This window comes from Terriglobia bacterium (assembly GCA_020073205.1).
In the GTDB taxonomy this organism is placed as follows: Bacteria; Acidobacteriota; Polarisedimenticolia; order Polarisedimenticolales; family JAIQFR01; genus JAIQFR01.
On the sequence record JAIQFR010000028.1, the window covers coordinates 1 to 41880 of the forward strand.

General features: G+C 69.7%; 41 protein-coding genes, 1 tRNA gene and 1 pseudogene. 22 read left to right on the forward strand and 21 right to left on the reverse strand.

The features are described 5' to 3' along the window. Positions 1–191: 191 nt before the first annotated feature. The gene (locus tag LAO51_07900) at positions 192–1661 is read right to left on the reverse strand and encodes a type IV pilus twitching motility protein PilT (GenBank protein MBZ5638666.1); all 1470 of its coding nucleotides are present in this window, start codon (positions 1659–1661) and stop codon (positions 192–194) included. A 302-nt stretch (positions 1662–1963) separates the two neighbouring features. On the opposite strand from LAO51_07900, the gene LAO51_07905 reads away from it, so the two are divergent. Further along, positions 1964–2593, forward strand: a complete 630-nt coding sequence (locus LAO51_07905) for a peptidylprolyl isomerase (protein ID MBZ5638667.1) — start codon at positions 1964–1966, stop codon at positions 2591–2593. Positions 2594–2618: 25 nt separating this feature from the next. Then, positions 2619–3377 (forward strand): peptidylprolyl isomerase, encoded by a 759-nt coding sequence (locus tag LAO51_07910; protein MBZ5638668.1) that lies wholly within the window; start codon positions 2619–2621, stop codon positions 3375–3377. Positions 3378–3389: 12 nt separating this feature from the next. On the opposite strand, the gene LAO51_07915 is transcribed toward LAO51_07910, so the two are convergent. The 6 genes from LAO51_07915 to LAO51_07940 form a co-directional block, all read right to left on the reverse strand. Then, a complete protein-coding gene (locus LAO51_07915; protein ID MBZ5638669.1) occupies positions 3390–5144 on the reverse strand; it encodes a HAMP domain-containing protein in 1755 nt (584 codons plus the stop codon). Further along, entirely contained in the window at positions 5141–5830 is a 690-nt protein-coding gene (locus tag LAO51_07920) for a response regulator transcription factor (GenBank protein ID MBZ5638670.1), read from the reverse strand. Before LAO51_07920 ends, LAO51_07915 begins: the two co-directional genes overlap by 4 nt. Beyond that, positions 5830–6522 (reverse strand): phosphate signaling complex protein PhoU, encoded by a 693-nt coding sequence (gene phoU / locus LAO51_07925; protein MBZ5638671.1) that lies wholly within the window; start codon positions 6520–6522, stop codon positions 5830–5832. Before phoU ends, LAO51_07920 begins: the two co-directional genes overlap by 1 nt. Positions 6523–6610: 88 nt before the next feature. Continuing rightward, entirely contained in the window at positions 6611–7459 is an 849-nt protein-coding gene (gene pstB, locus LAO51_07930) for a phosphate ABC transporter ATP-binding protein PstB (protein ID MBZ5638672.1), read from the reverse strand. Positions 7460–7845: 386 nt separating this feature from the next. After that, positions 7846–8796: an alcohol dehydrogenase catalytic domain-containing protein gene (locus LAO51_07935; GenBank protein ID MBZ5638673.1), complete on the reverse strand. Its 951-nt coding sequence runs from the start codon at positions 8794–8796 to the stop codon at positions 7846–7848. After that, positions 8793–10214 carry a sigma-54 dependent transcriptional regulator gene (locus tag LAO51_07940; GenBank protein MBZ5638674.1) on the reverse strand — a complete coding sequence of 474 codons (1422 nt, stop codon included), beginning with the start codon at positions 10212–10214 and terminating at the stop codon, positions 8793–8795. Before LAO51_07940 ends, LAO51_07935 begins: the two co-directional genes overlap by 4 nt. 260 nt (positions 10215–10474) lie before the next feature. On the opposite strand from LAO51_07940, the gene LAO51_07945 reads away from it, so the two are divergent. From LAO51_07945 to glnA, 4 genes are all read left to right on the forward strand, one after another. Continuing rightward, positions 10475–10660: a hypothetical protein gene (locus tag LAO51_07945; GenBank protein MBZ5638675.1), complete on the forward strand. Its 186-nt coding sequence runs from the start codon at positions 10475–10477 to the stop codon at positions 10658–10660. Positions 10661–10721: 61 nt separating this feature from the next. Then, positions 10722–12278: a TlpA family protein disulfide reductase gene (locus LAO51_07950; GenBank protein MBZ5638676.1), complete on the forward strand. Its 1557-nt coding sequence runs from the start codon at positions 10722–10724 to the stop codon at positions 12276–12278. Then, positions 12275–13000 carry a uracil-DNA glycosylase gene (locus tag LAO51_07955; protein MBZ5638677.1) on the forward strand — a complete coding sequence of 242 codons (726 nt, stop codon included), beginning with the start codon at positions 12275–12277 and terminating at the stop codon, positions 12998–13000. Before LAO51_07950 ends, LAO51_07955 begins: the two co-directional genes overlap by 4 nt. A 63-nt stretch (positions 13001–13063) precedes the next feature. After that, the gene (gene glnA / locus LAO51_07960) at positions 13064–14476 is read left to right on the forward strand and encodes a type I glutamate--ammonia ligase (protein ID MBZ5638678.1); all 1413 of its coding nucleotides are present in this window, start codon (positions 13064–13066) and stop codon (positions 14474–14476) included. A gap of 39 nt (positions 14477–14515) precedes the next feature. Here glnA and LAO51_07965 read toward each other — a convergent pair whose 3' ends face one another. Then, the gene (locus LAO51_07965) at positions 14516–14953 is read right to left on the reverse strand and encodes a hypothetical protein (GenBank protein MBZ5638679.1); all 438 of its coding nucleotides are present in this window, start codon (positions 14951–14953) and stop codon (positions 14516–14518) included. Positions 14954–15050: 97 nt separating this feature from the next. On the opposite strand from LAO51_07965, the gene LAO51_07970 reads away from it, so the two are divergent. After that, positions 15051–15896: a glycosyltransferase gene (locus tag LAO51_07970; protein ID MBZ5638680.1), complete on the forward strand. Its 846-nt coding sequence runs from the start codon at positions 15051–15053 to the stop codon at positions 15894–15896. Here LAO51_07970 and LAO51_07975 read toward each other — a convergent pair. Continuing rightward, positions 15857–16633, reverse strand: a complete 777-nt coding sequence (locus LAO51_07975; GenBank protein ID MBZ5638681.1) for a glycosyltransferase family 2 protein — start codon at positions 16631–16633, stop codon at positions 15857–15859. The genes LAO51_07970 and LAO51_07975 overlap by 40 nt on opposite strands. Positions 16634–16653: 20 nt before the next feature. Continuing rightward, entirely contained in the window at positions 16654–17370 is a 717-nt protein-coding gene (locus LAO51_07980) for an HAD family hydrolase (protein ID MBZ5638682.1), read from the reverse strand. 100 nt (positions 17371–17470) lie between these two features. On the opposite strand from LAO51_07980, the gene LAO51_07985 reads away from it, so the two are divergent. Further along, positions 17471–18565, forward strand: a complete 1095-nt coding sequence (locus LAO51_07985; protein MBZ5638683.1) for a glycosyltransferase family 9 protein — start codon at positions 17471–17473, stop codon at positions 18563–18565. A 5-nt stretch (positions 18566–18570) separates the two neighbouring features. On the opposite strand, the gene LAO51_07990 is transcribed toward LAO51_07985, so the two are convergent. Both LAO51_07990 and LAO51_07995 read right to left on the reverse strand, forming a co-directional pair. Beyond that, a complete protein-coding gene (locus tag LAO51_07990; protein MBZ5638684.1) occupies positions 18571–19416 on the reverse strand; it encodes a TIGR00730 family Rossman fold protein in 846 nt (281 codons plus the stop codon). Between the two features lie 30 nt (positions 19417–19446). Further along, entirely contained in the window at positions 19447–20691 is a 1245-nt protein-coding gene (locus tag LAO51_07995; protein MBZ5638685.1) for an amidohydrolase family protein, read from the reverse strand. 157 nt (positions 20692–20848) lie between these two features. Here LAO51_07995 and LAO51_08000 point away from each other — a divergent pair, with 157 nt between their 5' ends. Continuing rightward, the gene (locus LAO51_08000) at positions 20849–21529 is read left to right on the forward strand and encodes a hypothetical protein (GenBank protein MBZ5638686.1); all 681 of its coding nucleotides are present in this window, start codon (positions 20849–20851) and stop codon (positions 21527–21529) included. Positions 21530–21554: 25 nt separating this feature from the next. On the opposite strand, the gene LAO51_08005 is transcribed toward LAO51_08000, so the two are convergent. Genes LAO51_08005 through LAO51_08015 form a run of 3 tightly spaced genes read right to left on the reverse strand, consistent with a single transcriptional unit; the run spans position 21555 to position 24852 of the window. Next, positions 21555–22796: an ABC transporter permease gene (locus LAO51_08005; GenBank protein MBZ5638687.1), complete on the reverse strand. Its 1242-nt coding sequence runs from the start codon at positions 22794–22796 to the stop codon at positions 21555–21557. Further along, a complete protein-coding gene (locus LAO51_08010; GenBank protein ID MBZ5638688.1) occupies positions 22793–23491 on the reverse strand; it encodes an ABC transporter ATP-binding protein in 699 nt (232 codons plus the stop codon). The genes LAO51_08005 and LAO51_08010 overlap by 4 nt, the downstream gene beginning before the upstream one ends. A gap of 44 nt (positions 23492–23535) precedes the next feature. Next, entirely contained in the window at positions 23536–24852 is a 1317-nt protein-coding gene (locus LAO51_08015) for an efflux RND transporter periplasmic adaptor subunit (GenBank protein MBZ5638689.1), read from the reverse strand. 103 nt (positions 24853–24955) lie between these two features. On the opposite strand from LAO51_08015, the gene LAO51_08020 reads away from it, so the two are divergent. Further along, a complete protein-coding gene (locus LAO51_08020) occupies positions 24956–26272 on the forward strand; it encodes a DNA recombination protein RmuC (GenBank protein ID MBZ5638690.1) in 1317 nt (438 codons plus the stop codon). On the opposite strand, the gene LAO51_08025 is transcribed toward LAO51_08020, so the two are convergent. Then, a complete protein-coding gene (locus LAO51_08025; GenBank protein ID MBZ5638691.1) occupies positions 26269–27057 on the reverse strand; it encodes an alpha/beta hydrolase in 789 nt (262 codons plus the stop codon). The two genes, LAO51_08020 and LAO51_08025, sit on opposite strands and share 4 nt — an antisense overlap. A gap of 41 nt (positions 27058–27098) precedes the next feature. Between LAO51_08025 and LAO51_08030 the strand changes: the two genes are divergently transcribed. From LAO51_08030 to LAO51_08050, 5 genes are all read left to right on the forward strand, one after another. After that, positions 27099–27905 carry a hypothetical protein gene (locus LAO51_08030; GenBank protein MBZ5638692.1) on the forward strand — a complete coding sequence of 269 codons (807 nt, stop codon included), beginning with the start codon at positions 27099–27101 and terminating at the stop codon, positions 27903–27905. A gap of 3 nt (positions 27906–27908) precedes the next feature. Continuing rightward, positions 27909–28985, forward strand: a complete 1077-nt coding sequence (queG, locus tag LAO51_08035) for a tRNA epoxyqueuosine(34) reductase QueG (protein MBZ5638693.1) — start codon at positions 27909–27911, stop codon at positions 28983–28985. Then, positions 28958–29020 (forward strand) — tRNA-Ser (locus LAO51_08040). Before queG ends, LAO51_08040 begins: the two co-directional genes overlap by 28 nt. Positions 29021–29171: 151 nt before the next feature. Next, the gene (locus LAO51_08045; protein ID MBZ5638694.1) at positions 29172–30209 is read left to right on the forward strand and encodes a hypothetical protein; all 1038 of its coding nucleotides are present in this window, start codon (positions 29172–29174) and stop codon (positions 30207–30209) included. Further along, positions 30206–30991 (forward strand): hypothetical protein, encoded by a 786-nt coding sequence (locus tag LAO51_08050; protein ID MBZ5638695.1) that lies wholly within the window; start codon positions 30206–30208, stop codon positions 30989–30991. Before LAO51_08045 ends, LAO51_08050 begins: the two co-directional genes overlap by 4 nt. 352 nt (positions 30992–31343) lie before the next feature. Here the strand turns inward: LAO51_08050 and LAO51_08055 are convergent, their stop codons facing one another. Continuing rightward, on the reverse strand, positions 31344–31814 hold the full coding sequence (locus LAO51_08055; GenBank protein ID MBZ5638696.1) for a hypothetical protein: 471 nt from the start codon (positions 31812–31814) through the stop codon (positions 31344–31346). A 177-nt stretch (positions 31815–31991) separates the two neighbouring features. Between LAO51_08055 and LAO51_08060 the strand changes: the two genes are divergently transcribed. The 4 genes from LAO51_08060 (at position 31992) to LAO51_08075 (ending at position 36138) form a co-directional block, all read left to right on the forward strand. Next, entirely contained in the window at positions 31992–32282 is a 291-nt protein-coding gene (locus LAO51_08060; protein ID MBZ5638697.1) for a type II toxin-antitoxin system prevent-host-death family antitoxin, read from the forward strand. Then, entirely contained in the window at positions 32263–32553 is a 291-nt protein-coding gene (locus LAO51_08065; GenBank protein ID MBZ5638698.1) for a Txe/YoeB family addiction module toxin, read from the forward strand. Before LAO51_08060 ends, LAO51_08065 begins: the two co-directional genes overlap by 20 nt. A 106-nt stretch (positions 32554–32659) precedes the next feature. Further along, positions 32660–33046, forward strand: a complete 387-nt coding sequence (locus tag LAO51_08070; GenBank protein ID MBZ5638699.1) for a PilZ domain-containing protein — start codon at positions 32660–32662, stop codon at positions 33044–33046. Between the two features lie 329 nt (positions 33047–33375). Continuing rightward, positions 33376–36138: a vitamin B12-dependent ribonucleotide reductase gene (locus LAO51_08075; protein ID MBZ5638700.1), complete on the forward strand. Its 2763-nt coding sequence runs from the start codon at positions 33376–33378 to the stop codon at positions 36136–36138. On the opposite strand, the gene LAO51_08080 is transcribed toward LAO51_08075, so the two are convergent. Beyond that, a complete protein-coding gene (locus LAO51_08080; protein ID MBZ5638701.1) occupies positions 36096–37562 on the reverse strand; it encodes a serine/threonine protein kinase in 1467 nt (488 codons plus the stop codon). The genes LAO51_08075 and LAO51_08080 overlap by 43 nt on opposite strands. 127 nt (positions 37563–37689) lie before the next feature. Between LAO51_08080 and LAO51_08085 the strand changes: the two genes are divergently transcribed. Together LAO51_08085 and LAO51_08090 are read left to right on the forward strand one after the other, a co-directional pair. Then, positions 37690–38745: a hypothetical protein gene (locus LAO51_08085; GenBank protein ID MBZ5638702.1), complete on the forward strand. Its 1056-nt coding sequence runs from the start codon at positions 37690–37692 to the stop codon at positions 38743–38745. 71 nt (positions 38746–38816) lie between these two features. Continuing rightward, positions 38817–39077, forward strand: a complete 261-nt coding sequence (locus LAO51_08090) for a hypothetical protein (GenBank protein MBZ5638703.1) — start codon at positions 38817–38819, stop codon at positions 39075–39077. Positions 39078–39116: 39 nt separating this feature from the next. Here LAO51_08090 and LAO51_08095 read toward each other — a convergent pair whose 3' ends face one another. Continuing rightward, positions 39117–39977 carry a peptidase gene (locus LAO51_08095; GenBank protein ID MBZ5638704.1) on the reverse strand — a complete coding sequence of 287 codons (861 nt, stop codon included), beginning with the start codon at positions 39975–39977 and terminating at the stop codon, positions 39117–39119. A gap of 75 nt (positions 39978–40052) precedes the next feature. Between LAO51_08095 and LAO51_08100 the strand changes: the two genes are divergently transcribed. Beyond that, complete coding sequence (locus LAO51_08100; protein ID MBZ5638705.1) at positions 40053–40682, forward strand: sigma-70 family RNA polymerase sigma factor; 630 nt, start codon at positions 40053–40055, stop codon at positions 40680–40682. 185 nt (positions 40683–40867) lie between these two features. Here LAO51_08100 and LAO51_08105 read toward each other — a convergent pair. Together LAO51_08105 and LAO51_08110 are read right to left on the reverse strand one after the other, a co-directional pair. Then, positions 40868–41245 (reverse strand): annotated as a pseudogene (locus LAO51_08105) (DEAD/DEAH box helicase). Between the two features lie 113 nt (positions 41246–41358). Beyond that, the gene (locus LAO51_08110) at positions 41359–41661 is read right to left on the reverse strand and encodes a hypothetical protein (protein MBZ5638706.1); all 303 of its coding nucleotides are present in this window, start codon (positions 41659–41661) and stop codon (positions 41359–41361) included. Positions 41662–41880: the final 219 nt, after the last annotated feature.

Here is a 41880-nt window from a genome sequence, read left to right on the forward strand (position 1 = left end):
GGACGAGTGGGTGTGGCGTTATCTGAAGCAGGTCGAGCTCGCCAATTTCGCTCCTCTCAACCTCCACGAGCTCAAAGTGGCGTTGCGCGGTGCCGTCCAACGGATCCGGATGCGACCCCGACTGATGCGTTCCTTCTTGGAGGCCAGCGATCTTTCTTTTTGGCCGAGTAGTTAAACTATTTATGCGTCACTCAGTAAACGAGCGGGAGCTCGATGCCCGCGCTCTTGAACAGCGTTGCGAGCGACATCTTGTCCACCGCCTTCAGGAACGCCTCGTCGGCCGAGATGACTCCTCGCTTCACGAGGTCCAGGAGGGCGTCGACCATCAGCACCATCCCGTGCTTTCGGCCGGCCTGCATGATGCTCGGGATCTGGAACGTCTTCGCCTCCCGAATCAGGTTGGCGACGGCCGGCGTGCCGATGAGGACCTCCATCGCGGCGACCCGGCCCCCGCTCTTCCTGCGGAGGAGGATCTGCGAGATCACGCCCTTCAGCGATTCCGACAGCATCACCCGGATCTGGGACTGCCGGTCCGCGGGGAACTGGTCGATGATCCGGTCGACGGTGGACGGCGCGGTGGACGTGTGCAGCGTTCCGAACACGAGGTGGCCGGTCTCCGCGGTCTCGATGGCGATGGCGACGGTCTCGAGATCGCGCATCTCTCCGACGAGGACGATGTCCGGATCCTCGCGCAGCGCGGCGCGCAGCGCCGACTTGAAGCTCGACGTGTGGCTCCCCACCTCCCGCTGGTTGACGAGACACTTCCGGCTCGGGTGGACGAACTCGATCGGGTCCTCGATGGTGAGGATGTGGTCGGTCCGGTTCCGGTTGATGTGGTCGATCAGGGTCGCCAGGGTCGTGGACTTGCCGGAGCCGGTCGGCCCCGTCACGAGCACGAGGCCCTTGGAGAGGAAGCAGAGGTCGAGAATCGCCTTGGGAAGCCCGAGGTCCTCGGCCGAGGGGATCCGGCTCGGGATCACCCGGAACACGCCGCCGACTCCCTTGCGGTCCGCGAACACGTTGCAGCGGAAACGCGCGACCCCCGGAATCTCGTGGGCGAAGTCGGTGTCCGACGCGGATTCGAACTCCTTCTTGAAGCGCGGCGGCAGGAGCTGGAACAGGAGGCGCGCGGTCTCTTCCGGAGAGCACGCGGCCGTTCCGGGGATCCGCATCATCTCTCCGTGCAGCCGGACGGTCGGGTGCTCGTCGGCGGAGAGGTGGAGGTCGCTTCCTCCCACCTCGACCAGGTAGGTCAGGTGGGCCTCGATCGCCGGAGCTCCCGGCCGCAGCGCGGTCGGATCGAAGGGCTTGAGCCCGACGGATTCCGAGGCGGCGGGCGCCGCGGCGCTCGCCGTCGGCGCGGAGTCGGGCGCGGTCGCGGCCGGCGTCGCGCGTACGGCGAGCGTCCCGTCCGACACGGAGGACGAGAACGCGAACGACTTCCCGTCGGGCAGGCGGTACGCGAAGCGGGCGGGCTCGCCTGCGGAGATCCGCCGGGCGTCGTCGGGAGAGGACACCTCGGAGAGCAGGGCGATGATCTGACCGCGCGTCAGCGAAGCCGCCGACACCGCGCGCTCGCCGTCCGGGTACGCGAACACCGGCTGCGCACCCTCCGCGAGACGCAGCTCCCGCGCCCCCCGGTCCGCGAGCGCACGGAGCATCGTATCGAGCTGAGGCAAGAGTCCTCCCCGACCGTGCAGGCGTTCTCCCGCCCGGCCGCGAGGGCGAATATAGGTCTCGCTCCCGGGGCCAGCAAGCGAAGCGCGGTCGGTTGCGGCGACCCGGCGTGGAGGATACGATGCCACGCCACGGGTGAGTTCGCGGGAGATCGCGAAACCCGTGAATTCCGTCGAGGAGGAGCACCATGAGAGCGACCCGTTTTGCCGTGTACAGCCTCGCGCTGGCTCTCGCCGCCACGGCGAACCACGCCGCGCCGACCGCCGCCGCCCCCAAGGAGAAACTGATGAACCCGGCCGCATTGACCGAGAAGGCGCCGGACGCCTTCCGCGTGAAGTTCGAGACGAGCAAGGGAGATTTCGTGGTGGAGGTCACCCGAGCCTGGGCCCCGAACGGCGCAGACCGGTTCTACAACCTCGCCAAGAACGGCTACTACGACGGCGTGAGGTTCTTCCGCGTGCTGCGCGCGCCAAAACCCTTCATGGCGCAATTCGGAATCCACGGGGATCCCGCGGTCTCCGCCGTCTGGCGCGGCGCCACCATTCCCGACGACGCGGTGAAGGGAAGCAACACCCGGGGGGCGGTCACCTTCGCGACCGCCGGACCCAACACCCGCACCACCCAGATCTTCATCAACTACGGCGACAACTCCTTCCTCGATGGCAAGGGGTTCTCCCCCTTCGCCAAGGTCGTCGAGGGGATGGACATCGTCGAAAAGTTCTACTCCGATTACGGCGAGGGCGCCCCCAGGGGGGGCGGGCCCGACCAGGGGAGGCTCCAGAACGAAGGGAACGCCTACCTCGAAGCGAGCTTCCCGAAACTCGACTACATCAAGAAGGTGTCGGTGCAGAAGGGCGAGGCGAAGAAGGCGGCGGAGCAGAAACCCGCCGAGAAGAAGGTCGAGGCCAAGCCGTAGTGGTCCGCAGCAGGGGAGAGGCGCGGTGATGTCAGGCTTCCCGAAATGCGCCGCCTCGACCCTGTCGGCCCTTCTCCTGTCCGGCATCGCCGCCGTCGGCGCTGCCGGAGCGCGCCCGCCGAACGGGCCTCCTCCCTCCGCTCCCCCGGTGGTCACGGAAGAGACCCTCGCGCTCCCTCCCGGCCTCCCGGAGGGCTGGTACGCCTGGATCGAGACGAGCATGGGGGTGATCGTCGCCAGGCTCCTGCCCGAGCAGGCCCCGCAGTCCGTGGCCCACTTCGCGGCGCTCGCCGAGGGTCGACTCGCGTGGCCCGATCCCGTCACGGGGACACCGCGCAAGGACCCTTACTACGACGGGCTGAAGGTCACGCGGGCGGTCGCCGCGGAGCGCATCGAGATCGGAGGGAGCACCGTGGCGGGACGCAGCATGCCGCCGATCTTCGTTCCGCCGGAAGGGGAGGGGCCGGTGAACTTCACCGGGCCGGGACGGCTCGGAATGGTCCGCACCGTCTTGAACCGGATCAGCGGCGTCAAGTTCTTCGTCACGGCCGGAACGATCCCTTACCTCAACGGATCGCATCCGTGCTTCGGAATCGTCGTCTCGGGCCTCGACGTGGTGGAGCGGGCCAGCGCCGTCAAGACCTTCGGGAACGAGATGCCCATCGATCCCGTGATGGTGAAGCGGATCCGCGTCTGCAAGGTCGGCAACCCCGCCCCTCTCCCGGAGCCGATGCCGTACACACCGAAGGCGCAGAAGTACGGCCTGCGTCCGGAACCGCGCTAGGCGCGGGAGCCATCAGGCCGGCGGGAACTCCAGGACGAACCGCGATCCGCGCCCGAGCTCGGACTCGGCGCGAACCGCGCCTCCGTGAAGACGCATCAGGTGCCGGACGATGGCGAGGCCGAGACCGGTCCCGCCCATCTCTCTCGAGCGCGCCTTGTCCACCCGGTAGAACCGGTTGAAGATCTTCTCGAGGCTGTCCGCGGGGATGCCGACCCCGGTGTCCTCCACCGAGATCGTCGGTCTCCCGCCCTCGAGCCCTCCCGTCACGCGCACGACACCGCCGGGGCGGTTGAACTTGATCCCGTTGTCCACGAGATTCACCAGGATCTGCTCGAAGCGACGCCGGTCCGCGCGGAGGACGAACGGTGAACGAAAATCCACCTCGACCCGGATGCCGGCGGAGGCGTGGCGGTGGGAGACCTCGTCGGCCACGTCGCCAGCGACCTCGGCGACTTCCACGTCCTCCAGGAGGAGCTCGATCGCGCCGGTCTCGATCAGCGAGAGGTCCGTGAGGTCGTCGATCAGGGTCTCCATCCGGGCGGCGTGGCGGCGGGCGATCTCGAGGAACCGCGCCGCGTTCTCGCGGTCGGCGAGACCGCCGTCGAGGAGCGTCTCCACGAAGGCTCGGATCGAGGTCAGCGGCGTCCTCAGCTCGTGGGAGACGTCGGCGACGAAGTCCCTGCGCACCGCCTCGAGGGCGACCAGCCTCGAGATGTCGAAGAACAGCACCAGCGCTCCCCCGGGGCGCCCCGACGGCCGCGACGGCAGCGGGGTGACGTGGACCTCGAACGAGCGTCCGGAGTCGGCGGCGCGGACCACCATCTCCCGCACCTCGGCTCCGTCCCCCAGCGCGTGGTCGAGGTCGCGGATCACCGCCGGGTTCCGGATCGCCTCGGCGAGAAGGTGCCCCGCGGGATCGAACGGGACGCCGAAGATCTGGCGGAAGGCGTCGTTGGCCAGTTCGATCCGCCGGTCCGTTCCGACCAGGAGGAGGCCCTCCTTCATCCCCGCGATGACGGAGCGCAGGACCGCCCGTTCCGAGTCGAGCTCGGCGATCTTGTCCACCAGCGCCCGCTTCATCCGGTTGATCGAAGCGGCGAGATGCGCCAACTCGTCGGCGCCGTCGTAGGGGACCGCGGACCCGAGGTCGCCGGAGTCGGTCCGGTCGGCGGCCTCGCTCATACGCTCGATCGGCCTCGAGAGCCGGCGGACCACGACGTAGGCGATCGCGGTCAGCGCCAGGAGCGCCGCCAGCGTGACGCCGCGCATGAGCCAGGAGTAGTACGACTCGACCTCGCGGACCCTGGCGACCGGAAGCGCGATCCGGACGTACGCCACCGGGCCGTTCCCCTCCACCCGGCGCGCGGTGTACAGGTACTCGATGCCGGTGCTGTTCGACACGCGCGAGGCCTCACCGACCCTCCCACCCGCGGCGGCGACGATCTCCGGCCGGCGGAGGTGGTTCTCCATTGAGGTGAGATCCGCTTCGCTCTCGGCCGAGTCACCGAGCACGGTTCCGTCGTGGCCGATGAGGGTCACGCGGGCGCCCAGGCGTCTCCCGGCATCCGCGGCCAGGGTCTGGGGAGCCTCAGGGGGAACCAGGGCGGCGACCGAGGCGGCCAGAAGGTCGGTCTCCGCGCGGAGCCGCTCGGCGAAACGGTCACCCACCGCCGAGTGCAGGAGCTGGACCGATCCGAAGCCGACGACGGCCGACGTGACGAGGACGGTGGCGAGCAGCGCCACCAGGAGCTTGTGGCGGATCTTCACGAGGTCCCCCGCCAGCGGTAGCCGACCCCGACCACGGTCTCGATGCGCGCCTCGATCTCCGGGCCGAGCTTCTGCCGGAGCCGCCGCACGTGGACGTCCACGGTGCGGGTCTCCCCCGGATAGTCGTAGCCCCACACGCGCTCGAGGAGGCGCTCGCGCGTACGGACCCGCCCGCGGTGGCGGAGGAGGTCGGCCAGGAGATCGAATTCCCTCCGCGTCAGGACGACCTCCCGTCCCCCGACGACGGCGCGCCGCGCGTCGAGATCCACGGCGAGCGGCGGATCGGCGAGCGCCTCCGTCGCCCCTCCCGAGCCCTCCGCGCGCCTCAGGACCGCGCGCACCCTCGCCTGGACCTCGCGGAGTGAGAACGGCTTGGTGATGTAGTCGTCGGCGCCCTCGTCGAGCCCCCTCACCCGCTGGGACTCCTCCACCCGGGCGGTGATCATGACGATCGGGATCCGAGCGGTCGCGGGGGACGACCGGAGACGGCGGCAGACCTCGATGCCGTCGAGCCCCGGCAGGCTGAGGTCGAGCAGGACGAGATCCGGAAGTCGCGCGGCCGCGGCCTCGAGGCCCGCCTCGCCGTCACGAACCGACGTGATCTCGAAAGCGCCGTCCCTCTCGAGGTTGTAGCGCAGCGAGAGCGCGATGTCCTCGTCGTCCTCGATCAGGAGGATCCGCTTCATCACCCGTCACTCGTCCCGTCGGCTGAGCTGAGCCAGGGGTGCTTGATCACGCGCCCCTCGCACATGTAGACCACCTGCTCGCACACGTTGGTGGCCTGGTCCCCGATCCTCTCGAAGTACTTGGCGACGAAGGTCAGGCGGAGCGCCCGCGTGATCGCCCGAGGGTCCTCCACCATGAACGACAGCAGCTCCCGGAAGATCTGTTCCATTCTCCGGTCGAGGTCGTCGTCCAGCGCGATGACCGCCCGCGCCGTCGCGGCGTCGCGCCGCACGAACGCGTCCAGCGCCCCGTGGACCATCTCCTCCGCTCGGCGGGCCATGAGCGGGATGTCGACGAACGGCTTGAGCTGGGGCTCCTCGTTGAGCTCCAGCGCCCGCTCGCTGACGTTCACGGCCAGATCCCCGATCCGCTCGAGGTCCGTCGTGATCTTCATCGCGGTGGTGATGAACCGGAGGTCCCGCGCGAGCGGTTGCTTAAGCGCCAGGATCTCCATGGAGAGGCGGTCGATCTCGAGCTCCACGCGGTCCACCTCGGCGTCCTCGGCGACCACCTCCCTGGCGAGATTCGAATCGCGCTCGACGAGGGCGTCGACCGAGCGGCCGATGGCCTGCTCCACGAGGCCGCCGAGGAGCAGGATCTTCCCCGAGAGAAGATCGAGCTGCTCCGCCAGGCTGCGGGTCGGTCTCTCCATGGACCCCTTCTCCGCCACCTCCGCGGCGGGGCCGCCGCAGGAGAGTCTAGCGTCAAGCGCCGGCGGGCCAAAGCGCCGTTCCTCGGCGCTATCCGAACCGGCCGGTGATGTAATCCTCCGTCTGTTTCTTCGACGGGTTCAGGAACAGCCTGTCGGTCTCCCCGAACTCCACCAGGCGGCCCAGGTAGAGGAAGGCCGTGTAGTCGGAGACCCGCGACGCCTGCTGCATGTTGTGGGTCACGATCACCAGCGTGTAGTGGTCCCGGAGCTCCCGCATCAGCTCCTCGATCTTCGCGGTGGCGATCGGGTCGAGGGCGGAGCAGGGCTCGTCGAGCAGAACGACCTCCGGCTCCACGGCGATCGCTCGGGCGATGCAGAGTCGCTGCTGCTGGCCGCCCGACAGGCTCAGGGCGCTCTCCTCCAACCGGTCCTTCACCTCGTCCCAGAGGGCGGCGCTCTTGAGGCTCCGCTCCACGACCTCGTCCAGCTCGTGCCGCCGCCGGCCCCCGTGGATCCGGCAGCCGTACGCGACGTTCTCGTAGACGGACTTGGGGAAGGGGTTCGACTTCTGGAACACCATCCCGATCCGCTTCCTCAGGGTGGTCACGTCCACCTCGGGATCGTAGACGCTCTTCCCCTCGAAACGCACCTCTCCCTCGACCCGAACGTCGTCGACGAGGTCGTTCATCCGGTCGAAGCAGCGGAGGAGCGTGGACTTGCCGCATCCCGAGGGTCCGATGAACGCGGTGATCCTGCGCGCCGGGATCTCGAGGGAGACGTCGTGCAGCGCCCGGGAGTCGCCGTACCAGAGCGAAAGCGAGCGGACGTCGAGGATGGGATGGTCGAAGCGCAGGGCGGGGGCGTCCGCCGCCCCGACCTCCGATCCCCCGGCGTCCGCCGCGTCGGCACCGGCAGCGGCGTTCCGCACGAGCTCCATCGAACCTCCTTCGGACATTGGACTACGTCGAGGCGTCATGGAGGTTAACGTTGGGTTAACGGGAGGTAAACAGGCGCGCGGAGGGCGGCGGGAGCGGGCAAAAAAACGGGGACGCCGGAGGCGGCGTCCCCTGAGATCTCTTGAGTGTCCGGATCAGGGGTTTCAGCCCCTCAGCACTTCTTCATGGCTTTCTTCTTCGCGACCTTCTTCTTCGCCGTCTTCTTCGCGGCCTTCTTCTTCGTCGCCATGTTCGATCTCACCTCCTCTCCGCGGCCGCCGCCTGCGGCCGTTCGTCGATGCATCAACGTCGAATATAGGGACGTCGCGCCGGGTGTCAAGACGAAAGACGGAGTCGCGAAGCGCACGATGTCGCGCGGAGCGTCGCGTCACGGCTCGAGGAGGACCTTGAGAGCGTCGGGCTCGGCGGCGCGCGCGAACGCGGCGGCGGCTTCGCGCAGCGGGAAGCGCGCGGTGACGAGTCCCTCGGTCACCGAGGGGTCGAGCGCGAGATGCTCGAGCGCGGGCGCGAACGGGCCGCATCGCGAGCCGACGATCGAGATCTCGTCGACGACGACGGGCGCGAGGTCGAGCGTCGAATGGCCGTGGTAGGTGCTCTTGAGCACCACGGTGCCGCGGGGACGGACGATCGCGAGCGCCCGCTCGAGCCCCTCGCGCGTTCCGGTCGCCTCCACCGCCAGGTCGAACTCGCGCGGGATCTCGTCGCCTTCGTGGACGGCGACGAGGCCCATCCGCTCGACGCGCCGCAGCTTCGAGGCATGTCGCCCCACGACGAGCGGGGGCGATCCGGCGCGCGCGAGCACCGACGCGCAGAGCTGGCCGAGGCGACCGTCTCCCAGAACGACCGCCGCGGTCCCCGGCGCCGGTCGGACCTGCTCGAGAACCTCATACGCCGCGGCGAGGGGCTCCGCGAAGACGGCGGCATCGTCGGCCACGCCGGCGGGAACGGGATGGAGGTTCGCAAGGGGGAGCGCGAGCCGTTCGGCGAGCGCGCCGTCGCGCCCCGAGATCCCCAGGACCGTGCGGCGGGAGCAGTGACGGGGGAGCCCGCGAAGGCATCCGTCGCAGGCGTCGCACGCCGCGTTGATCTCTCCGACCACCCGGCGGCCGACCCAGCCCGGGGCGGGTGCGTGCTCGACGACCCCGACGAACTCGTGGCCCAGCACGCCGTCGAACGACAGGTACCCCCGTGCGATTTCCTGGTCGGTCCGGCAGATCCCGGCGAGCATCACGCGGACGACCGCTTCCGCGGGGCCCGGCGAGGGCTCGGGCCGCTCCACGACCCTGGGAGCGCCGTCCCGGAAAATGACCGCCCTCACCGTCCGGTCCCGAGGGCGGCGCGGCGGCGCGGCCGGCGCCGCTTCGAGGGGATCTCCAGACGGAACCCACGGATCTTCCGCTGAAGGGTCCTCACGCCGATGTCCAGAAGGGAGGCGCAGTGCGTGCGATTGCCGCCGGTGTGCTCCAGCGTCCTCCGGATCAGCTCGCGCTCCATGTCTTCGAGGGTCATCCCAACGGCGATCTCGGGGCGCTCGAACGCCGCGGTCTCCCGGCGGACCGAGGGGGGCAGGTCCTCGAGGCGGATCAGCTCTCCCGCGCTCGAGACCAGGACGCTCTCCAGGATGTTCTTCAGCTCGCGAACGTTCCCCGGCCAGTGATAGTCCTGAAGCGCGGCGAGCGCTTCCGGCACGATCGCCTTCCGGCGAACGGCGTTCGCCCGGGAGAGCTCATCGAGGAAGGTATCGACGAGGGCCGGGATGTCCTGGCGCCGCTCCCTGAGCGGCGGCACCTGGACCGTCAGCACCTTGAGTCGGTAGTAGAGGTCCCGGCGGAAATGCGAACGCTCCACCATATCCTCGAGGTCCGCGTTGGTCGCCGCGATCACCCGTACGTCGACGCGGATGCTCTGATCGCCGCCGACGCGCATGAACTCCTTCTCTTCGAGGACGCGGAGGAGCTTGGCCTGCGTCGCGTGGTCCATCTCGCCGATCTCGTCCAGGAACAGCGTTCCGCGATGGGCGATCTCGAACTTTCCCCGGGCGCGAGCGTGGGCGCCGGTGAACGAGCCCTTCTCGTGTCCGAACAGCTCGGACTCGATCAGGCTCTGCGGCATCGCGGCGCAGTTCAGGGCGATGAACGGGAAGTCGCGCCGCCTCGAGTTGAAGTGGACCGATCGAGCCACCAGCTCCTTGCCCACGCCGCTCTCGCCGTGGATCAGCACCGTCGCCCTGAGCGGCGCGATTCGGAGCACGCGATCCAGCACCGCCTGCATGGCGGGGGACCGGCTGACGAGGGTCTTGAGCCCCTGGTTCTTCGACAGCTCCCCCTGGAGCAGCGCGATCCGCGAATCGAGGTCGTGTCGCTCGAGGATGCGTCCGAGGCGCGTCCTGAGCTCGAAGGGATCCGGCGGCCGAACGAGGTAGTCCTCGGCGCCCTGCCGAAGCGCCTGGACCGCGGCCTGGAGCCTCGCGGGGTCGGCGAGCACCAGCACCGGAGTCCCCGGGCTCACCCGGCGGAAATTCCGCAGCAGCTCCGACGCGTCCACGCCTGCGATCTCGAGGTCGAGGAGCACGGCGTCGTGATGGCGCGCGTTGAACACGGGCAGCGCTTCCTCCCCTCGCTCCACGGGGGTGGGTTGATACCCCGATCGAGCGAGGATCGACGTCGCCCGCTCCCGGAGGTCGAGGTCCTCGACCACCACGAGAATCGCCTTGCTGCCAGGCGGGGTATCCAGCATGGGTTGATTATAATGAGGAAGGAGCCCATCCGGCCACAATGGCGGAGTTGCGACGATCTGGCCCGCCAGGGTGGCCGGTTTGGCGAAACCGGATGGAGGGCGACTTCGAGGCGTGAGAGGGCCCACGTCTTCGTCAGGCCCCGCTGGCGTTGACGCTCCCGACGATTCCGCGGCCTGGAGCCTCCGCGTGGGGGCCTGGTACGAGTTTTGATATACGTCATGTCATCCACGCTGGAATTGCGCGAAGGAGGGCGGCACCGGTGACGCGGAAAAGCGCTCGTCGCAAGAGTGAGGGCCAGGGGGGCGTCGTCAACTTCGTGTTCGGCGACCGGACGTACCAGATCGACCCCCAGCGGCGGAAGGTCTACCGGAGCTTCGTCGAGATCGAGACCTCCAAGGCCTTCGAGATCTACACGCTCTGGCGCTCGAGCGAAGCCCGGGCCTAGACCGGTCGCCCGCGCACGGACCTGACCCGCATCGCAACCGCTTCCCGTTTCGCGGTTCCTCGTGCTCCGACGAAGGGTGCGCGTTTCCTCTCCCCCCGTTAGACTCGTCGTCGAGATGATCCTCGCGAGCGGATGGATTCCGTTCCTGCTCTCGCTCGCCGCGGCGGCGCCGGCCGCTTCGGGGCCGCCGGCCCTCTCGTGGACGCCGGGCCCCGGCGGGATCGCCTGGAGGGTCGAGCTGGACGCGGAGGGCACCGGGACCGGAGGAAGCGCGCGCTCCCCGCTGGAGGCGCCGGTCTGGTTCGAGTCGCTGGCGGAGATTTCGGTACCTCTCCTCGAAGGCGGCACACTCCCGCTGGCCTCGGCGCGCGGCAAGGTCCTGCTGCTGGATTTCTGGGCGTCCTGGTGCGCGCCGTGCATTCAGGAGCTGCCGCGCCTTCAGGAGCTCTACGCCGTCGAAGGGCCTCGCGGCCTGGAGGCCATCGCGATCAACGCGGGAGAGCCGCGCCCCACGGCACGCCGGACGGTGGAAGCGCTCAAGCTCACGATGCCGATCGGGACCTTGAATCGCGGCGTCGACAAGGCGTTCCACGCGCGCGAGCTGCCGACGGTGGTGATCGCCGACCGGCGCGGCAGGGTCCGCGAGCGCTGGGAGGGCTGGCAACAGGGGATCGAGAAGACCATCGCCGATCGGGTGCGGGCGCTGCTCGCCGAGGATGCCGGCGGGGGGCCACGCCGCGCGATCGGAGAGGTGTTGTCGGGCGCCGGCGCGCTTGACGTGGCGTGGATGCGCGACCTCGGGGCCACGGTGACGGGAGCCGTGGTGGTGAAGGCTCCGGGCGAACGGCCGAAGATCGTGGTCGCCGCCGGCAACGAGCTGGCGACGATCGAGGCCGACGGGCGGATCTCCTCGCGTCTCCCGGCCCCCCCGGCCGCCGGTCGCCTGCTTGCCGCGGATCTGAACGGCAGCGGAAGAGCGGAGGTCCTCGGGTACCGACCGGGAGGGAAGGACATCGTGGCACTCGACCTCTCGGGCCACCCGGTTCGGACCGTCGCGGCGCCGGCGTACCTTCTGGACCTCGCGGCGATCGGCTCCGAGCCCCCGGATCGGCCTGAGGGAACCCTGGCCCTGGCGACGGTGGACGGTCTCTATCTCTCCGATCGCGAGGGAAAACGGATTCGCCGCGTCGAGGGGACCGGCGAGACCGTCGAGGTGCGCCGCACGGGAGACGGTGCGTCGGCCCTGTTCGTCGCATTGGCCTCGGACGGGACCGTGCGCTTCGTCGATCTCGCCGGCCGTGTCGTGCGGGCGGCCGCAGCGCCGCCGGGAGGCGCGAAGCTCGTGGTCGGAGCGGACGTGAGCACCGGCTTCGGCACCGCGCCGGCGGCGGTTGTCGCCGCGGTGATCGGGCGGTTCCGCTCGCCGCGCGAGCCGCTGTTCGCCGTCGCGACGGCGAGTTCCGCGCTGCTCCTCGATCCGTCGAGCGGGGAAGCGGTCTGGCGAGCCCGGTGGCCGGGAATCGTGGGTCTGTCCCCCGGGGATCTCGAGGGGGACGGCGGAGACGACCTCCTGGTGTCGGTGGGCCGGTCGGTCGCCCTCCTGCGCGCGCGGCGATGAGGAACGGCGCCTCCTGGGACGCCTTGAACCGCGAGATCGTCGCCTGCGCGCGATGTCCGCGCCTGAGGACCCATTGCCTCGAGGTGGCCCGCGTCCGTCGGCGCGCCTTTCGCGACCAGCTCTACTGGGGGCGCCCCGTTCCCGGTTTCGGCGACCCCGCCGCGCGAGCACTGATCGTGGGACTGGCGCCGGCGGCGCACGGCGCGAATCGCACCGGGCGGATGTTCACCGGCGACGCCTCGGGCGCCTGGCTTTACGGCGCGCTGCACCGCGCCGGCATCGCCAGCCGGGGCGATTCGACGTCGCGGGAGGACGGCCTCTTCCTCCGTGGCGCGTTCATCACCGCCGCGTGCCGCTGCGCCCCGCCTCGGAACCGGCCCTCTCCCGCGGAGCTCGCGGCGTGCGCGCCCTTTCTCGACCGCGAAGTCGTTCTCCTCGCCGAGGTCCGGGTCGTCCTCGCCCTCGGCCGGATCGCGTGGGACGCGGTGATCCGGCGGGCGCGACGCGCCGACCCCGCAGCCGTGCCGCGGCCCGCGCCGGCGTTCGGCCACGGGGCCGCGGCCCGCGTGACGCTCCGCGAAGGCGGGTCGCAGGTGCTCCTCCTGGGTTGCTACCACCCCAGCCGCCAGAACACGCAGACCGGCCGGTTGACGGTCGCGATGTTTGAGTCCATGATCCTGCGCACCGCGGAGGTCGCGGGGCTCGCGCGCGCCGCTCCTTAGCGGTCCCGCGGAGGGGCATCGGGCCGGAAATCGGGCTGAGGACCGGGGGGCAAGGGAGGGCGCATGACACCGGAGGCCTTCTTCGCATTCGCCAAGAAGCACAACGCGGAGATGGTGGACCTGAAGTTCACCGATCTGCTGGGTAGCTGGCAGCACTGCTCGTTCCCCCTCGACACGTGGGACGAGAAGACGTTCAAGGAAGGTCTGGGATTCGACGGCTCGTCCATCCGCGGCTGGCAAGGCATCCACATGTCGGACATGCTCGCGATCCCGGACCCGTCCACGTTCTGCCTGGACCCGTTCTTCAAGGAGCCCACCGTCAGCGTGATCGGGAACATCGTCGATCCGATCACGCTCGAGGACTACACCCGCGACCCGCGCCACGTGGCGAGGAAGGCCGAAGCGTACCTGAAGCAGACCGGGATCGCCGATGTCTGCTACATCGGTCCCGAGCCCGAGTTCTTCGTGTTCGACGAGGTCCGCTACGAGCAGAACCAGCACAAGGGATACTACGAGATCGACTCGGTGGAAGGGGCCTGGAACACCGCCCGGATCGAGGAGCCGAATCTCGGGTACAAGCCGAGCTTCAAGGGCGGTTACTTCCCCGTGAGCCCCACCGACACGTACCACGACCTCCGGGGGGAGATGGTCAACGCGATGCGCAAGATCGGCATCGTCGTGGAGGCCCACCACCACGAGGTGGCGACCGCCGGCCAGAGCGAGATCGACATGAGGTTCGAGCCGCTCCTCAAGATGGGCGACCAGTTCATGTGGTTCAAGTACATCATCAAGAACGTCGCGAAGCGGCACGGGAAGACCGTCACGTTCATGCCGAAGCCGATCTTCGAGGACAACGGCAGCGGCATGCACACCCACGCGTCGTTCTGGAAGGACGGGAAGCCCCTGTTCGCCGGCGACCGGTACGCTGGACTCAGCGAAATGGCGCTTCACGCCATTGGCGGGATCCTGAAGCACGCGCCGGCGATCCTCGCGTTCGCGGCGCCCACGACCAACTCCTACCGCCGGCTGGTGCCGGGCTTCGAGGCACCGGTGAACCTGGCGTACTCCGCGCGGAATCGCTCGGCCGCCGTCCGGATCCCGATGTACTCGAAGAGCCCCAAGGCGAAGCGGCTGGAGTTTCGCTGCCCGGACCCGAGCTGTAACGGCTACGTCGCCTGGTCCGCCGTCCTGATGGCGATGATCGACGGCATCGAGGCGCGGGTGGATCCGGGCAAGCCGCTCGACCGGGACATCTACGAGATGACCGTCGACGAGCTGAAGGAGACCCCCAAGACGCCGGGATCGCTCGAGGAGGCGCTGCGCGCGCTCGAGAGCGACCACGATTTCCTCCTGCGAGGCGACGTGTTCACCGGCGACCTCGTGCACACCTGGGTCGAGTACAAGCGCAGGAACGAGGTGGATCCGATCAAGCTCCGGCCCCACCCGTTCGAGTTCCACCTGTACTACGACAACTAGCTGGGGCGCGGCGGCGTCCGGAGGGTACGAGGCAGGACGTCAGACCGCGATGCAGGGGTCGATCAGTCCCGACTCGCCCTCGACCAGGTCGAAGGTTCCGACGACCTCGTTCGTGTCGGTCCTGACGATGCTCAGGACCATCGCCTTCCCGTCCACCTTCCCCTCGAAGCGCGCGGGAAACGTGCGGACGCTGGGCCCGGGACCGGCCTCCGAATACGTTCCCGAGACGACGAAGTGCCGATCGGCGTCCAGCACGATGGGATGATCGGCCGAACCGTGCGTGCAGGACCCGGACACCGTCGCGCCGCCGGGGGTCGCCGTCAACTGGAGACCGATGCCTCCCCAGGTGCCCAGGATCTCGACGGGAGGGTGGAACACGCTACCATCCCCGGAGCCGCATCGAGCGGACATCGCGAGCAGCACGATGACCGCGGCCAGGGTCAGCGTTTGCCGGCTCGAGCGCGTCTCCCGGCCCATGAGTTCCTCCCGCCCCCTTGGACGACAGTATACGCCCGCCGCTCCTTTCGGGAGGGGCGGCCGCGGCGTCCCACGACCCCGATGGTAAGATCGGCCGATGTCGTCGTCCGTCGTGATCACCACCTACAACGCTCCGCGCGAGCTGGATCTGGTGCTCGAAGGGGTCTCCCGCCAGTCCGCTCCGCCGACGGAGGTGCTGGTCGCCGACGACGGGTCGGCGGACGAGACGCGCGGGGTCGTCGCCGGCTGGGCGGGCCGGCTGGCGGTCCCGCTGCACCACGTCTGGCAGGACGACCTGGGCCGGCGGAAATGCCGGATCGTCAACGAGGCCGTGCGGCGCTCGACCGGCGACATCCTGGTCTTTCTCGACGGCGATTCGATACCGCACCGCCACTGGCTGGCCGACCACGGGCGGTCCGCCCGCCCGGGCCGCGTGCTCTGCGGCCGAAGGGTCCGCTTAGGGCCGGGGATCTCCGCGCGCATCAAGTCCGGCGCCCTACCGGTCGGGCGTCTCGAGCTCCCGTTCGGCGCGGTCGCGCGGAGCGCCCTCGTGGGGGAGACCCATCGCGCGTTGCTCGGGATCAGGCTCCCGGTCCCCCTGGCGCGCCTGTTCCATCCGCGCTCCCGCAAGCTCATGGGGGTGAACTTCAGCGTTTCGCGGGAGGCCTATGAGCGCGTCAACGGCTACGACGAGGCGTACGACAGCTACGGTTTCGAGGACTACGACCTCGAGATCCGTCTCCGGCGCGCGGGGTACGATCTCTACCCGCTCCTCAACCGCGCGGTGGTCTACCACCTCCACCACCCGATGAGCGCGTTCACGGACGACAGCAGGAAGCGCCTCCTTGCCCTGGCGGCATCGAGCCGGATCCGCTGCGAGCAAGGCCTCGCCCCGCATGAGGGTCAGGACGGACGGGACAGGGACGCGTCGCGCTCTCGTTGAGCCTCGGCGAGCTTCGCGTAGCGATAGAAGGTCCCCTCGAAGTTGCCCAGGGCGATCACGAACCCGGGCCAGCCGTCGAGGACCCCCAGCCGGATCACGTAGTGGCGGACGAACGCGCCGAGGCCGTGGACCAGGGCCTTTCCCATCCCGGGCCGCGTGCCCTTGAGGGAAAGCCTCTCCGCGCCCAGCGAGGAGTAGCGGTCCATCTTGCGGATGACCTCGGAGAGGTCCTTGAACGGCTCCTGCCAGATCGCGTTCTCGAGCCGTCCGAGCTCCCCCTGGACGACGTACCGCTCGTGGACCTTGTCCTCGACGAACCGCACCGCTCCCCTCCGGAACAGCTGCGGCTGCCGGTAATCGGGATACCAGCCCGAATGACGGATCCACCGCCCCATGAAGAGATTGCGGCGGGGGACCAGGTAGGCGTCGGCGGCGCCGGGGCGGGCGACGACCTCCCGGATCTCGTCGCGCACCTCGGCGGTGCACCGCTCGTCGGCGTCCAGGCTGAAGATCCACTCGAAGCGGGTCCCGGCGACGGCGTCGTTCCTCAGCTTGCCGAACCCCTCGAAAGGGATCTGCACCACCCGGGCGCCGAGGCGCTCCGCGATCTCGACCGTACGGTCCGTGCTGAACGAGTCCGCGACCAGGACCTCGTCGGCCCAGGCGACGCTGCGGATCGCCTCCTCGATCTTTCGCTCCTCGTTGAACGTCAGGATGAACGCCGATATCCGCGGCATCGAGGCCTCCCGGGACGCCGTCACGCGGCGTCCCCGATACCGAGCGCCCGGAGCACCGCGGGCAGGTCGGTCAGGTCGTCGAACAGCGCGTCCGGCCCCGCGGCCGCGAGCCGATCCTTCGTGACCCACCCGGAGTGGACCGCGATCGCGCGAAAACCGTTGGCGCGCGCGCACCGGACGTCGAGCTCGGTGTCGCCGACGACCGCAACGCGTGCCGGGGGGATCTCGCACCCGGCGAGGCGCGCCAGCCTGTTCCGTGCGACGCGGGCGATCTCCGCGCGGTCCTTGTGGTCCGAAGAGAACCCGCCCGATGCGAAGTAGCGGTTGAGGCCGAACGGCTCGAGCTTGGCCCGCGCCCCCGCCTCGATGTTGCCGGTGAGGAGCCCCGTCACGACGTGCGGACGAAGCCTGAGCGCCTCGAGCAGCTCGCGCGCGCCCGGCATGACCCGCCGCCGCGGATCGGGTCGCGAGAGCTCCTCGCGCAGCGCCCTCAGGTAGGTCGCGCGGAACGCCGGCTCGGCCGCAGCGAGTCGCGCGTCGGGCACCCCCGCCGCCCTGGCGATCTCCTCGACGATGACCGGGTCGGTCTTTCCCTCGAACCGGACCCGGCGCGACGGGACCTCGATGTCCGGAAGGTCGAGAACCTCCCGGAACGCGGTCTCGATCGCGCGCCGGCCCGCACCAGCGCAGTCCACCAGGGTCCCGTCGAGGTCGAAGAGCACCAGGGAGAAGTCCATGGGCCCGGATTCTATTACGCCTCGTCGGCAGCGTCCCCCGGACGGCCCTCTCGACGCCGCGGCCGGAGCGGTCTATGTTCTGGCTTCGAAGAGGAGGTCCGTGCAGGCCCGTCCGCGGCTCCACCAGGTCGCCAGGCGAGCGGAGGAGGTTCGCAGGCCGGGGGAAGTGTGGACCGGGATCCGCCGGATCCTGATCGCGCGCAACGGCCCCCTCGGCCCGCTGGTGCTGGCGCTGCCCGCGATCGCGGCGCTACGGAGCACGTATCCCTCCGCGTGGCTCGCCGTCCTGGTGCGCTCGGCCAACGCGCCGTTCGCGCGCCTCGTGAGCGGCGTCGACCAGGTAATCGAGGACAGCGGCGACCCGAACCTGCTTCCGCCGATGCTGAAGGCCTTCAGGGCCGATCTCTTCATCTCGATGTCGTCGGGCGGGCGGGTCTCCTGGGCGGCCGCGACGGCGAGGGTCCGGCATCGCGTGGGCCCCGGACGCCGCGTCTACTCCGCGCTGTTCGAGAGGCGGGTGGACGAGCGGACCGTCTTGAGCGACCGTCACGAGGTCGAGTCCGCGCTGTCCTACGCGCACCGCGCCGGCGCGGCGGGCGGACCGGCGCGCTTCCCGCTGGCGATCCCGGTCGCCGCCGGGGAGAGCGCCTCGGTCTGGCTCGAGGAGCACGGGATCGGACGGCGATTCGTCGTGCTGAGGCCGGAAAGCGTGACCGCGTCGTGTCCCCCCTGGCCGCCGGGGCACTTCGTCCGTCTCGCCACCCTGCTGGCGGCCGAGGGGATCGAGGTCGTCTTCTCGACCAGTCCGGGGGACGACCCGACGGCCAGGCTCCTCGACGCCGCGGAGCTTCCCGCCCGCCGGATGCCCCGCTTCACCGGCGACCTGGCGACGCTCTCCGCGCTCGTGCGGACGGCATCGCTCGTCGTCGGGAACGGCACGGGACCGCTGCACCTCGCGGCGGTCTCGGGGACTCCTACGATCTTCCTCCAGGCTCCCTGGCCTTCCTGCGGCCCCGCCCGATTCGGGCCCTACGCGGCCAACGGGTGGAGCCTCGTGCCGGAGCTGCCGGAGGCTGCGGAGTGGAACGCCCGGGAGCGCGCTGCGCGCGGGCGCGACTTGATGGCGTCGATCTCCCCCGCGGTCGCGCTCTCGTGCGCGCTCGCGATCCTGGACGGCCGCACGCCGTCGCTCTAGCCCGGTCAGATCTCGGGCATCCGGTGGTCGGCCCCGGCGTGGAACGAGGAGATCGCCTCCCACGCCTCGCCGGCGGTCTCCGCGTACGTGAAGAGGGCGGCCTCGCTCTCCGAGATCATCCCCTCTCGCACCAGCTCGTCGAAACGGATCACGCGGTCCCAGAATTCCCGGCCGAACAGCACCACCGGCACCGGCGGCACCTTCCCGGTCTGGATGAGCGTGAGCGTCTCGAACAACTCGTCGAAGGTGCCGTACCCTCCGGGGAAGGCCACGAGGGCCTTCGCGCGCATGAGGAAGTGCATCTTGCGGATCGCGAAATAGCGGAACTGGAAGCACAGGTCGGGGCTGACGTAAGGATTCGGGCGCTGCTCCTGCGGGAGGACGATGTTGAGGCCGACGCTCTCGGCCGCTGCGTCGTGCGCCCCCCGGTTCGCGGCCTCCATGATGCCGGGCCCGCCGCCGGTGACCACGACGAATTCACGGTGCGTGCCCACCTGGCCCGAGGAGGAAGCGATCCGGCCGAACTCGCGCGCCTCGTCGTAGAAACGGGAGCTCTCCACGATGCGCCGCGCGCGCTCGGCCCCCGCGCGCGCGGCGGCGTCGCCCGGCCTCGACCGCGCCAGGGCCTCGGCCGCCTCGAGGCGCCTCCGCGCCTCGGCGGGCTCGGGGATCCGGGCGCTCCCGAACACGACGATGGTGGACACGATCCCGTGCTCGCGCTGCACGAGGTCCGCCTTCAGCAGCTCCAGCTCGAGGCGCACCGAGCGGAGCTCGTCGCGATTCAGGAACTCCACGTCCTCGTACGCCTTCCGGTACGAGGGGGAGTCGAAGACGGGGTCACCGCTCCGCATGCCGGCGCTCCCGCCCTCGCTCGAGCCCGGTCAACCGCCGACCACGGGCGCCGGCAGGACCGTCACCGTCTCCGGGCCCGAGGTCACGGCCTCGAGGGGGTCGTCGTGGGGATTCGACAGCGAGACCGCGGCGAGCGCCGCCAGCTTCCCCTTCTCCAGCGTGCCGAGGTTGCTCTCGAGCCTGAGGGCCCGCGCTCCGTTGAGCGTCGCCATCCTCAGGACCGCGGCGGGGGAGAGGGTCGGATGCTCGCGACGCAGCCCCGCCATCTCGAAGAAGAGATCGAGGTCCGAGACGCTGGCGAGCGAATCGGTGCCGAGGGCGACCGGGATTCCCGCGGACAGCAGCTTGGGGACCGGCGTCTTCCCCACCCCGAGGCGCAGGTTGCTCCGCGGGCACGTGACGACCGTGACCCCGCGAGCCTGGAGCTTCGACATGTCCTGCTGCCCGAGGTGGATGCAGTGGATCGCCAGGGTGCGCCGACACAGCACACCGAGTCGGTCGAGGTACTCCACCGGGGAGTGGCCGGGAGCGTGCCAGCCCTCGTCCCATCCGCCGCGCGCCCGCAAGAGGCCGGGGAACGGCCCCGAGCCGTCCATGAGCATCGCGGCCTCGTCCGGGGTCTCGGCGAGGTGGATCGAGAGGATCTCCCCCGAGGCGGTCGCGCGGCCCGCCAGCGCCTTCAGGAGCGACGCGGAGACCGTGTGGGCTGAATGCGGTGAGAGGACCACGCCGACGCGCCCGCGCGCCGCCTTCACGTCGGGCTCGTTCTCGATGGAATCGAGTGACGAGGCCGCGCGGTCGAGCAGCCGCTCCGCGTCTTCCGTGCGGAACCCGGTCAGCTCCACGAACACCACGGCATGGAGCGGCGATCGCGCGAGGATCCCCGCCGTCCAGGGGACCCCGGCCGCGTCGCCGACCGCGACCGTTCCTCGCGCGGCCATCTCGGCGACCGCTTTCTCCGTGGCCTCCCGTCGAATCGGGTCGGGGGCCTGCTCCACCCGCTCCATCCGGTCGCGGAACCATGCCACGTACGATCCGCCCGGGGGTGGATCGTCCCGCATCCACGAGAGGTCCAGGTGGACGTGCGCGTTGACGAGTCCGGGGAGGAGCACCGCGTCGCCCAGATCGTGGACTTCGGCACCGTCCCCAACCGCTTTCAGGACTTCCGTCTTCCGTCCCACGGCGGCGATGCGGCCCTCGTGGACCGCAACGGCCCCGTCGGTCACCTGGGGAGACGCCACGGACAGCACATGCCTGGCGGTGTAGACGATCATGGTACGGCTCCGAATGCGTGCGTAGGCCCTGGGGAGACTCCCGGGGCCCGATTATAGGGGATAGCGGCCGGATCGTTACCGGGCCGCATGGTAATATTCCGGAGACGCCGCAGGAAGCCTCGACCCGGGTCCCGAGACCGGGGCAGAAGGCGGTCACATGGTCCGGTACCTCGGTTTCGCCGCACTGCCGGCGGTCCTCCTGGCCGCCCTCATCCCGGTCCGCGCCGACACGGCAGCCGACGCCTACGGCGCGATGGGGATCAAGGCGGCGGACGTGCTGTCGGGGAGCGTCGTCGCGGCCCGGGTCCTCCCCGGGGAGGCGAAGCAGGTGGTCGCCATGGTCACCTACTTCACCGGGAAGAAGGACGACGCCAGCGCCGTCGACGTCCGCCTCGAGGTGTTCCGAAAGGACGGCAACGCGCTGGTTGAGGTCTACTCCCGCGACTTCGGGAACGAGAACGGCGGATTCGTCGGACGAGGCGACCTCGAGCTCCTGGACCTCGACGGGGACGGCGTGAGCGAGATCGTCGTGTCGTACGACCAGCTGTCGAATCCCCTCGTTCAGCGCCGGTCGGGCGAGGTGATCGTCCACGAGCCCTCGGGGTTCCGCGTCGCCTGGACCGGGGATCTGGAGTACGACGCCACCCGGGCCGCCCGCGACGTGCCGCAGGACCGCCGTGACCGCTTCGTCCGGAAGCTCGATCCCGGCGCCACGATCCGCACCCACGGCATCACGCTGTTCATGACGAAGAAGGTGATCGCGGTGGCCGGCGAGCGGCTCCCCGAGCCGAAGGAGGTCAAGGAGACCTTTCCCCTCCGGCCGGCCCCGGCGCCCTGAGCCCTCCCGCCTCCACGAGCTCCCGCTACTCGTACCTCAGCGCGTCGATCGGATCGAGGCTCGACGCCTTCCTGGCGGGGTAGAACCCGAAGAAGATCCCGACCAGGGCGGAGAAGCCGAACGCGATCCCCACCGAGCTGAGGCCGACCTGCACGGGCCAACCCGCGAAGCGCGAGATCGCCTGCGAGCAGACGGCCCCCAGGAGCACGCCGATCGCGCCGCCCAGGACCGACAAGACGACCGCCTCGAGGAGGAACTGGGCGAGGACGTGGTGCCCCTTGGCGCCGATGGCCATGCGAAGGCCGATCTCCCGGGTCCTCTCGGTCACCGACACCAGCATGATGTTCATGATCCCGATCCCGCCCACGAGGAGCGAGACCGCCGCGACCGTGCCCAGGAGGATCGACAGCGTGCGGGTGTTCTCCGCCGCCATCGACGCGATCTCCTCCTGGGAGCGCATCATGAAGTTGTTGTCCTGGCCCGGCTGGAGCTTCTGCCGCTGGCGGAGCAGGGCCTCGATCTCTTTCTGCGCCTGCGCGACCTTGTCCACGGACACGGCCGACACGTAGATAACGTCGATCCGGTCCCGGTGTCCCGCGTGCCCCTGAAGGCGGTTCATCACGGTCGTGTAGGGCGTGGCGATCAGGTCATCCTGGTCCTGGCCCATGGTGTTCGAGCCCTTCTTCTCCAGTACGCCCAGGACCTTGAAGGGGACGTTCTTGATCCGGACGACCTGTCCGACGGCGTCGCCATCCGGGAACAGGTTGTCGGCCACGGTGTGCCCGAGGACGCAGACCTTCGCCGCGCCCTTGACGTCCGCTTCGCTGAACCAGGTCCCCTGCTCGAGGTTCCAGGCCCGGATGAACGGCCAGTCCAGGCCGACCCCCTGGATCTGCGTCGCCCAGTTCAGCTCACCGGCGACGATCTGGCCGGAGGTCCTCTCGCCGGGAGTCGCGTAGGCCACCGACGGGCACTCCGCCTTGATCGCCTCCGCGTCCGCGGGCGTCAGGCTCGACTGCCCGGTGAAGATGCGCGCCCCGGACTGGGTCACCGCGCCCGGCATGATCATGATGAAGTTGGTGCCCAGCGAGGTGATCGACGACTGGATCGAGGTGGAGGCCCCCGAAGCCACGGCGACCACGACGATCACGCACGCCACACCGATGATGATCCCGAGCATCGTGAGCGACGATCGCATCTTGTTCCGGAAGATCGCCTTGAGGCCGACCTTGAGGATGTTCCCGGTGCGCACGAGCGTGACCCTCATGGCCGCGCCTCCGCGTGCGCCGCACGTTGCGCACGCTGCGCCTTGACCTGCTCGATCGGTTCGTCCTTCACGATCTTGCCGTCCCTCATCTGGACGACCCGCTTCGCGTGCACGGCCACGTCCAGCTCGTGGGTGATCAGGAGGATCGTCTTCCCCTGTTCGTTCAGATCCTGGAAGATCGCCATGACCTCCTCGGAGGTCTTCGTGTCGAGGTTTCCCGTGGGCTCGTCGGCCAGGAGGATCGCGGGATCGGTGATCAGGGCCCGGGCCACCGCGACGCGCTGCTGCTGCCCGCCCGAGAGCTGCGAGGGATGGTGGTGCTCGCGCCCCACGAGCCCCACCTGGGTCAGCACCTTTTGAGCGCGCTCGAGCCGCTCCTCCGAGCCGAACGCGGCGCGGCCGTACAGAAGCGGGAGCTCCACGTTCTCGAGCGCGGTGGTCCGCGGCAGGAGATTGAAGCTCTGAAAGACGAATCCGATCTTCGCGTTCCGGATCTCCGCGCGCTCGTTCGCGTCGAGCCCCGAGACGTCCACGCCGTCGAGCCGGTAGGTGCCCGAGGTGGGCCGGTCGAGACAGCCGAGCAGGTTCATGAGGGTGGATTTCCCCGACCCCGACGGGCCCATGACGGCCACGAACTCTCCCGGCTCCACCGCCAGATCCACGCCGTCGAGGGCTCGCACTTCGACCTCGCCCATGTTGTAGACCTTCACGAGGTCGCGGATGTCGACGAGTGCCTGGCTCAAAACATCCTGCCCCCGCCCGGCGGTCGCGAGCTGTTCTCGGCCTTCGCGGTCGCCTGGCCCACGACGATCTTGTCGCCGGGCTGGACCTCGCCCTCAGAGATCTCCGTGAACTTCCCGTCCGAGATCCCGACCCGCACCTTCGCCGCCTTGATCTCGTTCTTCCCGGCGAGGAGGTAGACCGTCTGCATCCCTCTCCCGCCGTGCGCTCCCATCCCGCCCTCGAGCGCCGCGGCGGCCCCCTCTAGCCCTGGCCTCCGCTGCGCGGCCTGCGCGATGCGCTGCTCCGGAGACGCTCCGCCCGCCGTCCCCTGGGCGCGCGCGCCGCCGGACGCCCCCGGGGCCCGCTCGCCCGTGGCCGAGGCGCTCTTGGCATCGCCGGCTCCCTGGGTCGGACGGAACCTGAGCGCCGCGTTCGGGATCCTCAGGACATTGGCGACCGTGGCCACCTCGATGGTCACGTTCGCGGTCATCTGGGGGCGGAGCTTCCCGTCGGGATTCGGGACCTCGACGATGACCGGGTAGGTGATCACGTTCTGGTTCGCGGTGGCGTTCAGCCGGATCTGCGCGATCTTCCCCCGGAACTCGTGCTCCGGGTAGGCGTCCACGCTGAACCGAACCGGCTGGCCGATCTGCACGCGGCCGATGTCCGACTGGTCCACGTCCGCCTGGACCTGCATCTTGGTCAGGTCCTGAGCGATCGTGAACAGCGTCGGCGCCTGGAACGACGCGGCGACCGTTTGCCCGACGTCGTACTGACGGGCGACCACGACCCCGTCGATCGGCGAGGCGATCTTGGTGTACTCGAGGTTCGTCACCGCCTGTGCCAGGGCGGCCTTTGACTGCTCGACCTGGGCTTCCGCCGCCTCGAACCCGGCTTTCGCAGCGTCGTAGTCGGACTGCGACGCGAGGTTGTCCGCGAGGAGCCGCTCCTGCCGGTGGAACGAGATTTCCGCCGCCCGCATCTGGACCTCGTTCTGGAGCAGGTCCGCGCGCCGCTGCTGCACCATCGCCTGGAAGTTGGTCGGGTCCAGCTCGGCGAGGAGCTGCCCCTTCTTCACGTTGCTGTTGAAGTCGGCGTGGAGGCTGGCGATGATCCCCGAGACCTGGCTCCCGACCTGCACGGTCGTGACCGCGGAGATCGAGCCGGTGGCGGTCACGGTCATGGTGACGTCCCCACGGCCCACCGTCTCGACGCGATACTTGTCCTCCCCCTGCTGCTTTTCCCGCCGCTTCACGTAAAAAATGACGGCGCCGACGGCGACGACGAGGACCAGGAGCCAGAGCACCCAACGGAGCTTGCGGTTCTTTGCCATAGCGTTGTTTTACGACCTCGTGGGAGAAAGGTTATTCTTGCGCCTCCGAGTGCATTCACGCAAGCCCGCCCGGCCTGCGCCGGCGGCCCGCGGGGGAGGGACTTTGAGCGCCTGGATCGTGGGGGTCGCCGTCTTCGTCCTCGGGGCGGTCCTCGGTGGGATCGCCGTGGGTCTGGCACGCGCGCGCTCTCTCGAATCGCTGCGCGCCGAGGCGGCCTCGGCGCGCGAGGCGCTCGCGCGGGCGGAAACGGACCTCACGAACGAGCGGAAGACCGCGGCCGAGCAGCGCGCGCAGTCGGACCGTCTCGAGACGAGGTTCCGCGACGCGTTCTCCGCTTTGTCGGGCGAGGCGCTCCGGAGCAACAACGAGGCGTTCCTGCAGCTCGCGAGGCAATCGCTCGAGAAATTCCAGGAGTCCGCCCACGAGGACCTGGCCGGACGCCAGAAGGCGATCGGAGACCTCGTGGGACCCGTCCAGGAGGTCATGAAGGGAGTCGAGACCAAGCTCCAATCGATGGAGAAGGAGCGCGAGGGCGCCTACCGCGCCCTCCGCCAGCAGGTCGAGACCATGGCCTCGACCCAGGAGAGGCTCAAGACCGAGACGGCCAACCTGGTGCAGGCGCTGCGCGCGCCCTCGGTGCGGGGGCGCTGGGGCGAGATCCACCTGCGGCGGGTGGTGGAGTTGGCCGGCATGACCGAGCACTGCGACTTCGAGGAGCAGGTGAGCGTGCGAACCGAGGACGGCCGGCAGCGCCCCGACCTCGTGGTCCGCCTCCCGGGAGGGAAGCGGATCATCGTGGACGCGAAGGTCCCCTTGAAGGCGTACCTCGAGGCCCAGGAAGCGGCCGACGCGGGAGCGCGAGAGGCGAAGCTCGCCGAGTACGCGCGGCAGGTGCGCGATCACGTCGTGCGACTGGGCGGAAAGAGCTACTGGGACCAGTTCCAGGACGCCCCGGATTTCGTGGTCATGTACGTCCCGGGGGAGGCGTTCTTCTCGGCCGCGCTCCAGGCGGACCCGGAGCTCCACGACTTCGGGTTCACCCGCAAGGTCCTCCTGACGAGCCCGACCAACCTGATCGCCATCTTGAAGTCGGTCTACTACGGCTGGCAGCAGGAGAAGGTCCGCGAGAGCGCCCAGAAGATCCGGGACCTCGGCATGGAGCTCTTCGACCGTCTGCGCGTGATGGCCGAGCACCTGAACAAGGTCGGCACGGGCCTGGGCCAGGCCGTGGACGCCTTCAACGAGGCCGCGGGTTCGTTCGAGCACCGCGTGCTGGTCCAGGCCCGGCGGTTCAAGGAGCTCGGCGCCGCGAGCTCGAAGGAGCTTCCCGAGGTCGAGCGGTTGGAGCGCAGCGTGCGCGCGCTCGCGCCGACGGAGGACGAGACGCCGCGGGAGCCCGGCGGAAAGGATCCGGTCTAGCCGGAGGCGGCCAGCCGCCGGAGCTCCCGGACGACGAGGCGGCCGTAAGCCCTCGGGCGCGAGTACGCCCCCGAGTGGCCTGAAAGCCACATGACCGTGACGCGCGAGCCGGGGATCGACGCGGCGAGCCGCCGCGCCCCTCGCGCCGGCGCCACCGTGTCCCATGCCCCGACGATCATCGAGACCGCGATCCCGGACTCGCGACGGGGGAGGCGCGGGCCCTCGCCGCAGAGGAGACGGAGCTTCTCGAGGATCGTCGAGGCCGGTGTCGCCGCCTCTCGCGACGCCCTGACGAGCCCCGGGACACGGACGAGCGTCGAAGGGAACACTCCCTCCCACGACATGAGCAGGTTGAACGCGACGGCGAAGAGCACCGTCGTCGCGCGCTCCGGATCCCGTCGCGTCGACGCCCACCGGACGAGGGCGGCGTGCGGGCGCGGGAGCCTCCCGGGCTCGGGAGGGTGGCAGAGCAGGAGCCCGGCCACGCGCTCCGGACGACGGGCGGAAACCGCGAGCGCGACGAGGCTTCCGAACGAGGTCCCCCACAAGACCGCCCGATCGCTCCCGAGCGCGTCGAGCCCGCGGACGACGTCGCCCGCGAGGGTGTCCCAGGTGATCGGACCGGGCGCGGGGTCGTCGGAGCGGTCGCCGGTGGTGTCGAGGGCGGCGACGCGAAAACCCGCCTCCGCGACGCGCGCCATCTCCTCGGCGTAGAGCCCCGTCCCGCCGGCGATCCCCGCGAGCTTCACGACGAGCGGCCCGTCGCCGCCGGCGGAGAGCTTCATCGCGCCCCCTCTGTTATTCTCCGTTCCGGGAAGGGCGACGCATGGAGAGCGCGAACGACGGGCCGGACCTCACGAGGGTCCGCTTCGTGCTCGTGGGGCCGCAGTCGGGCGGCAACGTCGGCGCGGCCGCGCGGGCGCTCAAGAACCTCGGTTTCTCCCGGCTCGACCTGGTCGCCCCCGAGTGCGATCCCCGGGGGGAGGAGTCGCGCAGGATGGCGGTGGCGGCGGAGGACCTCCTCCGGCTGGCCCGCGTCCACGAGACCCTGGACGCCGCCCTCGACGGCGCGGGGGCCGCGATCGGGACGAGCCGCCGCGAGGGGAAACAGCGCCGGCCGCACTACCGCCTCGACGCCCTGGCGCCGGAGCTCGGCCGGCTCATGGCGGCGGGAGATCTCGCGTTCGTGTTCGGCCGGGAGGACTCCGGGCTCACCGACGCCGAGCTCGACCGCTGCACGCACCTCGTGCACTTCCTCGCCTCCGATGCGCTTCCCTCGTACAACCTCGCGCAGTCGGTGCTCGTCGCGGCCTACACGCTCCGCCTCGCGCTGGAGGGGAGCACCGCCGCGGCGGCCCCGGAGCCGCTGGCGGACCACGCGTCCCGCGAGGCGGCGTTCGTGCACCTCGAGACGGCCCTCCTCGCCATCGGCTTCCTCCACGAGGATACCGCGGAGGGGATGATGCGGCGGATCCGGCGGATCCTCGGCCGGGCGGACCTCACCCCGGGCGACGTGCAGGTGGTTCGGGGCATCGCGAGGCAGGTGCTTTGGCTCGCGCGCACCGCGGGGCTCAGCACTCCCGCGGAAGACGAGCCTGAGCACCCCTCCGGGCTCGGACCCGACGAGGAGTGAGCGGTGGACGCGGCGGCGCTCACCCAGGCCCTCCTCCAGCGAGCCCGCGATGAGGGGTTCGACGCCGCCGGCGTGGCGGAGGCGCGATCGCTCACCCGCGACGCGGGCGCTCTCGAATCCTGGCTCTCGCGGGGGTTCCACGCGGCGATGGGCTGGATGGCGAGGAGCCCGGACCGCCGCTCCGATCCGCGGAAGCTGATGCCGGGGTGCAAGAGCGTCGTGTGCCTCGCGGCGAACTACGGCGCCGGCGAGCCGGCGGCGCCTCTCCCGGAGGGGCGCGCCAAGGTCGCGCTCTACGCTCGTCGCCGGGACTACCACGGCGTTCTGAGACGCCGCGCGCGGCGGCTCGCCGCCTGGCTCGAGGAGACGACGGGCCATCCCGCCCGGGCGTTCGTGGACACGGGACCCTTGCTCGAGCGCGCGTGGGCCGAGGCGTCGGGTCTCGGCTGGATCGGGAAGAACGCGAACCTGCTGACGCGGGAACGGGGATCCTGGCTCCTCCTCTGCGAGATCCTGTCCGCCGCGCGCCTCGCGCCGACCTCGGGGCCGCACGCGGAGTTCTGCGGGACGTGCAATGCGTGCCTCGACGCCTGCCCCACCGGGGCGATCGTCGAGCCGGGAGTCGTGGACTCGAACCGGTGCATCTCCTACTGGACGATCGAGCACCGCGGCCCGATACCGGAGCCGGTCCGGCCGGCGATCGGCGAGTGGATTTTCGGCTGCGACGACTGCCAGACCGTCTGCCCGTGGAACGTGAGCTTCGCGCGCGCGGTCGAAGGGGGGCCGCTCTCCGAGCGGGACGATCTTCGTGGCCTCGATCCCGAGGAGGTGCTTCGCATGGACGAGGCGGCGTTCAGGCGGCGCTTCTCCGGCACCCCTCTCATGCGGGCGCGGTGGGACGGGCTGAGGCGCAATGCCTGCGTCGTCCTCGGGAACCGGCGTGATCCCCGGGCGCTCCCTACGCTTCGCGAGAAGCTCTCAGACCCCGATCCGATGGTCCGATCCCACGCGGAGTGGGCGATCGGGAGGATCGAGGAGAGCTCGAGAGCGCGGCCAGGTTCGGGATCGGTGGACTCATAATCCGCTAATCCCTGGTTCGAGTCCTGGTGGGGGCATTCTCAGGCTTGTCGGCCAGGCGCGGCTTCCAAGTTACTTAAACACAAGCACATAGAATCGACTCCGTCGCCATCGCATCTGGATCGAAAGCGCGAAGTTGTCCGCTTTGACCGCTTGTCCTTTTCTAAGGGACGATGTATTTTACAGGACATGAGAACTCGCCCCGTTGACCCGTTCGAGCCCTACCTCGCCCGTCTTCGCGAGCTGCCCTTCGTGCGAGGCGCGACGCTTCGCGCGCCCGGAGTCCGAGGTCGCCATCGGCGACTCGACGGCATCGTTGTCGTGAGGACCCCTGACGGCGAGCACGAACTGCCGGTGGAGTTGAAGCGGACGTACCTGACGTACGCGACAGCGGATGGCGTCCTCGCGCAGATGCAGGCGATAACGACGAAGGCCTGGATCCTGTTCGCCCCCTACATCCCTCGTCCCCTTGGCCAACACCTCGCGGAACACGACGTCAACTACATGGACCTCGCCGGGAACTGCAGGTTGGTTCTCGGCCATCGATACGTGGCTCACGTCGAGGGGCGAACCCGCGAAAGAGCTGCGGAAGAACGGCGTGGGCTGCGCGTTCCTGGTTACCAGGTGCTCTTCGCGCTCCTGGCCGAGCCCGCGCTGTTGAACGCGACGGTCCGGGGCCTGGCCGATGCCGCAGGAACGGGAAAGACGGCGGCGGCCGAAACACTTCGGCGTCTGCAAGACGAGAACCTGATTGCGGAGGTCAAGGGACGCCGGTTCATCCTCGAGACGAAGGTGCTGCTAGAGCGCTGGATCGCAGGGTACGCGACGCACGCGCGTCCGCGCCTCCTGATCGGAACCTACCGGACGGCGGACCGTGATCCGGAGGCGCTCGAGCGACACCTCGAGGAAGCGCTCGGGGAGAAGCTCACCTGGGGATTCGGCGGGGGCGCGGCCGCCGCACGTCTGGTGCGCGTCTATCGGGGCGAGCGGACCGTCGTCCATTTGGAGCAGGCTCCGCTCGATCTGCAAAAGCGCCTCCGAGCCCAGAGAGCCGACGACGGTCCCCTCGTTCTGCTGCGTGCGCCGGGACGAATTGCCTTCGACGGGGTCAAGCCCCGAACCGTCCATCCGCTCCTGATCTACACGGAGCTCCTCGTAGCCGCCGACCCCAGGGCACGCGAAGCGGCCAACGAGGTCTGGGATCGACACCTCGGACACTTGCGATGAACCCGTTCCTTCCCGACGAGGTCGAAGCGCTGAGCGCGCTCGGTCGAACCTGGCCGAACGCGAAGATGGTGGTACTCGGCGCCGCCGCGCTCCGCTGCTCCATGCCGATGTCCTGGCGCACCACGGAAGATCTCGATCTCTCGGTCGCCGCGAGCATCGAGGACGCGACTGCCGCCCTTTCCCTGCTTCCGGGATGGTCCCCGGATCCCCGCCAGGAGCAACGCTGGCGCACCCCTGCCGGCATCGCGGTGGACATCGTTCCGGCGAGCACCGAGGCCTTGGCGCGGGGGTACGTCGAGTGGCCGAGGACCGGCTTCCGAATGAGCCTGCTCGGAATGCGGCTGGCCTTCAGGCACGCCGTCGCTCTTCGCCTCGCGGCCGATCTCGAGGTGCGCGTGGCTCCGATTCACGTCATCTCCGTGTTGAAAATGGTCGCCTACATGGACCGTCCGGAGGCCCGCGAAAAGGACCTCGGGGATCTTGCACACATCATGTACAGGTACGTCGGCGATGATTCGGATCGACGATTCTCGCTTGAGGTACCCGACGACCTGACGGAATTCGAAAACGTCGCTCCGTACCTCCTCGGGCGAGATGTCGGCGCGGTCGTCGATCCCGAAGAGCGCCGGAGGATCTTGGATTTCATCGCCACGATCGACGACGATGCGCGGGGCCCTCAGCTCCTGGCACGCATGTCCATCCTGGGGCCCTTCGCGTGGAGAGATCCCGATGCAGTGCTCGAGAGGATTCGCGCCTTCCGATGCGGAATGGAGGAGCGCTAGCCGCGCCGCAAGCTGGATTCAGAGGGCGGTCGTCGACTTTGATCCCGTGCCTCGCCCCGCGGTACCGCTCGGTTCGAGATCGGGATTCTGACCGTACTCTACGCAAAGTCTACGCAACAGCATGGAAACGGTGGACACCGGTGGAAGCTGTGGACAAGAAAATGGGCGCCGTTTCCGAAAAAGCTCGAAACGGCGCCCTCGAAATTTTCCCTCACAATCCGCTGGTCGAGCCCTCTGGACGCGGCGGGCGCAGCAGCGCGCACGCGATTCGTTGGACAACCCGAGCGCACCCTCGGCTCATGGCATGCACGGGGGGACGAGAGGACATCCGGGGCGACGTTCCGCACGCGTGCTACCTCGGGCCCGGTTGATCGGCCCATCGCGCATCGACCGTCACGATCTCGATGTCCACGGGCATCGAGGCGTCTCGTCCGAAGTAGCGGTCCAGTTCTTTTGACTCCAAAGCAACGTCCCGCGAGCTCGCCAGTTCGAGGTGGCCCCTGGTCGTCCCGTCCGGGGGAGGAGCCTCGAGGACGGTCAGGGTGCGTTCTCCACTCTCGGTGAAGACGGCGTGGGCCCGATCTTCGCTCTCCCAGTTCGTGTCCGTGAAGAAGAAGAGGATTCGACTCGCAAAGGCGAGATGGAACTGGACGACGGGCCGCGCGGACCCATCGGGCAACAGCGCCGCCACGACGGCGAGAGGGAGCGGCGTGGTTTTGCGAAACCGTCCCACAAGAGTGAGTCCCGCGATCCACCGTGTGCCTTCCTCGGCGCCTCGAGCCAGTACCGCGGTGACCTCCTCGCCGTCAGGTCTGAAGGTCACGCAGGTTCGACGGGCAGTCGAGCGATGGTGTACAGCGGAAGGCCGCGGCTCGACGGGTCCCCGGCTCGACTCCCGGTGGGAGCATCGCACCGCGACTCGCGCCGGGATGAGCGCGCTTGACCCAACGGGCGGTTCACTGTACAGTACTCCTGTACAGATCATGGAGGCGGCCGCACCGTGGCCAACCGTACGACCTACACCCAGGCCCGGGCCCGGCTCGCGAGCCTGTGCGACCGCGTCGCCGAGACGCGCGAGCCGTACGTGATCGAGCGGAGGAACGGCGAGAACGTCGCCCTCATCTCCGAAGCGGAGCTGAACGCCCTCCTCGAAACGGCGCACCTCCTTCGCTCGCCGAGGAACGCCGCGCGGCTGGCCTCCGCCCTGGAGCGCGCGCTCGAGGGCAAGCCCGCACCGTCCACGATCGCGGAGCTGCGGCAGAGCCTCGGCCTTGACGACCCGGACCTCTAGCGGGCTCCACGGCCGGCGCCTCGCCGTGTTTCATCTCGAGTTCCGGGAGGATCTCCGGTTCTGGGTGCGTTCCGAACGGGCGGTCGCTCTTCGCATCCTCGAGCTCGTCGAGGCCGCGCTTCGCGACCCGTTCGAAGGGATCGGAAAGCCCGAGCCGCTGCGCTTCTACCTGCAGGGGTGCCGGTCGCGACGCATTACCCAGGAGCACCGACTGGTCTATCGGGTGACCGACGAGCGAGTCGACTTCCTTCAGGCGCGGTACCACTACTGAACCTGCCTGCGCGAGCCACCTCGGTTGGCCCCTCGCGAACCCGGGACCTATATTCACCTCATCACAGGGCGAGCGGGGGATGTGACCGTCCGCTGAAGGGAGCGACATGGCCGCGGGTCGCAGCGCGTCCGAACCTCAGAAGAAGGGCGCGACGGGCGGGAGGCGCGAGAGGCGCGTCATCCTGCGGGCACGGGCCCGCCTCCTGGTTCGGTTCGGGATCGCCGCTCCGGAGAAGACGGGATTCACGAAGAACGTCTCCGAATCCGGCCTGTTCGTGCACACCAACCAGGTCTTCGAGCCCGGCACCACGATCCAGCTCAAGGTGCAGTTCCCCGACGGCCCCTTCTCGTTCTGGGGGCGGGTGATGTGGGCCAAACAGGTCCCGCCGCAGCTCGCCCACCTCCTGGATTGCGGCATGGGGATCCGATTCCTCGAGCCCAGCCCCGAGTGGCTCGCCTACTACGAGAAGTGGAAGCGCAAGTTCGGGCTTTGACCGGGCGCGCGCCGCCCGAGGCCCGGCAGTAGGTGTTGAAGGATCGTGCCAGCGTAACCCTCGGTGCCGGCTGGGTTTTCCGGATCGATAGGGATCAGGACAAACCACCATATGTTGTGGTACGGGACTTTGAACGTCCAATACTTGGTAGTTTCAGCACTTTCCGTGCTTGACAAGGCCGGGGGCTCGCTGGTATTTCTGAGCGCGCTTTTCGCTCGTTCCGGACAGGGGGCGGTGAGGATTCCGGGAACGGCCTAAAATCAACGTTCAGCGAGCCGCATTCGCCTCGGCTGGGGCGTGGCGGACGAGCCGATTTGGAGGGTGATCCGATGCTCCAACCCGAGTCGCGATCCTCGAAGGACGACCGCACGAACCCGGTCGCCGGAGACGTCGCTCCCGGTGCCGCCGACCGCGTTCCCAATCCTCGAGACGGACTCCGGATTCCGCGGCGATTCACCCGGCCGGGAGTTCATCCTTACGAGGAGATCGACTGGGATCGCCGGGACGCGGTGATCTCCAACGAGCGCGGCGAGGTGACCTTCGAGCAACGAGGGGTCGAAGTCCCGCGGTCCTGGTCCCAGCTCGCGACCAACGTGGTCGCGCAGAAGTACTTCCGGGGTCAGCTCGGCTCCCCCGAGCGCGAGTACAGCGTCAAGCAGCTTCTCGACCGGGTGGTCCGAACCGCGGCCCGCTGGGGACGCGACGGAGGGTACTTCGCCACCGAGGCGGATGCCGAGGCGTTCGAGGCGGAGCTCTGTCACCTCCTGCTCCACCAGATGCTGTCGTTCAACTCGCCGGTCTGGTTCAACTGCGGGGTCGAGGAGCACCCGCAGGTGTCCGCCTGCTTCATCAACTCGGTCCAGGACACGATGCAGTCCATCCTCGGCCTCGCGAAGACCGAGGGGATGCTGTTCAAGTACGGCTCCGGCACCGGTTCGAATCTCTCGACCCTCCGCTCGAGCCGCGAGCCTCTCGCCGGCGGCGGGACCGCGTCGGGCCCCGTGTCGTTCATGAAGGGGTACGACGCGTTCGCCGGCGTGATCAAGTCGGGCGGGAAGACGCGCCGCGCGGCGAAGATGGTCATCCTGAACGTCGACCACCCCGACATCGAGGACTTCGTCGCCTCCAAGGCGGACGAGGAGAAGAAGGCCTGCGCTCTCATCGACGCGGGGTACTCCGGCGAGTTCAACGTCCATGGCGGCGCCTACGATTCCGTCTTCTTCCAGAACGCGAACCACTCGGTGCGCGTCAACGACGAGTTCATGCGGGTGGTGCTGAACGACGGGGAGTGGCAGACCCGCGCGGTGACCACCGGCCGGGTCATGGGGACCTACCGCGCGCGGGATCTCATGCGGCGGGTCGCCGACGCGGCGTGGACCTGCGGCGACCCGGGCATCCAGTTCGACACGACGATCAACGCGTGGCACACCTGCCCCAACACCGCGCGGATCAACGCGTCGAATCCCTGCTCCGAGTACATGTTCCTCGACGACTCCGCCTGCAACCTGGCCTCGCTGAACCTGATGCGCTTCCGCCGGCCCGACGGGGAGTTCGACGCCGAGGCGTTCCGTCACGCCGTCGCCGTGGCGATCACCGCCATGGAGATCTGGGTGAGCAATGCCTCGTATCCGACCGATCCGATCACCCGGAATTCCCTCGAGTACCGGCCGCTGGGGCTCGGGTACGCGAACCTCGGCGCCATCCTGATGTCCCGGGGGCTCCCGTACGACTCCGAGCCGGGCCGGGCGTACGCCGCGGCGATCACCGCTCTCATGTGCGGCCACGCGTACGCCACCTCCGCGCGGATCTCCGCGAAGGTCGGGCCGTTCCCCGGCTACGAGCGGAACCGCGAGCCGTTCCTCGGCGTGATGCGCAAGCACCAGGCGCACGCCGACGGCATCGACCCCCGGCTCGTCCCCTCGGACCTCCTCTCCGCGGCTCGGAGCGCCTGGGCGGACGTGGTCACCCTCGGAACCGAGCACGGACTCCGCAACGCGCAGGCCACGGTCCTCGCCCCCACGGGAACCATCGCCTTCATGATGGACTGCGACACCACCGGGATCGAGCCCGATCTGGCGCTGGTCAAGTACAAGAAGCTGGTTGGAGGCGGGCTCTTCAAGATCGTGAACAACACCGTGCCGCTCGCCCTCAGGAAGCTCGGGTACGAGCACGACACGATCCAGAGGATTCTGGACTACATCAACGATCGCGACACCATCGAGGGGGCGCCGGACGTCGCGGCGGAGCATCTCCCGGTGTTCGACTGCGCGTTCCGCCCGGCCAACGGCGAGCGGTCGATCCACTACATGGGCCACGTCAAGATGATGGCGGCCGTGCAACCGTTCATCTCCGGCGCCATCTCGAAGACGGTCAACATGCCGGGGACCGCCACCGTGGAGGAGATCGAGGGGACCTACGTCGAGGCCTGGAAGCTCGGGCTCAAGGCGATCGCCATCTACCGGGACGGCTGCAAGCGGACCCAGCCGATGTCGGCCGGGAAGGAAAAGGAGATCGAGAAGGCGGTCGCCGCCGCCACGCACCTGAGGAGGCGGAAGCTCCCCGACACCCGCAGGTCCATCACGCACAAGTTCTCCATCGCGGGATACGAGGGGTACATCACGGTCGGCATCTACGAGGATGGGAACCCCGGGGAGATCTTCATCACGCTGGGAAAGGCCGGATCGACCCTCGCCGGCTTCGCGGACTCGTTCGCGACGGCGATCTCCTTCGCGCTCCAGCACGGCGTCGAGCTCAGGTTCCTCGTGGACAAGTTCACCCACGTGCGGTTCGAGCCTTCGGGGTTCACGGGGAACCCCGAGATCCCGCTGGCGCAGTCCATCGTGGACTACGTGTTCCGGTGGATGGCCCTGCAGTTCCTCCCGAAGGAGGACCAGCCCGCCCGGGCGGCGGCGGTCAACGGGACCGAGATCGAGCCCGACCGGAAACGGAGCGCCGCCCTCGAGGAGCGGGAGCACGAGGTGTTCGTCCGGCAGGCGGACGCGCCGCCGTGCTCCGACTGCGGCCAGCTCATGGTGCGCAACGGTGCCTGCTACGTCTGCGTCAACTGCGGCGCGACCAGCGGGTGCTCGTAGCCGTCGGCGACGAGCAGCAGCAATCCGCCCCGTCCCGGCCGCGGCGCGGGATCATCCCGGATCGCGCGATCGAGTCGTGCCGCGACCTCCCGGGCGAGCGGGTCGGTGAGCGCCGCGCGGTCGGCCACCAGCACCAGCGGCCTCAGGCTCGACGACTCCAGGAGGAATTCGGCGACGCCCCGCGCGGATGCGCGCAGCAGCTCGGGGTCGGGCCGGCCGCCGCTCCCTTCGCGCGCGCGGTCCCACACCGGGAGGCCGCCGAGGAGCGCGAGGGGGAGCCCGCGGAGCAGACGGTGCCGCTCCACCAGCGCGCGGGCGTCGGCTCCCCGGTCGAGGAGGAGCGCGAGGACCGCGCTCCCGAGGCCGGAGCGCTCGCCGGGACGCAGCCGGTGCACCGCGAGGCCGTGGATCCCCGCCAGGACCCGGGCTTCCCTGAGGAGCGACTCGGCGCCGCACGATGACGCGGGGAGGGCGATCCGCCGCCGCGCGCCGAGCCGCGCCGCGTCCACCGCGAGGCGCAGCACCGCCCGCTCCGCGCGTCCCGCCATCGGCCGCGGCACGGCGGCGCGAGGGGCGCACCTCCCGCCGAGCGCCAGGAGCGCCTCGACCGCGGAGCGGGGCCGCTCCTCACGATCGCGGGCGATGAGCCGAGCGATGAAGCGCGCGAGCCTTTCGGGGAGCCAGGGGGCGGCCTCGCGCGGGTCGGCGCGCGCGCCCTCGAGGTGCCATCTCAGGATCTCTCCGGGAGCGTCGTGAGGCGCCGGCATCCGGCCCGCGGCGAGGTGGTACAGCAGGATCCCGAGACCGTAGAGATCAGCGCGGCCGTCGAGGGGCTCCCCGGTCAGCGCCTCGGGGGCCAGGTACGGGATCGATCCGCTCACGCGCCCCGGCACCCCCGTGCGTCCCGCCTCGACGGCGAGTCCGAAGTCCGTGATCTTCACCCGACCCGGAGGCCGTCCCGCGGCCCGGACCAAGACGTTCCCCGGCTTGACGTCGCGGTGCACGAGCCCCGCCTCGTGAACGTGGGCGAGCGCCGACAGCACCTCGCGGGAGAGCCCCTCGAGGGCCTCCGCGCTGGCCCTCCCGGGCCGGATCACGCGATTCACGGGAAGCCCCTCGAAGTACTCGAGCACCAGATAGGGGCGGCCCGACTCGATCGGGCCGCCCCTCGAGCGCGAAAGCTCGAGCGCCGCCACGATGTTCGGGTGCGCGAGGCGCGACCACGCCTCGAACTCCGCCGACAGCGGGTGGGAGGGGCCCGCGGGCTCCCGGTCGTCGAGGACCTTGAGAGCGACGTGCCGCCCCTCCACCCGGTCGAACGCGCGATACACGCTCCCCATCCCTCCGCGGCCCAGGCTCTCGAGAAGGAAGAACCGGTCGTCGAGGACCGGGGAAGCGTCGGCGGCGATCGCGGCCAGGCTCATGGCGCCGGCGAGTCTAGGGCGCTCGCCGCGCCGCGATCAATGGCCGGAGCCCCCCGGCGTTGCGCGCCCGGGCCGCGGCCGGTTGTCTCGCGGCAACCCCCGATGTAGGCTCGCCGCGGAGGATCGCATGCGCCGCCTCGTCTCGACCGTATTCCTGCTCCTGGTGCTGTCCGCGCGCCTACACGGCGCTGCGGCGAAGGAGCCCGCTCCGCCTCCTCCCGACCGTGCGGCCGCGCTCGCGGAATCGCTTGCTTCCCGCCTCGAGGGGCGTACCGTCCGCCTTGGGGACGGCACCGAGGCGGCGGTGCTGGGACCCCCGGGCGCGGTCCTCTCGAGCGAGCGCGTCGCGACCTGCGTGAAGACGCTGTTCGAGGCGGAGGGGTGGCCGTCGAGCTGGCTCGTGGTCCAGGACGTGGAGCGCCCGTTCGACCTGGTGATCCACGTGGTGCTCGCCGAGGGCGGATCGGTCCTCCCGCCCGACGTGATGTTCGCAGCGACCCGGCGCGAGTGGGACGCCGACGCGCTCGAGACCGCGGTGAGGGAGGCCACCGGGCGCAAGCCTCCCCGCGAGAAGACCCGCAGCGTCGTGATCCAGCGCTTCACGACGCGGGTCGTCACCACCTACGTCTACGAGCCGCCGAAGGGCGCGAAGGAGGCGGGCGGCCTCTCGGCGCTCCTTCCGGAGGGAGCGATCCTCCGCGACGCGCGGAACGTCGATCTCGGCGACGGCCTCCGCCACACCCTGGCGCTCGTGCTCTTCAGCGCACGGTTCGTCCCGTCCGACTGCGCGTCGTGCGCCGCGCACCTGTTCGGGCACGCCGACGCGGCGACCAAGGTCGAGCTGGTCCTCGCGGGGGAGAAGGGGCTCGAGGACACGCTCGACGTCACCTCCAGCCTCAAGGGGGTCGGCCACGAGCCGCTGGTGCCTCGCTTCGCCTGCCGGGAAGACGACGCCGGGGCCGCGGCGGCCGCCCGGAGCTACGAGGAGCGCTTCTCGACGCGAGAGCCGGTGCGGATCGTGGACGTCAAGGATCTCAACGGCGACGGCCTCCCGCTCGAGGTCTCGCTGCCCGCGGAGTTCCTCGACTGCGGCCGGCACACGTCGGTCGTGATCGGGGTCGATCCCCGGGAGAGGAAGTTGCGGATCCTGTTCGAGCGGATGGAGCGGGACGCCGCGCGGTGACTCGCGGACGGGGCGGGCGGCGGGGCCAGGGGCCCGCGCCGGCGACGACGCGGGGAGAAGGGGGGATTCGCGTGACCGATCCGGGACGGGAGGCGCTCAGGAGGGCGACGAGCGAGGTGCTCGAGAACCAGCTCGGCGACAACGATCCCCCCGAGACCCGCGAGACGTACGAGAGGCTCCTGGCCGAGGGGATCGCGGATGGCGAGGCGAGGCGGCTCCTCTCCGCGATCATCGCGGTCGAGATCTTCGAGGTGATCAAGGAGGGCCGCCCGTTCGACCGGGACCGCTTCGTGGAGCGCTTGAGGCTGCTCCCGAAGCTGGAGTTCGACTGACGGTCCGGCCGCATACCCGCGGCGACGGACCGATCGCGCCTAGCCGGCCAACGCCGGGGTCAGGTCCTCGAGGCCCTCGACGCGCCGGACCAGTTCCTCCGCGGAAGCGCCCCACGCGAGGAGCGGGACGGGGTTCAGCGTGTGGAGATCGTGGTGGGACTCCTCGAGATTGCCGTGGTCGCTGACGACCACGAGGCGGCACGAGGACAGCTCGAGCGATCCGACCACCGCGTCCACCAGCTCCTCGGCGCGTCGCGCCTGGGCCAGCCGGTCGGCGGGGCTTCCGCGATGCCCCGCGACGTCGGTGAGGAAGTACTCGTAGAGCACCAGGTCGTGCTCCTCGACGAGGCGTGAGAGGATCTTCGCGGCGCGGCCCGGCTCGTGGGCGGGGGCGCCGAGGGCGCGTCCCGCCTTGGTGTCGCCCGCCCAGTCGTGGAAGAGCGCCTCGCCCCGGCGCCCCTCCTCGTGCAGCATCCGGAACGGCACCCCCGACGCGCGGACCATCCGCGTGGTCGCCGACCACCGCGGTCGCCTGGCCTCGAGATGGCCTCTGGTGTAGGCGTTGGCGAACGTCGGCTTCCGCCCGCCGCGGACGAGCCGCACGAACAGCGACTCGCGCTCGAGGACGCCGCGGAGCGAGGGGCCGGGGACGCCCGAGACGTGCCGGCCCACGAGCCGCGCCGCGTTGACCCCCGTGAGCAGCGTCGTCTGCCCCGTGGCCGACTGGGGCAGGCCGGGGACGCCCAGCGTCGCGTCGAGCGCCCGGGACGAGCAGGAGGGATCGGGCGCCCGTCCCGCGAGGAGGGAGAGGCGGCGCGCTCCGACGGCGGCGAACGGGTTCGCCTCCGGGTCGTCCCGTCCGATCCCGATCCCGTCGAAGAACAGCAGCAGCGTCCGCACGGCGACCATCGTAGGCGCGACGCGCCACGCCGGCGAGCGGCCGCGCGACCGCGCAGGGGATGGTATTCTCGGTGGATGGGCGCCGAAGCGGAACACGCGGACGATCCCACCCGCCCCCACGAGGAGTCGGCGCTGGTCGCGCGGCTCCGCGCCGGCGACGACCGCGCCTACGAGGAGCTGGTCCGATCCCACGGAGCGATGATGCTCGCGGTCGCCCGCCGCATCCTGAGGAGCGAGGAGGACGCTCGCGACGCGGTGCAGGAGGGGTTCCTGGCGGCGTTCCGCGCCCTCGGCACCTTCGAGGAAGAGTCGAAGCTCGGGACCTGGCTCCACCGGATCGTCGTCAACTGCGCCCTGATGAAGCTGCGGTCGCGCCAGCGCCGTCCCGAGGAGCCGATCGAGGACCTGCTGCCGAAGTACCTCGAGGACGGCCACCAGGCCGACCCGGCCGTGGCCTGGAAGGCGTCGGCGGAGGAGCTCCTGGGACGGCAGGAGAGCCGCGACCTGGTCCGGGCGTCGATCGCGCGGCTCCCCGAGCCGTACCGAAACGTCCTCCTCCTTCGCGACATCGAAGAGCTGGACACGGAAGAGACGGCCAGGCTCCTGGGGGTGACCGAGAACGCCGTGAAGATCAGGCTCCACCGCGCGCGCCAGGCGCTCCGCACCCTGCTGGATCCGCACCTGCGAGAAGGCGGTCCGCGATGACGTGCAGGGAGTTCGCCGGTTTCATCGCGGCGTACCTCGACGGCGAGCTCGAGGTCCGGCAGCGGGAGGAGTTCGACCGGCACATGGCCGTCTGTCCCTGGTGCGTCGCCTACCTCGAGACCTACCAGGAAACGGTGCTGCTGGGGAAGGGGGCGTTCTCCGATCCCGGCGCCGGGGTCCCCGAGGAGGTACATGGCGCAGGCACCGGCATCGCGCAGCAACAGGTTCAGTACCGGCAGGTTGTAGCAGAGAGTCTTGCCGCTGGCCGTCGGAGTCACGATGACGACGTTCTTCCCGGCTTCGATGCGATCGAACGCGTCCGCCTGGTGGACGTAGAGGCGTGCGATTCCGCGCCGTTCCAGCGCCGCCCGCAGACGGGCATCGACCGTGACGGGAATATCCGCGAAAACGCCATCCGCCGCCGGTTGGTGGTGAATGGCGCGAACCGGCGAATCCGGCTCCTGGTGCGCGGCCCGATAGCGGGCGACAACGGCGTCCAAAGAGGGTTTGGAGGAGAGTGCCAACTCCTGGGAGAATTCCGGGAATCCGAGCGAGAGATCCATAGCCGGCCCTTCGCCTTTTCTTTGCTACTTACAACGTAGCCTATTCGAATTCCGGAAACAAGGCCGACGAGGGCGTCGGCCGCGGTCCAGGGGGACCGCCCCACGGAAACTCACTACCCGACGGCGAGGCGATTGCGCACGAATTCGTAACGCTCCAACGTCGCAGCAACCTCGAAGCCACGGTCCTTTTCCACGATGATGTGCGTGGGCGCCGCTCGCAGGACCTTACCCACGCAACGAAGTTGCACGGGTTGCGGACATTCGCGATTGAGGGTGATGATGTACTCGATCGAGCCGCCCAAGTCGGGTTCCCGGTCGGAAGTGAAGAGCACACCAGTGGAACTAATATTCTTGGTTCTACCGGCGAGCGCTGTGCGCACGGCACCCTCGCGAGTAATCGAAAGCGGCAATTCCAACTGGAATCTCCGCGTTCTACGCTGTTCCATGGAGATCGTCTCATGCTAAGTCGCGTAGCCCACTTAGTCAATAGATCGAATAGCCGAAAGCAACGGTGCAACGTACTAGTACACCGCCCGGTGAGTTCTCCATCTTAGTCCTGCCTGCCCGGGCGGCCGGGACTTCCTCGGGCGGCCCGAGCAGGAATCCTCCGGAACCTCAGTCTCTACCTCTCGAAC

Coding starts and splice junctions, on each gene's coding strand:
- LAO51_08085 (MBZ5638702.1), top strand. CDS start 37,690: ATGCGCCGCCTCGTCTCGACCGTATTCCTGCTCCTGGTGCTGTCCGCG.
- LAO51_07995 (MBZ5638685.1), bottom strand. CDS start 20,691: ATGATCGTCTACACCGCCAGGCATGTGCTGTCCGTGGCGTCTCCCCAG.
- LAO51_08000 (MBZ5638686.1), top strand. CDS start 20,849: ATGGTCCGGTACCTCGGTTTCGCCGCACTGCCGGCGGTCCTCCTGGCC.
- LAO51_07980 (MBZ5638682.1), bottom strand. CDS start 17,370: ATGGACTTCTCCCTGGTGCTCTTCGACCTCGACGGGACCCTGGTGGAC.
- LAO51_08070 (MBZ5638699.1), top strand. CDS start 32,660: ATGGCCGCGGGTCGCAGCGCGTCCGAACCTCAGAAGAAGGGCGCGACG.
- LAO51_07920 (MBZ5638670.1), bottom strand. CDS start 5,830: ATGAAGCGGATCCTCCTGATCGAGGACGACGAGGACATCGCGCTCTCG.
- LAO51_07900 (MBZ5638666.1), bottom strand. CDS start 1,661: ATGCTCCGTGCGCTCGCGGACCGGGGGGCGCGGGAGCTGCGTCTCGCG.
- LAO51_08100 (MBZ5638705.1), top strand. CDS start 40,053: ATGGGCGCCGAAGCGGAACACGCGGACGATCCCACCCGCCCCCACGAG.
- LAO51_08075 (MBZ5638700.1), top strand. CDS start 33,376: ATGCTCCAACCCGAGTCGCGATCCTCGAAGGACGACCGCACGAACCCG.
- LAO51_08045 (MBZ5638694.1), top strand. CDS start 29,172: ATGAGAACTCGCCCCGTTGACCCGTTCGAGCCCTACCTCGCCCGTCTT.
- LAO51_08030 (MBZ5638692.1), top strand. CDS start 27,099: ATGGAGAGCGCGAACGACGGGCCGGACCTCACGAGGGTCCGCTTCGTG.
- pstB (MBZ5638672.1), bottom strand. CDS start 7,459: ATGGAGCTCGTGCGGAACGCCGCTGCCGGTGCCGACGCGGCGGACGCC.
- LAO51_07990 (MBZ5638684.1), bottom strand. CDS start 19,416: ATGCGGAGCGGTGACCCCGTCTTCGACTCCCCCTCGTACCGGAAGGCG.
- LAO51_08025 (MBZ5638691.1), bottom strand. CDS start 27,057: ATGAAGCTCTCCGCCGGCGGCGACGGGCCGCTCGTCGTGAAGCTCGCG.
- LAO51_08005 (MBZ5638687.1), bottom strand. CDS start 22,796: ATGAGGGTCACGCTCGTGCGCACCGGGAACATCCTCAAGGTCGGCCTC.
- glnA (MBZ5638678.1), top strand. CDS start 13,064: ATGACACCGGAGGCCTTCTTCGCATTCGCCAAGAAGCACAACGCGGAG.
- LAO51_07955 (MBZ5638677.1), top strand. CDS start 12,275: ATGAGGAACGGCGCCTCCTGGGACGCCTTGAACCGCGAGATCGTCGCC.
- LAO51_08080 (MBZ5638701.1), bottom strand. CDS start 37,562: ATGAGCCTGGCCGCGATCGCCGCCGACGCTTCCCCGGTCCTCGACGAC.
- LAO51_07975 (MBZ5638681.1), bottom strand. CDS start 16,633: ATGCCGCGGATATCGGCGTTCATCCTGACGTTCAACGAGGAGCGAAAG.
- LAO51_08015 (MBZ5638689.1), bottom strand. CDS start 24,852: ATGGCAAAGAACCGCAAGCTCCGTTGGGTGCTCTGGCTCCTGGTCCTC.
- LAO51_08050 (MBZ5638695.1), top strand. CDS start 30,206: ATGAACCCGTTCCTTCCCGACGAGGTCGAAGCGCTGAGCGCGCTCGGT.
- LAO51_07970 (MBZ5638680.1), top strand. CDS start 15,051: ATGTCGTCGTCCGTCGTGATCACCACCTACAACGCTCCGCGCGAGCTG.
- LAO51_07940 (MBZ5638674.1), bottom strand. CDS start 10,214: ATGCTGGATACCCCGCCTGGCAGCAAGGCGATTCTCGTGGTGGTCGAG.
- phoU (MBZ5638671.1), bottom strand. CDS start 6,522: ATGGAGAGACCGACCCGCAGCCTGGCGGAGCAGCTCGATCTTCTCTCG.
- LAO51_07905 (MBZ5638667.1), top strand. CDS start 1,964: ATGAACCCGGCCGCATTGACCGAGAAGGCGCCGGACGCCTTCCGCGTG.
- LAO51_08010 (MBZ5638688.1), bottom strand. CDS start 23,491: ATGGGCGAGGTCGAAGTGCGAGCCCTCGACGGCGTGGATCTGGCGGTG.
- LAO51_07965 (MBZ5638679.1), bottom strand. CDS start 14,953: ATGGGCCGGGAGACGCGCTCGAGCCGGCAAACGCTGACCCTGGCCGCG.